Source organism: Tellurirhabdus rosea (assembly GCF_026278345.1).
Taxonomy (GTDB): Bacteria; Bacteroidota; Bacteroidia; order Cytophagales; family Spirosomataceae; genus Tellurirhabdus; species Tellurirhabdus rosea.
In genome coordinates this window covers 3668652-3726322 of sequence record NZ_CP111085.1, presented here as the reverse complement: position 1 = coordinate 3726322, position 57671 = coordinate 3668652, and the positions used below count along the sequence as shown (strand labels likewise).

Here is a 57671-nt window from a genome sequence, read left to right as displayed (position 1 = left end):
TTTCTGGCCCTGATGAAAAACTTCGGTCTGAACCGGCTCGACGACAATACCAGACAACAACTGGACCGTTTGAGCCAGCGGGAGCGCGAAATTCTTCGTCTGGTGGGGGAAGGACGCACCGGCACCGAAATTGCCGATTCGCTGTGCATCAGCTACCGGACGCTGGCCAACCATAAGACCAACATTGCCCATAAACTGAATCTTGACAGTTGCCGGAGCCTGCCGCGCTACAGCATCAATATTCGGGAATACTTATAAAATAGTTTAGGGTTTATCGTTTAGGGTCACTCCGCCTGCATGTAACTAACGAGACGAAGCAACGATAAACAATAAACCCTAAAGGATAAACCTAAATCTGCATTACTCAACGTTAACTAAGATAAGGCAGTTTCTGAAACCGAGCCCTGGTGATAGCCAAGCCGGTTTCGGAACTCCTGGAGGCGGGCTTTCGGCATGTCGATTTCGTCGTTGCCCGGTGTTTGTAACTTAATTATGTATTTGCCTTTTTCCCAGTACGAATACGCAGCCACGAAGCTCAGGTTGATAATGCAATCCCGCCGTACCCGAAAAAACTGATCCGCGTTCAGTTCAGCCTCCAGTTCATTCATCGTTTTGGTGATGGCAAAACGCCCGCTGGGGTGAACGGCAAAGTAACTGCGGTCTTCGGTCTCGAACCAGTAACATTCCTGAACAGCCAGCAGCACCTCCCCGTGCGTATTCTTGGCCCGCACGTGGGTCAGCGCCGTCCGGGTGGGATCGGAAGGAACCACCGCTACCGGCTCGACAGGGGCAGTGCGGCGCTTGTTCTGACGGCGCTGTTCCAGAATGTCGATCAGCAGGGAGCTGTTGGCGGTTCCGTAGCCCATGATCAGGACCGGAAACAGGTAGAAGAGATACATCCGGGCGTTGAACGTGCCGAGGAGATAGATTCGGAAATAGTGATCCGCATTATAGGTCGGAAACTGTTCCAGCATGTAACGGGCCGTCTGCGTAACCGGGTTGAAAAGGAAATAGGCAATCAGTAGTACGGGAAGTATCTGAAGCTGGTACATGCCGATTGACTTGGCGGTCATATCGACCCGTTTGAGGCGGAGAATATCGTGGCTGACGTCCAGAACGAGCAGGAGTATATATAGGGTACAGATTTCGGGGAGCAACAGACTCCGCACGATTACCCAGATATAATGAAGGCCACCCCCAAGCCTATTAACCAAAAGGAGCTTGGATGGATACGCAAAAAGCCAGTTGAACCCTTCAAAGGTCAATAGTGCAAGCAGAAGCACACTAATGCACTTAGCGGGGCTTTTCAGTAAACTCCGGCTTAATACAACTCCAGTCATTGCTTTTTTATCCCGTTTACGGGCGGTTTTTTACTTTATCAGAACAATAATAGTAAATAGTTACTACTCTCCCCATTAAAATTGGTCATTTCTCTCCATTTCCGGCGCCCCGCCGGCAGCGTAATTTTGTAAAGTCAATCAGGCAGAAAGCACCCGGGTTAAAGCGCTGACAGACAACAATCGACATCTCAAAAAACGACCAATTTTCAGACTTTCAATTACCATGAAAAAGAACTTCGCCATCAACGCTGCCAAGCAAATTCTCAATACTCCGGTTTCTGCCATTTCTGCCAAATCAGAATCAACCACGTACCTGGCCCTGGCCGACAGAGAAAAGGAAAAGCCGGGAGATCCCGTCTGCTGCCCCTGGCTGGCTTACTTCCTGAAGCCGCAGCATGAAGAAGCTCTGACGCTCGCTATCTAATTTCCCCAACAGCTCATTATGAATCGCTTCGTGCAACATTATCGGAAGGAACTGGGTCTCTGCCGCCAGCGGTTTGAGACCCTGGACCTCGCCAAGGAAAAAGGATACCTCTTTAAATTTACGACGTTCTCGGCGAACATGTCGAACATCCTTCCCGAGATTCCCGCCGATAAGCACGAGGGCCTTTTCCGCGAGCTGCTGCTGCAACAGGTTTACACGACTTTTGACCAGCAGTTTATTACCGCCAATGAATTTGTCAAGACCGAGGGACCGTTTCGGAAACTGGTCAACAGCAAAGGCGCTAACATTTACTGTACGTTCCACCTCGGTTCGTACCGGCTGCTGACTACGTTCCTCTTCCGCAGCGGCATCGACTGCGCGCTGATGGTCGGCACACGGGTGTTCAACGAACAGAGTGAAGCCATTCTGGAGAACATCGACCAGATTCGCCAGAAACACGGGCTGACCAACAAGTTCATGATCGTCGACGCCGAGAACACCTCCTCCACCCTGCAGGTCCTGCGGGAACTGCGGGCCGGCACGTCGCTGATCATTTACATCGACGGCATGACGACCACCACCGGCATCAACCGGCAGGAAGACAAAGAGATTCGCGTCCGGCTTGGCAACCGCAAGGTCTGGACCCGAAAAGGAGTTGCCTTCCTGTCGCACATGGCAAAGGTGCCCATCGTGCCGGTATTCAGCTACCGGGAAAAAGACCTGAACAACGTTCTGGCTTTCCAGCAGCCGATTGTGCCGGACGACCATCCGCAGCGGGACGCCTACTGTCAGTACGGTATCCAGCGACTCTACGACGATTTCTGGCGGTATCTTACCCGCTATCCGTCGCAGTGGGAAGGCTGGACGTACATCCACAGCTTCCTGGATGCCCAGGACCTCGAAACCCCGGCGCCAACCCGAAAGGTGGCCCGGCCCCGCAAGCGGATTGCCTTTAACCAGGACCGCTATGCGCTCTGTGATCTGGAGGACGCCCCCGTTCTGTTCGACCGGCGGCTCTACCTAACCTACGAGATTTCGCCCGATCTGCGCGACTTCCTGCTGCAGGTGAACACGATCGAATCTCCGGCAGACGTACTCGGCGAGGAGCTCTTTCAGGACCTGCTGTCCAAGCAAATCATCGCCTGATCCGCCTACAAACAAAAGATTCCGGCTCAACCTGCGCAGGTTGAGCCGGAATCTTTTGTTTGTAGGCAGGCCCGGCACATCCACTATTTGTCAGACAAAGTTTTCTATCTGCAAAAATAAGCCGGAAAGCAGTATGAAAAAATGATAATCGCCAAAAAAGCGCTCTTTATGACAGCATTAATCAATTTTTAATGAATCAGCAAAGAGCGAGGTTTATTTCTTATTAAATTTTTATTTACCGTTTGTCCGACAAAGGTTTTCGCTATAAATTTGAACACGTTCCTTTTCAAACCGGGAGCGCAGTCTCTGTTCAGGGATAACCCGAACGTTTGCTCACTCAACGCATGATGAAACAGTTTACTACACCTCTGCACCTTCGCCCGGACGGGTCACCACGTGCAGGGCGGCTTACTTCAGCGCCGCCTCCTTATTCATTTCCTTTACCAGCCAAACTGGAGCTACTTGTCCTACAGGATAGGTGCGCTGCAACAACCGGCATTGGGTTCTCAAACAGACCGCGTTGAACCGCGTTGAGGGGATTGTCCGTGCCTTAGGAAGCGGTCGCCTCGATGTTTTCCTCGGCCAGATCGACTACCGGGAAATTCATCTGCAGCATCCGGAAAATTTTTGCCAGCGTCCCGTCACGTTGCCAGCGGCGGAAACGGTCGTACACGGTTTTCCAGGAGCCATAGCGCTCGGGCAGGTCCCGCCAGGGAGCACCCGAGTTCAGAATCCAGAGAATTCCATTCAACGACTGGCGATGCGATCGCCAGGGACGCCCGGGACGGTTATTGGTTGGAAGTACATCTTTGATCTTCTCCCACTGGGCATCGGTTAATTCGTACTTGCGCATGATGGTCAGGTGGTATTAATGGACAGATGACTCCAAAGGAGCCAGCCAACATAAATAAGTGAACAATTAATCAGACTGATAAAGGTAGGTAACCGTTTTCAGAACAACTGATTACGTATTCTTAAAACGGCACTAACCTACAATTTATTCGGCAAAAGGCCAACCTGAAATTATTGGCTGGTCCACAATAACCGGACACATAATGACAGATATACTACAGAGGGTCAACAAGCTACAAGTGTAATATTTTTAAAATGAAAGTAGGAAATTTTTTCTGCAATTCCTACTGAATTTTAGCCGAAAGCCCGGTTGGGGTATCGGAATTTTTACTTTTCGGCACCGTATTTGTCCTGATTCGGCCGGAAGGTGCAAGCCTGCAGATCACCTAATTGTAAAGCGAACTGTACTTAACACTATGAAAACGAACAACTGGATCCTGCTCTGCCTCCTGGCCGTATGCTTTGCGTCATGCGTTTCGCCCAAGCAGGTAGCTTATTTCCAATCCCCCGTTCCGGATGCGACCGGCGACGAGATCGAATTGACCGCCCGGTATATTCCGACCATCCAGACCTCGGATGTTCTTTCCATTTATGTCAGTAGCCTTAACAGCGAAGCCAGCAGCTTTTTTAACCCCTACGCCCCGGTCGATCGTTCGGCTACGGCCGCTCCCGCGACTTCGGCCGGCCAGCTGACCAGCGCCGTCGGGTATCTGGTCGACAACAAAGGCCATGTTGAACTGCCTCTGATTGGCCAGGTAAAGGTCGGCGGCCTGTCGACAACCGACGCCCGTGACCTGATTCGGGAAAAACTGCGCACCTACCTGAAGGAGCCGACGGTCAACGTCCGGTTTCTGAACTTTAAAGTATCCGTGATGGGTGAAGTAGCCCGCCCGTCGATGTTTACCATTCCCAACGAGCAGATTACCCTGCCGGAAGCCCTCAGCCTCGCCGGGGATGTGACCATCTACGGCCGCCGCGACAATGTACTCGTCATTCGGGAAGTAGGCGGAAAGAAGCAATTTGCCCGCATTAATCTGAACAAACGGGACCTCTTTACTTCGCCTTATTACTACCTGCATCCCAACGATATTGTGTACGTCGAACCAGGCAAGGCCCGGGTGGCTTCCATCGACCGGATTTACCAGCTGGTTCCGGCCATGCTGAGCGCCCTGTCGTTTCTGGCTATCATCATTCGCCGGTATTAAGACCCCTAATTTCGAAATAGGTAACATCACTCAGTACGCTTTTTTCGCAAGTTCTAATCAACCCACTGTCTTTCAACGTTATGACCTCCAATCCATACACATACACGGTGAGCGAAAGCTCAGGGACCGACCTGCGGGTCGTACTTTTCCGTTATCTGAGAAACTGGAAATGGTTTGCCGCTTCGCTCGTGGTAGCGCTGGCTGCCGGCTATATCTATCTCCAGTTTCAGGTACCGCTCTATAAGGTGCAGTCAAGCCTGCTGATCAAGGACGAGAAAAAGGGCATTTCGGAAGATAACATTCTGAAGGAAATGGACCTGTTCGCGCCCAAGAAGGTAGTGGAAAACGAAGTCGAAATTCTGAAATCGTACACGCTGATGGACAAGGTCATCCGGACCCTGGGCATCAACGTGACGTATTTCCGCGATACGCGGGTCGGCAAGCGGGAAATCTACGAACAGTCGCCGATCCGGCTGCTGGTAGAACAGGCCAGCCCGGCCCTGCACGAAGCGGAGCTGCATATCGATTTTGTCAACGCTTCGACGGTGCGGATCAACGAAATGCCGTATCCCGTCAACCAGAGCGTCCAGACCCCGTATGGCCGCCTGCGGGTTTTCCCGAAAGTAGCCATTTCGGATACGACGCGTCCCATCATCGTTACCGTGGCGCCCCAGCAGATGATGGTTCAGCGGTACATGGAGAAAATGAAGGTAGAACCCACCAGCAAGGCGTCTACGGTGCTGATGCTGTCGATGGAAGAAGCCGTCCCGCGCAAAGGGGAAGACATTCTGAACAAACTGATCGACGAATACAATGCCGCTTCGCTGCTGGATAAAAACAAGGTAGCCTCCAACACGCTGCGGTTCATCGAAGAGCGCCTGGGCCTGATTGCCCGCGAACTGGCCACCGTCGAAAAAGACGTGGAAGTGTACAAATCGACGCAGGGCATCACGGACATCAGCACCGAATCCCGGATTTTTCTGGAAAACGTGCAGCGGAACGACGCCCAGCTGAACGAAGTCAACATCCAGCTGAGCGCCCTGAACGATATTGAACGCTACATCCGCAGCACCCAGGGCGAACGTGCGCCTACCCCAGCCACCCTCGGACTGAGCGACCCCGTTCTGCTGAGCCTGATCACGAAGGTGAACGAACTTGAACTGCACCGGGAGAACCTGAGCCGGACCACGTCGATGCAGAACCCGCTGCTGGCTTCGCTCGACGAACAGATCCGGTCGACGAAAACCAATATCGACGATAATATCCAGACGATGAAGCGTATCCTGACGGGTACCCGCAGCCGCCTGGTCAGTGCCAACGGAAAGTTTGAAAACATGATCCGGACCGTTCCCGGCAAGGAACGCGCCCTGCTCGACATTACCCGCCAGCAGGCGATCAAAAACAATTTGTACACTTACCTGCTGGGCAAGCGCGAAGAAACGGCCCTGTCGTACGCCTCGGCGGTTTCGGACAGCCGGACCATCGACGTAGCCCGCAGCAGCTCGAAGCCGGTCAAGCCGGTCAGCAGTGTGATTTTCCTGCTTTTTGCGGCCTTCGGTGTGCTGCTGCCAGTGGGCGCCATCGCCATGCGCGACATGCTGCACGACCGGATCAGCTCGCGCCTCGAAGTGGAAGAAGCTACGCACGCCCCGATTCTGGGCGAAATTGCCCGCACCCGCAACAAGGCTCCGCTGGTGGTGACGAGCCGCAGCCGTTCGGTCATTGCCGAGCAGATTCGCGCCATCCGGACCAACCTGCAGTTTCTGCGCACGGACAACAAAAGTCTGACGCTGCTGTTCACGTCCAGCATCAGCGGCGAGGGCAAATCGTTTGTTTCGCTTAACCTCGGTGCCAGCCTGGCGCTGATCGACCGCCCGACGGTGATTCTGGAAATGGACCTCCGGAAGCCTAAGCTGCATTCGATGATCGGCGTCCCGAACGCTATCGGCATCAGCAATTACCTCATCGGGCAGGCCAGCCTTGATCAGATCATTCAGGCCGTTCCCGACGTACCGAATTACTTCATCATCACTTCCGGTCCCGTGCCGCCCAACCCGGCAGAGCTGCTGCTGAACGGCCGACTGGAAACCCTGTTTGCCGAACTGCGTGAGCGTTTTGAGTTCATCATCATCGACTCACCCCCGGTAGGGCTGGTTACGGACGCCCAGCTGATGGCCGATCAGGCCGACGCCACGATTTATGTCGTCCGCCACGAAGTAACGCCCAAGCCGCATCTGAAGACGGTGGAAATGCTCTACAAAGAGCAGCGCTTCCGCAAATTGAGTCTGGTCATCAACTCCGTCGAGCAGGGCCAGCGCTACGGATACGGCTACGCTTCCAGCTACGGGGGCTACGGATACGGCGGTTATGCCGAGGAAGAAGAATCGGAAAGTTCCAATATGATCGGGCGGCTGATTTCCCGCAAATAATCCGCGCGCCGGAGGGGGTATGTCTCCCCCCTCTCCGGCCCAATACCCAACGGGACAACCCTACTCATCGTTACTTGAAAAAATGATTATTGATTTACTCGAACGCACAGCGGTCGGCATGGCTGTTCCTGCCGATCCGTTAAGCTGGCTTACCTCGGCCTTTGCCGCCGCGAAGCCCAATCTTCTTTCTCAGGTATCGGCGGAAGCGGCCGACGACCGCCTGCCCGTCCGTTATTTCGAAAAGGAACTGGCGCAGTTTTTCGGAACCCGGCACGTCATCATCTGCCGCAGCCAGAGCGAAGCCGTTCAGGCCGCGCTGATTGGCCTGCAACTGCAGCCCGGCGACGAAGTGATTGTTCCCGCGCTGGGAGCCCGGCCGCTGGTGAACGCCATCCGGGCCATTGGCCTGAAGCCGGTGGTGGTGGATGTGGACGAAGAGACGTTTCACCTCACGCCCCAAGCCATCGCCCGTCACCTGACCGACCGCACCCGCGCCATTGTTCCGGTGCACGTTTTCGGCCAGTGTGTGGACATGGAAGCGCTGCTCGTGCTGGCTTACCAGCACCGCCTGCACATTGTGGAGGAAGCCTCGCAGGCCGTAGGAGCCGTGTACACGTTTGCCAACCGGACCGTCCGCAAGGTCGGGACGCTGGGCCACGCGAGTGTGCTGTCCCTGCCCGTATTCGCTCCGCTGGGCGGCCCGACGATGGGCGGTGCCGTGCTGACCAACAACGACGCCCTGGCCGAAGAGCTGCGGGCCCTGCTTTCGGGAGCGCACCCGGTGCCCGGCCTGACGGGCGAAAAGGAATTTTTCAACGACGACTTCTCGACGGCCGTACTGTCAAACGCCCACTTGCAGCAACTGTACCAGTCCAATCTGATGCGGCTGCTGACGGCGGTTACCTACGACGACCTGCTGCTCGAAATTCCGGGTGTGGAGACGCCCAAAGGCGTTCCCTACAGCACGCACGTTTTTCAGGAATACGCCGTACTGATTACCCGCGGTCGCCGGGATGGTCTGGCACGGTTTCTGTGCGAAAACGGTGTAGTCCTACCGGAAACGGGGTACCTTCTGAGCACGGACGAAGCGGCGGGCAGCTTTCCTGCGGCGGAATCCATTGCAGCTTCTCTGCTGCTGCTGCCCATTCACTCCGCCAGTGACCGTCCGACACAGGAAGACCTGTGCGACCTCATCGGCGAGTACATGAGCGCTCATGAGTACGACCCGACCGCTTCCGGCCAGTACTGCTAGAATCCCCAATACCTTTATTACTCACCGTCCCATTCGTAACGTTATGATTGACTTAGTACGCCCAGAATCCGTCTACTATGCCTCCGGGAAGGTAGACGCAGCGCGGCCCTTTCCGGCCACCAAACGGGTCTTCGACCTTCTTTTTGCCTTTCTGGTTTCGCTCTTCGTACTTTCCTGGCTGATTCCGCTGATCGGGTTGCTGATCCGGCTGGAGTCCCGTGGACCTATCCTGTTTGTTCAGATGCGGACGGGCCGTAACAACCGGCCGTTCCCCTGCCTCAAATTTCGGACCATGCGCTTCGATCTGAAGGCTGAGTTTAAACAGGCACAAAAAAACGACCCCCGCGTCACCCGCATCGGCGCTTTCCTGCGCAAGACGAATCTGGACGAGATGCCCCAGTTTCTGAACGTCCTGGCGGGCCACATGAGCATCGTGGGACCGCGTCCGCACGCCATTCAGCACGACGCCCAGTTCTTCCACCGCATTGACAACTATTCGAACCGCTACTCGACCAAACCGGGCATCACGGGCGTGGCCCAGACCCGCGGCCATCGGGGCGAGACGTGTCTGCAGGACATGCAGCACCGCGTGCGGCTGGACCTCTGGTACATCCGCAACCAGTCGCTCGGGCTGGACCTGAAAATCTGCTGGTGGACCGTCGCCAAAATGCTCAAAGGCGACGAGAAGGCGTGGTAAACTCCCACAGGGCTATCCCCGTTCCGAAAATGGTTACTCAACTCACAGAAAATAAAGTCGTGGACACCTCTTCCGGCCGCAGCCGGAAGATGCTCCAGACGATCTTCAAAGCTTTTGTCTACAAAGGCTTGAGCGTGCTGCTGTCTCTGCTGATCGTGCCCCTTTCGGTCAATTATCTGGATGCCGAACGGTACGGCATCTGGATCACCATCAGTTCGGTACTGACCTGGATCAACCTGATGGACATCGGTCTGGGCAACGGCCTGCGCAACAAACTGGTTCAGGCCCTGCACGGCAACGACGAGGCGATGGCCCGCAAACTGGTCAGCACTACCTACGCTCTGGTGATCGGCCTGATCAGCCTGCTGGTGCTGGGGGTCGTGCCGACGCTGTATTTCATCGATCTGAACAAGGCTCTCAACAGCCAGACGGTGGACCAGCAGGAGCTTTTCGTGATTGTCCTGACGGCGTTTCTTTCGTTCTGCCTCCTGTTTGTGCTCAAACCGCTGACAGCCGTGATCATGGCCACGCAGAACGCGTCCATCGATAACCTCATTCTGCTGGCCGGCAATGTGCTGAGCCTCGGCGGCATCGGCCTGATTCTGTACACGCAGGACGGACCGGGCAACCTGGTCCATCTCGTACTGGTCTTCAGTGTGGCTCCGGTGCTGGCTTACCTGGCGGGCAGTGTTTATTTCTACCGCAAGCTGTACCCGTCGCTGCGTCCCGCCCTGCGGGATTTCGACCGGGCGCAGGTCCGGAATCTGGCGGGCATGAGCCTGCAGTTTTTCATCATTCAGATTTCGGCTACGATCCTGCTGACGGCCAACAACATCATTCTGAGTCAGTTGTTTGGCAACCAGCAGGTGACGGAATACAACGTGGTGTTCCGGTATTTCAGCGTTGTGACCATCGTGCAGAACATCGTTCTGACGCCGGTCTGGTCGGCCGTTACGGATGCCTACCACAAAGGCGATTTTGCCTGGATTCAGCAGACGCTGAAGAAACTGCTCCTGAACGCAGCTCTGCTTTCGGCGGGCATCGGCGGGCAGGTACTGGTCGCGCCCTGGGTTTTCGAAAAGTGGCTCGGGCCGTCGGTGGAAGTTCACCAGACCATCATCTGGGCGGTTGCGCTGAACACCGTTCTGACCCTGATTGCCAGCACGTTCTCGTACATCATCAACGGCATCGGCCGCATCCGGATTCAGACGTTTACGTCCGTAACGACGACCCTCGTCAGCATTCCGGTGGCGCTGTATCTCGGCAGGCACTACGGTCCGGCGGGCGTTGTCCTCTCGGGTTGTCTCTGGCTGGCCTTATGGCTTCCGCTCCGCATTACGCAATACTTCAAACTCATGAACCAAACGGCCACCGGCCTCTGGAATAAATAATCCTGGACTATGTATACTTATTTGCTCAACTACAACAAACGGACTCTCAAAGCGTATCAGCAGCTCATTTCGGCGAAAAATGAGGCGGCGCTTATCGACACCAAGAACCCCTTTCTGAACATCGGCGTCATGGACCCGACCATCGGAACCACCAACCAGGGGGATTACATCATCAAAGATTCCGTCATTAAACAGCTCGGCAGCATTTTCCCGGAGTCGTTCCTGACGTACTATCCCTCGCAGCTGCACCGGGGCGTCGACACGCTTCTCCAGCAGCGGAAAACCGAGGAGGTCCTGTTTGTGGCCGGCACCAACCTGCTGTCGTCCAACATGGACAACTACTACCAGTGGAAAGTCGGACCGCTGGACGCGGCTTTTCTGAAAAATAAATACGTGCTGTTCGGGGTCGGCTGGTGGCAGTATCAACCCCTGCCCAACAAGTATACCCGCTGGCTGTACAAGAGCCTGCTGAGCACGAAATACTACCACGCCGTCCGCGACTCGTACACCCAGAAACAGCTGCAGGATTCGGGCATCAAGAACGTGCTGAACACCACCTGCCCGACCCTCTGGAGCCTGACGCCGGACCGCTGCCAGGCCATCCCGACGCGCAAAGCAGACGACGTGGTCACGACGCTTACGTTCTACCACCAGAACAAGGAGAAAGACAAGCAATTGATCGACAGCCTTCTGCGCTCGTACAATTACGTTTATCTCTGGATTCAGGGTACGCACGATCTGAACTACCTGCACGAACTCGGCTACAGGAACGAAGAGCGCATCCGGCTGGTGGAGCCTTCGCTGGCGGCTTTCGACAGCGTATTGCAGCAGGACAATGTCGAGTACCTCGGCACCCGCCTGCATGCCGGTGTCCGGGCACTTCAGCACGGCAAGCGGACGCTGATCGTGGCCGTAGACAACCGGGCCCTCGAAATCAGCAAAGACACGAACCTGAACGTCATTCCCCGCTCCGAAGTAGAGCAGATGGAGGACTTCATCCGGAACGAGTACCGAACCGCCATCCGGCTGCCGCAGGACACGATTGATTTCTGGAAGAACCAGTTCAAACAGTAAGGAAATGAAAGTCCTCTGGCTCACCCAGTTACCTTACTCCCAGCTGCCGAACACGAAGAATCCGCAGGGGCACCCGGTGCCCTGGATTGCTTCGCTGGCGCAGCCTTTGTCCGATCAAATCGAACTGACCATTGCTTCCAACAACGGGCGGATTGAAGCGGACGAAGAGTTTATGATCGGCAACATTCGCTACTGGTTTATCAAGGCGCCACGGCTCGCGTTCAATCTGGCGAGTCTGAATTCCCTGAGCTCGAACGTCATCCATGCCAAGCTGATGAAGCGGATTCAGGAGTTCGATCTGATTCATATTCACGGTTCCGAAAGCATGCTGCACCAGGCGTGCTGGAACCTGCCCGTGCCGAAAGTGCTGTCGGTACAGGGCATTATCGATGAATATTACCGCTACCTCGAAGAGCCGTTTTCCAGACGGCGGCTGCTGTGGCAGGTAGCCCGCCATGCCGAAAATACGTACTTACCCAAGCTCAGCCATTTCATGTGCCGCACGGAATGGGACAAAGCCTGGGTAAAACGGAATTGTGCAAACGCGGTCATTCACCACTGCTGGGAATGCATCCGCAGGGAATTTTTCGAAACGCAGGTCGATCCGACCGACAAAAATAAGATTTTCTTTCTGGGCGGCGGCGATTACATCAAAGGCAACCGGGAAGCCCTGGTAGCTTTCAACAAAGCGCTGCATTCGGCTCCCGAATTAAAACTCGTGTATGTATTGCCGGGCGGGCCGTCGGAAGCAGGCCAGATCGAGGAATTTATTACGGCGAATAATCTGGATAAAATCAATTCGGATAATCTGATTATAAAAAGCCGGATGGGAGCCGCCGAAATGATTGCGGAATACCGGAATTGTTTCTGTCTGCTGCATCCGTCCTATATCGATAATAGCCCGAATACCGTCTGCGAAGCCCAGATTATCGGCCTACCGGTCATTGCGTCAAAAGTTGGCGGTGTTGGATCGCTGATTGAACACGGCAAAACCGGAATTCTAACCAGTCTCAATACCGACGATATCAGCAAAGCCATTGTGGATCTTTACCGGGATAAGCAAAAGCAGCAGGCCATTGCGTCGACCGCCTTGCCCCTTGCCCGGGAGCGCCATAACGCGTCGGACATTGTACATACGACACTGGCTATTTATGAAAATGTAATTAAATCGGCTATCCCGATAAATGCCGCTGTGTAAGCGACCCTTACCTTTGTACTACCGTTATGAAACGCACTTTAATGAAAACACTGGCGGCAGGGCTGTTTATGTTCTGTCAGTTCATCTCCTGGCTACCGTTCCACTCGCTGAGACGGGCCATACTCCGGCTAATGGGGGCCCAAATCGGTAAGGATGTCGGCCTGTACCGCGGTTTTGAAGTCCGGAGCCCCTGGAAGCTAACCATCAGCGGCAGCACCCTCATTGGGCACAATGCCCTGCTCGACGCCCGCCGCGGTCTGACGATCGGCAGCAACGTCAACCTGAGCAACGAGGTCATGATCTGGACGCTGCACCACGATTACAACGACGAAAATTTTGCGGAAGTAGGTGCGCCCGTGGTGATCGGAGACTACGCCTGGATCTGTTCCCGGGCGGTTATTCTGCCGGGCGTCACCATCGGAAAAGGAGCCGTGGTAGCCGCCGGTGCCGTGGTAACGCGGGACGTAGAGCCGTATACCGTAGTAGGAGGTGTACCGGCCAAAGTTATTTCAAAGCGCAACCAGAGACTGACGTACAACTTGGGGAATGATATCGTTCCTGTGATCTGAGCTGACCATGAATAGCCAGTCTATCTATCGCTATTTACTGCTTATGCTGCTGTTCTCAGCCGCACACGATATTCTGTTTGTTTATTTTAATAATCCGAGCGGACTGTCGTTGAACAAGGTTTTTTTCATCGTTTCCTTTTGCCTTTTCTTTAAGTTGATATCCGTTAAGAATTATATCAACTGCACCGATGGAAAAAGCAAAATAGCGGTGCTTTTCTTTTTCTTTTATTGCCTCGTAACGTTTGTAAGAGGCTTATCGGTTGGACTGGCAGAAGGGCGGCTTCAGAATGCACTAAATCCGGTTCTGAGCCTTTGCGTCATAGTTCCTTTTGCGTTTTTCATTTCCTTTAACCATGATTTTACCTTTAAAAAACTATTAAAGGTCTTACTGCTTTTCAATAAGATAGGTGTTGCGTTACTTCCCGTCATGTTTGTGGTGAACAGGGGCTATGTAATTCCACGACCGTTTATTGAAGCCTCGTTTTTTCTTTTCATCTTTCTTTCGTGCTTCGAGAGCAAAAAGGAAAGAACCTGGATTCTGGCAGGCTTTATCGGTTACCTGATTGTCGGCATTTATTCCGACAACCGCAGCATTGTTCTCAGAGGCGCTTTGCAAGTCGTTTTTCTGCTGATTTTTAATTACGGCGAGAAGCTGATTTCCAGAAAGGTGATCAAGCTTGCCATCACGGCGGGCTGCCTTGCGCTGCCCATTGCCTTCTTTACGTACTACGAATCGTTTTTTCAGAGTTCTACCATTGCCGTAGGCAGCAAATCGATCTCCAACGAAGATACCCGGACCTTTCTGTACATGGACGTCCTGCAGGAGCTGCAATCGAATGACCAGATCTGGACCGGCAAGAGTACCCTGGGGCGCTATTACAGCGATTTGTTTTTCCGCCAGATGGGCGTTGACGATGCCGTGGACTTTTACGATCGCTCCATTGTAGAAGTTGGCCAACTCTCTTACATGCTGAGGGGCGGCGCGGTGCTGGTCATCTTGTTTACGCTCCTGTCTCTGGTGAGCGCCCTGACAAACCTGTCCTCCACCGACTATTTTGCCAGAGCTTCATCGTATATCATCCTTAATCATCTGCTTGTTTCCTTTATCGAAAACATACCAAAGTACCATGTCTACGACATTCTGGTATGGATTCTGATTGGCTATAACATCAGCAGTCGATTCTCGAAGGCCTCGAAACAAAAACAGAAGCACCCTGTCGTCCAGGACGAAATTGTCGCTTCTCCTAACCCACTGTCTTATGCGCCCCACTATCAAATTCAGCATCGTCACGGCCAGCTTCAACGCGGATAAATACATCAGACGGGCCATCGAAAGTGTTGTTAGCCAGAGCTACACGCACTTCGAATTCATTATCATTGACGGCCAGTCGAATGACAACACGGTCGACATCATCCGGGAATACGGCGACAAAATAACGTACTGGGTCAGCGAGCCCGACAAGGGAATATACGACGCCTGGAATAAGGGAATCGCCAAAGCTACCGGCGACTGGATTATGTTTCTGGGCTGCGATGACATTCTGCTGCCTGATGCTTTGGCAAAATATGCTGACTTCATCAGTTCCTCAGCCACAGAGGCTGACTACGTTTCGTCAAAACTCCAGATGGTTGATGCCGCTCTGAATCCGGTCAGGACCAGAGGATGGGAATGGGAATGGCCCACGTTTCTGAACGAAATGACCGTTGCCCATCCGGGTTCTCTCCATTCCAGAAAGCTTTTCAAAACGTATGGTCAGTACGACACCACCTACCGGATTGTTGGCGATTACGAACTGCTGCTTCGGCCCAAAGGCACTTTGAAAGCGGCTTTTATGAACGCCGTAACCGTTCTGATGAGCGAAGGCGGAGCCAGCGACAGCTTTTCGGCCATCCGCGAACACTGCCGCGCCTGCCTGCACACAGGCGGGCAATCCCTGCTCCGGGCCTACAGCAACCTGCTGCTGGTGGCTTCTAAATTTTACACGAAAAAAATGCTCCGCCAGGTAGGCCTCAACGTCTATCTGAAAAAATAAACGCGGAAAGGCTTCTCCGTCTCAACGTTATGAAAATTGGTATCGACGCGAAATGGTATTTTGAAGGTCCACCCAGCGGCCGCATGGTCGTTCGGAATCTGGTCGATGAGTTTATCCGCCAGAACCGCAGGCACGAGTTATACCTGTTTGTCAACAGCCGTCACATCAATCAGGCTACGGCCTTGCAGCATCCAAATGTCACGCTGGTTCCGGTTGGAGGTGGTCCCAATCTGCTGGCAAACCTGCTGCGCCTGCCGTACCTGGCCGGCAAGCTGGGACTGGATGTTGTTTTGTACCAGAACTTCAGCGACTTCTGGCCCGGCCGGGCCAAAAAAATAGCCTACATCCACGATGTGCTGTTTTACGATTTTCCGATGTACTACAGCCGCATCGAGCAGTTGTACCTGCGGCCGATGGGCCTCCTTGCCCGCTTTGCCAACCACCTGATCACCATTTCCGGTAGTGAAAAGACGAGGCTGCTGAAACACCGCATTGGCAGCGACGACACCATCGACGTTGTCCATCATGGCATCAGTTCCCGCTTCGTTCCGCTGGAACAGTATGACCCCGAACGCCTAGCGGCCTTCGATCGGCGCTATCAGTTGCCCTCCGACTTTCTGCTGTACGTCGGCCGTATCAACATCCGTAAAAATCTGCTGAATCTGGTCAAAGCCATGCGGGAGGTTCCGGCGGCGAAGCTGGTCATTGTCGGCGGGGTCGATCATAAAAACATCGACGTTAGCCACTACCTTCAGGAACACGGCCTCACCGATCGGGTGATTTTCACGGGCCATGTACCGGATGAGGACCTGTACCTGTTTTACGCCAAGAGCCGCATCTTCTGCTTTCCTTCTTATGCCGAAGGGTTTGGCCTTCCTCCGCTGGAAGCCATGCGGTGCGGCAGGCCGGTCATTGTTTCGGACCGGACATCGTTGCCGGAGGTATGCGGCAAGGCCGGCGTTTATGTAAACCCCGACGACCCCGCCGATATCGCCGCCAAGATCAATCATCTCCTCGGCGATCCTCAGTTTTACCAGGAAAAAAGCCTTCAGTCCCTGCAGCACAGCGGTCAGTTTACCTGGCAGGAGTCGGCCCGCCGGATTATCAACATTATCGAAAAGGTAGCATGCTGATTGAAAAACTTATCCGTATCCTCAAACGGGACCCAAACTACAAGTGGGAAACGACGTATTCGGTCCGCGAACTGGCCATCATTCTGTCGGATCGGGGCTGGCAGGCGTTGCGCGGCCTGCGGCTCCGGCTTTTTCTGCATGAATCGGCTGGACTGGTCTTCTGCGGAAAAAATGTGACGGTGAAGCACGGTGCCAGCGTGTCGGCCGGGAGAAACCTGATTCTGGACGACAACGTCTACCTCAACGCCTTGTCGGAACAGGGCATTCGTCTGGGACATGATGTGAGCATTGGTCGGGATGCCGTCATGATCTGTACCGGAGTAGTGGCCCACAAAGGGGTCGGAATCCGGATCGGCAACGGGACCGGAATCAACGCCCGGGCCTACTTTGGCGGACAGGGCGGCATTGAAATCGGAAACAACGTCATCATCGGACCCGACGTCCGCTTATTTTCCGAAAATCATAATTACGAGCAGGCACACATTTTGATAAAGAATCAGGGAGTGTCCCGGCGCGGGGTCAGGATCGGCGACAATTGCTGGCTTGGTTCCAACGTCACGGTTCTGGACGGCGTCACCATCGGTTCCGGCTGCGTGATTGCCGCAGGCAGCGTTGTCACGAAGTCCATACCGGCCGACAGTATCGCCGCCGGAGTCCCGGCCAAAGTGATTCGCAGCCGAATACCCTGTGAAGTGGCTTAAGCCGCTTCATTCCGATTAACCCACGTAACTCAACGTTTGAAAAATGCGTATTGGAATCATTGGTACCCGGGGTATCCCGAACCACTATGGCGGATTTGAGCAATTCGCCGAATACCTGGCCGTTGGGCTGGTCGAACTGGGCCATAAGGTCACGGTCTACAACTCTCACAATCACCCGTATCAGGAGACCAGCTACAAAGGGGCCGAAATCGTTCACTGCTACGATCCCGAGCATCGCCTCGGCACGGCGGGCCAGTTCATCTACGACTTCAACTGCATTCTGGATACCCATTACCGCAACTTCGACATCATCCTGCAACTGGGCTACACCAGCAACTCGACCTGGGGATGGATGCTGCCCCGCGGGCCGGTGGTCGTCACCAACATGGACGGGCTGGAATGGAAGCGCAGCAAGTTTTCGCCCCGGGTGCAGAAATTTCTGAAAAAAGCCGAAAGCTGGGGCGTCAAGTACAGCCACCACCTCATTGCGGATTCCGTCGGAATCCAGCAGCACCTGAAAGAAACGTACGGCAAGGAATCGACCTACATTCCCTACGGTTCGCACGTGTTTACTGACGCGAAGCCGGAGCAACTGGCGGAGTTCGACGTGACGCCCTACGGCTACAACATGCTCGTGGCCCGGCTGGAACCCGAAAATAGCATCGACGTGATTCTGCAGGGCGTGGCCGATGCGGGCGGCGACATGCCGTTTCTGGTTGTGGGCAAACACCAGACGGCCTACGGCGAATACCTGAAGGAGAAATACCGGCCCTATCCGCAAATCCGGTTCATGGGCGGCATTTACGACATTAACAAACTGAACAACCTGCGGCACCACTCCAACCTGTACTTCCACGGCCACACGGTCGGCGGCACGAATCCCTCGCTGCTGGAAGCCATGGGATCGAGCGGCCTGATTTGCGCGCACGACAATATTTTCAACAAAGCCATTCTGGGCAAAGATGCCTTCTACTTTACCCAAGCGTCGGAAGTGACTACGCTGCTGGGGACGGTGGAGAAAGAAGCGTTTGCGGGCCTGGTAGCCAACAACCGTCACAAAATCCAGACGGTTTATCACTGGCCGATCATCATCCAGCAGTACCTGGACCTGTTTCTGGACGTTCAGTACGCCCGGCAGCCGGTTCTGGCCTAGTCCTTATTTTTTTACGGGAAAACAAAAAGGAGACAGCTATCGGTCTCCTTTTTGTTTGGTACCTGTCCCGAACGTTAGTTTTTGAGGTTAAACACCTCGCTTTCGACCTGTTTTCCGGACAGATCTTCGGCCGTAATCTTTATTTGCAGGGGTCGTTTCGGGATTACGAACTTGAGTTCAAACTCAAAGGGGTATTTGCTATCTTCCACACTGACCCAGTCCTTATCGCCCAGTTTGTAGGTAAACTTCACTTTCCGGGTTGTTTTCTCGGTCGCGTCGACGTAGACATAAGCGTCCGTAAACTGAGGGACCAGATTGAACAGCATGCCGGTTGCATTCCCGATTGCCGGTTGTTTGGTATCGCGCCGGAAGTACGTTCTGGCGTCGGTCGAAAGGTCCGGAACTGCCTGCTGCGTCAGCGCCCGGTTCTTCATTCCTTCGAACCGGATGGCGATCAGGCCGGCCGGCGGGACTTTCACGGTAATCTTTCCGTTTCTGAATGTGCCGGTCGTGGTGGTGCCATCTACCGCGTAGACCGTCACCGGATAGGTCTGGTTCATATTCCAGCGAACCGCGTCCGGGTTCAGGTACAGTTCTGTGTTCACTTCCCGGTTGTGCGTATTGGTCAGAATCAGGTACGTATCCTTATCGCTATACCCGAACACATGGTTCAGCGCGACTTCGGCAGAGCTGATGGCGCGCTGCGGCAACCAGAGCCGGACGTTCTGATTTCCAAAAACGGTGCCCGGTTTGTGCCCGTAGACCCGGGTGTTCATGTAGGCGTAGGCGGGTGAATACGCCGAAGGAAAGGTCACCTGGCCCTTCGATTTGACCAGCACATCACTTACCAGAAAGTCCTGAATCAACGCAATGTGCGGCCACACGTGGTTGTAAAACAGGACGTTGTAAATAAATTCTTCGATATCCACCAGCGGGTAATCCGGCTGCTGATACACGGTTGTATTCAGAGACGTAAAGTAATAGCCGGGAAAATTGGCATATCGGCCCAGCATGGCATTGTAGGCCGCATCGCGGAAAAGCGGCTCATTGGTGAGATAACCCAGTCGCAGCATCCAGGCGGCAAACTGGGTCAGCATGATGGGGCCGCCCGTGTGGTAAGTGAACGGCTGTTCCGGCGGCAGCCCGATCAACGAAGTCCGCCAGGCCTGCACCTGCTGTTCGGCCACCTCCCGCGTAGCGTCCGAATTGATGGCCGCTACCCGTCCGCCCCGGTTGACGGTAAGGAGCGAATCCGGAGCCATCGGGTTCGAGCGCAGCCAGAGCAGCATCTGCCGGGCAGCCGTGGTGGCGGCGTTCAGGTACTTTTTGTCTTTGGTTTCCTCGTATAATTCCAGCAGGTCAAACCAGCGGGGGCCAAAGTCGGTGACAAAGGCCGACTCCTTATCCCGCAGGCCCGGTGAGTTCTGAAAATCTTTCGGAAAACTGCCCAGTTCCTTCTGAATGTACGCATCCGCCAGGGTCTTGGCCGTGTTCAGGTGGGCGGCCTCCTTCGACTGGCGGTATTTTGCCAGATAATCCTGCCAGGACGTTCCGCCGGTCTCGGTTTCCAGATTCAGTTTGCGCGGCTTTCCAAAAATCCGGTTGGTCTCCTCCTGGAAGGCCAGGCTCTTTCCGCCCAGCAGTTCGTTCAGCGACGTCAGCTCCGCGATTTCCACCCCGGGACCGTACAGAAAGTGCGACGGACTCGACGTTTTTGTTTTTTCCTCCACCGAAAACAGAAACTTCTCCCGCGACATGGCGTATTCCATCATCGGCAGCGCCCGGCGACGATAAATGTCCATGTTGCCCGTCGTCAGGGCCAGACTCAGGGAGTGCAGCGGGGAGACGCCCTTGACCGTTCCCGGCACTTCGCCCGTATAATCGAACCCTTTCAGGTCCTGAATCCAGCCGGAAAGCCGGTCGTTGAGCGCAAACTCGATCATGTTTTCCAGCGTCTGGTTGAGGGTGACGCTGGCGTTCTGGCGTTCGTTTCGGTAGCGGAAGATCGTGTTCAGCAAGTATTTTACGCCGCTGTTCCAGTCGCCACCCTCCAGAAAATACCGACATCCAAACGAGTACGTCTTTCCAGTTTTCATAGACGACTCCGCTCCGCCGAGAATGGGCGCAAACAGCATGGGTCTGGCCAGACCGCCCGCATCCCGCAGGGCCAGTCCGAAACGGGAGTTGGCAAACGTGGCAAACCGGTACGGGATTTCGGAAGGATCAGGGCTGAGGCCTTCCGTGGCCCCTTTGTAGTTGGTAAACGAGGCGGCCGTTACCGAAAACGACTCCGATGTCAGCACCGGGGCGGCCGGGAAGCGCTTCCACGACCAGACCATGGGCTGGTAGAGAAAGTCGAGGTTGTCGGGCGCTACCGCCTGAATGCCCGTCAGGCCGATTGAGAACCAGCCCGCCACCCGGGGCACTACCGACCAGCGGATCAGCGGCGGCTCGTTGCCCGGCGGCAGGTTGATGGTCAGGATCAGGTCGCCGAACCGATGGGCCTCAAATCCGAAGGTGACGGTCTGGCTGCTCTGCTGCATCATGCGTTTGGCCCGGAGAAACGTGATGGTTCCACTTTTCCATAAATCGGTATTGATGCCTCCGGTCGTTTTCCAGCCCACTACCGGCGTATTGACTTCTTTCGTATACGTGCCGGTCGTATACTGCGGGTCCTTGTCGCTGTAAACCAGGCAAAGCTCCGGAATCAGCGTCCGCTGCCCCGAAGTCTGGTCAACTCGTTCCACCGTACATACCGGATCGGCACCCACCGCCTGGCGCACCAGCACGCGGTAGGATTTATTCTGAAGGCTGATTTCGCGCTGCGCAAAAAGGGTTCCGTGGCACAGGAACAGCAAGCAAAGCAGGCAAATGTGTTTCATACAGTACCTTGAGTAGCAAGTGAGTACGGTTGGATACAAAGCCAAAACGGCTTTTCACTGTTTGACAATCTTTTTGACCACCGACTGCCCGTCGGAGCTGATCTGTAAAAAATACGTGCCTGGGGGCTTGTCCTGCATCGGAATGCTGCCCGTAAAATTGCCCGCGGCGCCGGTCAGGGCTTGGGCAAGCAGCCGACGACCCTGAACATCCAGCAGCTGCACCTGACAGGCATCCGTTTTGCCCATCTGCACCAGCACACTCACGTTCTGGTTGACAACCGGGCTCGGGTAAACCTGCACCTGCCAGAGTGGCCGCTCGAATGACGACCAGGGCAGCACGCCGACCCAGTAGTTCAGATCGCCGCTTTCGGTAGCAGTAGATGTCCGGACCGAACCGGCCAGACAAATCGTGCCGTTTGCCAGCGCCACAAGGGCATTTTCGGAATAAAGCGACCGCTGAATCCAGGTCTGAGCGCCCATCAGGTAGCCATCCGGACTAATTTCGTTCACCCAGTAGGAGGCCGCTGCGTCCTTGCCGGGGCTGTTGCTGCCCGTTGCGGTGTAACCGGAAATCAAAATCCGGTCGCCGGGCAGAGCGGTGATGCTGTTGGCAATATCATCCCGCATGCTGCCCAGGGGCCGCTGCCAGATCATCTTCCCTGCCGGACTCAGCCGGACTACCCAATAATCGTCGGAACCATGATTACCCGAAACGTCCCCGTCGCCCGAAGCGGTTACGCCGGTCACGACCACGCTGCCGTCGGTCAGCGCCGCGACGCCCGTAGCCATGTCGGGACCGCTGCCGCCGAGGGTACGGGTCCAGGTCAGGGCACCGTCGCCCGTTAGCTTAGCCACCCAGAAATCCATTCCGCCGTGGTTATTTTCGACCTGAAGATCGGTGGAGAACGAAAATCCGGCCGCCACCACGCCGCCGTCGGGCGTCAGGGCAAGGGCTTTGGCCCCGTCGTTGCTGCTGCCGCCGAGGCCCTTGCTCCAGAGCAGCTGCCCGGACGGACTCAGTTTCAGAATCCAGAAATCGAAATCGCCTTTGCTTTCGCCACCCGGACGGTCCGGGGAGGCCGACGAGCCCGCCACAAAAATTTCGCCCCGGGCAGAAACCGCTACGGCGGAGGCACCTTCACTTTCCTTTCCGCCGAAGGTGCGCGTCCAGCTGATCTGCCCTTCCCCATCCAGTTTGACCACCCAGTAATCGTCGTTGCCGAGGTTGTTGCGGATGTCGCCATCCTCCGAAGCCGTTGACCCGACAACCACCAGCCCCCCATCCGGGGTAGCGGCCAGGCCGCCTATGCTTTCGTTGTAACTTCCACCCAGCGTTCTGGACCAGCGTGTCCGTCCGGTCGTGTCCAGCCGGACCACCCACAGGTCGTTGCTGCCCAGATTCTGCCGCACATCGCCATCGGCCGATTGCGAGACTCCCGCCACGGCAACGCCACCGTCGGGCATCGCGGCCACGCTGGAAGCAATATCATTCTGGCTGCCTCCCAGGGTAGCCTGCCAGCGTACTTCGCGAAAACTTTGGGCCCTGGCTTCGGTCAGCAGGCCGGAAACGAACAAGCCGACAAGCGCAGACGCTACTTTGAGAAAAAACCAGAACGAATAGAGACTGCCGGAGCGAATCCTGGGAGAGAGAGACACGTTTACTTTTGCTCAGAACTTTTGATGAATATTACCAGACAGTAATTACTTAGGTAATGCGAAAATAAATAACAATTACGAGACTATTTATCAGACAATAAATAAATATATTTTCCGGTCTTTCTGAAAGCCTTCGAAACAACCGTTGCCGCATCACGGCCGGAAAAATTTTCCATCTATGCGCAGACTGAGCCAGCCGGAGACAGCCGCAGGAAGCAACCCGCCCCGGTCTACCGCCAAGGCCGACCGCACTTCCAGCCCTTGCAATTGCCGGACGGGCCAGGTCAGCCACAAAGCGCCCGAGAATTGTCCGACCGACTGCCGGAACGGACCTTTGTACTGCCCGAAGTTCTGGCTGTAGGCCAGCCGACTCTCGAACGGCAGACCGAAAACTGTACCGGCCAGCCCGGCGTACAGCGCCCGAACCCGGTTATTCACGACAAAACGGGGCACGCCCCGGACCGTCAGCAGTTCCGGGCGGACTTCGTCGCGGGGAGTCAGAAACGGCGTTCCGAGCGTGCGACGCTGATTGGTCCAGCCGCTCATGTACTGGTCGTTGTTGAAATAATCATCCCGGCCTTCGTACAGGCGGCTGCCGATGTTCAGTTCCGGGCCGGTTTGATCGAGCGTGTGCAGATACTCCAGCATCACATGCCGAAGAGTGAATTTCCGGGCGGAGAAACGCCGGGACTGCAGCCGTAGACCGTACAGGCCGTCGGGCAGGTTGTAGAAAGCCGCCCCGGACTTGTCTTCGTAAGGATGTTGCCTGTAGGCCATGATGTTCCAGCGGCCGACATTGGCATCAAGGCCCACGTCGATGGAGCCGAGGTGATTGCCCACGCGGTTCAGCAGGTCGTGGGCCGCCAGGTTTTCCCGGCGCGTGGATTCACTGGCTTTGATGACCGAAAGGTAATCCTGCCACGACGACAGCAGTTGCCCGTTGTTGGCAAACAGCTTGCCCAGATAGGGAGCCCGGCCACCCCACTGCGCCTGGTGGTTGACGCCCGCGTACAGCCGGACAGCCCAGCCCGGCTTCCCAATCCGGCCGTAAGCCGCCTTCTGATGCAGCCGGACGTGCTGGTTAGAGTCTGTAGGCGACAGCCAGCCGTGCGCGTACAATACGTTCACTGCCAGAATGCCCTTCGTAAACGGCACGGTCACGAAACCATTGGTCTGTACCTGAATTTTCTGCGGCGGCAGCGCATTGGCCGACCAGGCGTAAGAACCGGACGAAAGCGTTGAATCGACCAGACCCATAACCTCCTGCCGGCGTCCGACCCGGACCGAAACGGCCCGCGTACCCAGGGACAGGTACGATTGCGCCAGAACGGCTTTCGGCGCTCCGCCCGCGTTGGCCACGCCGTCCAGCCCGTAGTGAAGCTGCCAGTGCGTGCGGCGGGTGCTGTCGGTCTGCAACGTACCGGCGACGCCCAGCCGGGCAAAGCCGCGGGGAGCCGTGAGCGGAACCGTGCCAAACTGGGTCGCCCGGAACCAGAAAGGTGTTCGGGAGGAACTGGAAACCAGCCCGCCCGCCTCAGCGGTGAGCTGAGCGGTGCCGGACTGGGCCGTTGCCGTCAGGGAATGGATCAGCAGCATGCCCGCGGCCAGCAGCCGGGGCGTGTTTTTGCCGGGAAAGCGTTTCATCGTTGAGTTTCGTACAGTTACGGCTTTTGCAGTGCCCGACGAACGCCGTTGAGCAGGTGCAGTTTATCGTGGCGGGAAGGAGTCAGCCAGGCTCCTTCGCCGTATTCATTCCAGGCGTACACCATCGCAATTCGTTCGGCGGTCGTTTCCTGCGGGTACTGCCAGAGCCATTCCTGCACATCCCGCACCGACCGGAAAACCGATTGGGCCGAAAAACCTTCGTATCGCTGCGAAATCACACCCGGTTTGTCCCAGGGCCGATGATCCCAGTTCAGCGTCACGACCGGGATGTAAGGCAGGCCCGCATTCTGAAAACGGTTCCAGTAGCGGCGGCTTTTACTGGCCAGACTGTCAATGGTCGTTTTTGTTTTTCCCGGCTGAAAGCCTACGTAGTGGTAGTTGTAGCCCGTCAGCACGTCGAATCCGCAGCGGCGGGCCAGCGAAATGGCCTTCGGGTCGGGGTCCAGGCAGGCCGCCAGCGTTACGCCCTTCAATCCCTGCCGCCGGGCCGTTTTCCGCAAGCGGGCAAACGCCTGCTGCACGGCTTCCGGACTGCCGAACTGGTCGACCAGCGATTGCACCGAGAAAAAGCTCAGCAGCGGCTTGCGGTCAACGGTAACGTAGGATGAATTTTTGAACAGCCTGATCCATTCCTGACTGGCCGTCTCCCACTCGTCCGGGCCAATCCGGAAACCGCCGTGATTGGCCACCATGAGCGAAAAGTCGAGTCGTTTGCGGTTGGGAGCGGCCAGATACAGGCCAAGTGCCTGGTTGAGCGGACTTGTCCGAAAACCGGAAGGGCGCTTTTCGGGATAGTACCAGCAGAAATTGAAGAAGGCTATACCGGCCCCAGCGGCGCTGTCGATCTGCGCCTGCATGGCGCGGGGCGTGCTGGTCATCCAGCCCCAGACCGGCTCCCGTTCGGGAAAGCTGTCGCGCAGCGCCGGGGTCAGGTGTTCTCTGGTCTGCCCCGTCCAGCCGTCAAAATAATAAACGCCCAGTTTGATGGATGATTGGGTCGTCTGCAAACCGCGACCGGAAAGGTCCGTTTGCCCGGAGCGGATAGCCAGAAGCCCGCTTCCGTATAGGCCGGTAATGACGATTAAAACGCTGAGTAAGCGGTAGACCATGCTCGTTTGCCGTATGTTCCCTGCCTCTTTGCCGGGAAGGGCCGCACTTTACCACCCGATCAATGGCGATGCTTACAGCAACGTGGCGTTGAGAAACTCCCGTCCGCCCAGTACGGCCAGTTCTTTCGACTTCAATAACTGTTCCATTTTTTCGGCATCACGCAAACGGTGCATATCGCTGCCCAGCAAATCAATCATGCCGTGCTCGACCAGCTTGCGGGCCTGCTGCTGGATGCGGGACCCGTATTGCCCGGCCAGCGACAGGATATTCAGCTGAAACAGACAGCCCTGCTCTTTGAGGGCATTCAGGCGCTCGGGGTGCGAATGCAGGTAGGTGTACCGCTCCGGATGGGCCAGAATCGGCTGGTAGCCGCGGGTCATCATCTGAAAAACCAGCGATTCGAGATTCAGGGGCGGAATCGCAAAAGGCAGTTCGAACAGCAGATAGCGGGGACCAAACGTCAGAACGTCGTCTTTCTGGAGCAGGTTAATAAAGTGATCGTCAAGAAGATACTCGGCGGCGGCATCCACTTCCATGCCCAGATTTTCTTCGCGGACCGCCTGGCGGAGTTTGTCCAGCCCCCGGCGAATACCCTCCGACGTGTTGGGATGTAGGTCCTGAATGATGTGAGGTGTGGTGACGACCTTGCGGTAACCGATTTCTTTCAACTTCCGGAGGCAGGCCAGCGCCGTCTCCACATCGGGCACGCCGTCATCGATACCCGGAATCAGATGCGAGTGAATGTCGATACCCAGAAACCCGTAATCCGAATGCGTAAAGCGCTCTTTCCGACGGGTAAAAAATGAAAACATACCTAAATTTGTTAAATGCGGAGACGGCCTCATCCGGTCGGCGCTGCGGTTCTGATCCGTTCAGGACGCAGCGACCGGTCCGTTAGCACATCTTATCCTTCATCTCTTCCAGTTCCTGCCGAAGCAGGTCGTTGGTCTGCTGCAGCAGGCCGACCCGTTCGTTCAGCTGAAACAGCAAAAATTCCATATTTCGCAGGCGTTCGTCAAGGGTGATTGCCGCCAGGGGCGTTTGCGGGAGTGTGCGGAACATCAGCCCCTCGCCGCGCAGCAGCCAGTCGGCATTGACCTGAGGGTACGCCTGTAAAATTTTCTGCAGGGTTTCGTAACGAGGTTTGAGCCGCCCGTGGAGAATATGGTAAACTTTTTCTCCCCGTTTTTCGCCAAGCTGCCGGGCAAACTCCAATACACTAACGTCGAGTGCGTCGATTAATTGCTGCAGTCGGTTTCCTATCTCCATCGATCCGGGGCAATTTTACACAAAAGTAAGTAAAGAAGAACGGAGTGCCAAAGCAGCCGGGCAATCAGGGGGAGAAAAGATTTCTGCGGACCAAATGGGCGTCAAATGAACATTTTTAGCCTTGCTCATTCCTAATTTGGTCGCTCAACTGCCTGGCCGTAGCCGCTGAGAAACTTTGTCACTTTGGTGCCCGAAACCCCTTGGCCGTTTACACAAAAGTGTGTATATTTAAAGGTAATTCTGCCCCCTATAAAAGGCAAAAGGGGCTGCAAAGCCGCCCCCTGTCCGAACAGTAAACAACAAATACTAATGAACACACAAAAAAACAATACAATGAGCGAAAATCAAAACGGTTTGGAACTTAAAGTATATCAGAAAGTTCACGAAGCCACCGGGGAGATCGTCAGCCGCTACAAATACCTTGAAGGACATCCCCGCCAGTACCGCTTTGATGCCAAAGAAGGCATCTTCAACATCAACGGTACGGACAAGCTCGACCGCACCCTGACGTTTCAGCCCATCGCCTGGCGCATCTTCACGGATAATATCCTGAACATGGGCACCAAAAACTGGGCTGAGATTTTCTTCATTGATGAAAAGAACTGTGTTTCAGCGATTTTGTTTCACGGCTACAGCGTTGACAACATCTTCCGGCTCATCGAACCGCTGTTCTACGACGACCTGACGCTCGCCGATGTGGTCATCACCGCAACGGCCGAACGCAAGGAGAACGCCCGTATTCAGCCCCGCGGCGTCTACTATATCGCCACGTTCAGCTACCAGCTCGCCGACCCCGGACGGACGAAAGAATTCAAGGCCTACGCCGCCGATCACAAAATATTTCGTCAGGAAACCCTGACCGACATCGCTAATATAAAAACTGCTTACAACTATTACAACCCCTTCGCGCATGCGGAGGTGATAAATGACTGAATGATTGATTGACGGAATGACTGAACTGCTCCGCTACTTCTGGTCTTGCGAAGAAACTCAGTCATTCCGTCAATCAATCATTCAGTCATTCAACCAATCAACCCTATGGAATCTCTCTTGCCTCTGATAGATTACCGCCTCCTGCCCCGCGTTTCCAATTCGGATCTGACGCGGCTGAAGGAGGAGTACCTGGGCTACGGAACCATTCCGTCGGCCCGTTTTTTTCCGGAAACGGCGCGTACGTTCGGGAAAGCGTTTCACCAGCATCTGCTGGAACCCGAAACGATTGGGGGCGTTATCCAGCAGTTGCTGCCGGATATGGCCCGGCCCGACACGACCCGGGTGGAACAACTGACCGAGCGCATCCGCCAGGACGCTTTCTGCCGCCGGTACCTCGGTAAGGCCGAACGCTGCGCCCGGCCCGGCTACCCGTCCGACCGGCAGGAAGACGCCCGCCGGGAGCATATCGTGCTTTTTACCGACCCGACCACCGACGTAGACTGCAAAGCCCGCCTCGACCTGGTCTACACGAGTCCGAAACGCCGGAATGCGCTGATTCTGGATTTTAAAACCACGTCGGCGCGGAGCCAGAGCCAGTTTCTGCAAAGCTGCTACGACTACGATTACGACCGTCAGGTGGCTTTTTACCTGGATGCCCTGCGCCATGCCGACAGCCGCGAATGGCAGGACACCCGTACGTTCCGATTCGTGCTCATCGGCGTGCAGAAGCAGAAACCCAACCGCCTTTTTGCGGTCGATGCCACCTCCATCCCGGATTTTGTCGACTACGGCCGGAAGAAATACCGCTTCTGGCTGCGCAAATGGAAAGAACAGCAGACAACCGAGGCCCAACCGCTGCTGCGGCAAGCCTCTTAAATTTTGAATGACTGAATGATTGAATGACTGATGTGCTTCGCCAATTTTCAACCCCGCAAACCACATCAGTCATTCAGTCATTCAATCACTCAGTCATTCCCTATGAACATTCCCCACATATCAACCCAACCCAGCTTCGAATGGGGCACCGATGGTGTGGTGCTCTGGCTGGAGGAACTTGACTCGTTTGGCAGCCTGATGGCAAATATCAACGAAGCGCTGGAACAGGTGGCTTTTGCGATTGAACTGCAAACCGGCTGGGACCACCGCACCGATGGTCATACGTATCACCCGCTGGCGGGCTACCGCGTGTTGCTGCGCGATGCGTCGGGCCTCTGGTACGCCGTCCGGATGGGCGACGACGGCCGTTTCGACGGCTTTGTGCCCCTGGAAGAAATGGAATACGAAACGGCCTACAACAAGGTGATGTGGGTCGATTGAGATTGGGCCGGGACGCTAGTTCCGGCTTTTTTATGAACCGGGTGCCCACTTACGCACTTAATCGTAAGTCACACAACCCAAGCGCCCGCTTTCTCGTTCTATAACCTAACACCAACATGTTAGGCTTTGAAACGATCCGTTAAAATCATCATAGCGCTGGTTGTCGTCCTTGTGATCGCCCGTCTGCTGTTGCCGTACTTTGTGGTGCGCTACGTCAACAAGGTGCTCGCCGACATGGGCAGTTATACGGGGCGTATTGATGACGTGGAAATTCAACTGCTGCGGGGCGCTTACCAGATCAAGGACCTCAACATCCGCAAAATAAACGGCAAGGTCAAAGAGCCGTTCCTGCACATTCCGACTACCGACTTATCCGTTGAATGGGCGTCGCTTTTCAAAGGGTCGCTGGTGGGTGAGGTGGAAGCCTATGATCCGGAGCTGAACTTTGCCTTCAGTGAGGACGAAGCCGCCAGCCAGACCGGGGCCGAAGTGGACTGGACGCGGCTGGTAGCCGACCTGATGCCCATCAAAATCAACCGATTTGCGGCGTATAACGGCGACGTTGAACTGGTGAATCTGTTCAGCGCGACCAATACGGGTTTCGCCATGAAAAACTTTGACGCCGAAATTCGGAATATCCGCAACGTGGAGGACAAGGAAGTGAAACTGCCCTCGCCGGTGACGGCCTCGGCGGATGTGCCCGGCTGGGGCGGCACGCTGAAGTTCGACGCCAACATGAATCTTTTCAAGCAGGTGCCGGACTTCAACTACAACCTGAACCTGAGCAATCTGCAGCTGGTCAAGCTCAATCCGCTGGCTAGAGAATACGGCAACGTCGATTTTGAACGCGGCACGGTGAGCGTGTACAGCGAGATGGAGATGCTGGATGGCAGGATGCAGGGCTATTTCAAGCCGCTGACCAAAGACATGAAGATTTTCAAGCTGAAAGAAGAAGGCGAAGGCCGCACAGTCAGCCGTTTCTTCACGGAGCTACTGGGAGAAGGCGCTTCCGAAATCCTTGAAAATCAGAAAAAAGACCAGATCGCCACCCGCATTCCGCTGGAAGGAACCGTCGAAGATGTCGGCACAGATGTCTGGCCCATCGTCATCGGCGTTTTGCAGAACGCTTACGTTGAAGCGTTTAAAGGCGAATTTGACAATACGCTGTCGGTCAAGGAAACGATTCAGCAGTACCGGGCCGCCCGCAAGGAGAAACGGGATGAGCGCAAGACCGAGCGACGAGAAAAGCGGGAAGAGCGCAGGGAGGCCCGCCAGCAGCGGCGCGAGGAAAAGAAAAAAGACTGACGGCTGCGGCGCGGATTTGCCGTTTCAGTCGTCTACTTTTGGTCTTTGTGAAAAGGCCGATCGCTCGGTAGCATGTCGCACCGGAGCTTAATCCTTTCTGGGGGCTCATGAATTCGATTCTCGTCAAAAATACAGGGATTGCGCTGCTGACGGTCAGCGGTGCCATCGGGGCGCTGGTGATCGCTTTTTACTCGGATGTGGTGCACCAGCCGCTGCTGTTCATGGTGCTGTTCAACGTGGCTATCGGCTACTACGCGTACCGGCGTACCTGGCTGTTTCCGATCATCTTCTGCCTGACAATGGCGGCGGGCTATTTTTACCTTAACGGCCAGACCGGAAAACTGCCCGAACTGGTGTCCTTCTGTACGGCCATCTGCGCGTTTCCCTCCTTTTTCGGCGTGGGAACGGGCTGGCTCATCCGGCGAATCATGAACAGCCAGAAATAACCCGTCTACGGCCTCAGCACCTTCAGCCGGTCTACCGCCACGCCGTCCACTTCCAGCACCAGAAGCTGCAAGCCGCCCGCGGAGTCGGACGTGCCGAACTGCACCTGGTGTCGGCCCGAAGACTGGTCCAGCGGGCTATTTTGTCCCAGCGACCGGCCCAGAATGTCCATCAGTGTCAACCGGACTTTCCCTGGTTTGGCAAGATGGTAGGCGACGGTCAGCCCGCGGGTCTGCGGGTCGGTCCCGGCCGTCAGAATAGCCGTTGGCTCTGCGGGTTCCGCTGCCAGCACATCCTGAGAAAACCGGGGCAGGTTCTCGTCCATCCAGGCGAGCCGGTTCCGGAGCCAGGTTTTCAGAAACGATACTTCCTCCTCGTACGTTCGACCGACAAAATAATTGGGCCAGACCTTCTGACCGATGACCGGCCAGCGCTGAAAATTCCGCTCCCGCGGCTCGCGCAGGGCCGTAGCCGCCGAATCGATGTAGGCCTCCAGCCGGTCGGTCGCCAGCACGGTTTTACGCAGCGTCGTGTATTTGTCACTGAGTTTGCGACTGAACTGGCGGTCTTTCATCAGCTGGCTCCACCAGAACGGAACCTGGTAGCCATCGCCCGGACAAACGCGGTTGAAATCAAACGCCCAGCCGACATGTTTGAATCCGTCGCAGTAATCGGCATTGCCGTACGACAGGTTGAAATCCCAGATCGGCCCCATCGTCAGCTTGCCGCCCCGGCTGTCGCGGTCTTTGTAAAAAAACGTGCTGAGCCGGTAGGCATCCACGTTGCGGGCGATTTCGTTAATGAGCACATAATCGACAAACGACTCCTCGTCGATGAACTGCCGCACGCCGGTCTGGGCATCCTGGTAGTTGGGGGCGGCAAAAGCGTTTTCGACATCCGTGATGTATTTCCGAATGTACTGGAACTGCGTGTCGGTCAGGTCCTCGATCTTGGGATGTTCCACCTGAATCATCATCGAGCGGCCCGAGATTTCCGACCGGTGGGGAGAGGTCCAGCTGCGGGCGGGAGCCCCTTCGGTTTTATCGATTTTGAGGATGTAGCCACCCGTCAGGGCATCTCCGCTATTGTCCGTCGTCCGCAGGTTGGCGATGTTGACCCGGTTGCGGTCGCGCTTCAGCCGTTCCATCAGGATGTAAATACCCTCGTACTGCCCGTTCAGGACCACCTCGCAGAAGCGCGTGTTTGTCGCCCAGTAACGGCTCATGCGGCGGTAAATGTCGTAGGTCAGCACCTCGCGGAGCAGCGTTTTGTCGTTGTAGGTCGCATTCAGCACCCAGTCTTCTTCTTCGGGCAGGCCCAGCACCGACATGCTGACGCCCTCCACTCCGGCCGCGTCGCGGGTTTCGAGGCCGTACGGTTTTTTCGGGAAAAACTGCTGGGAAGTCGCGCCGCGCCGTTCGATGCCGATTTTGGTCGTCAGCGCCGGACGGTCGGTGAGGCGGTTGCGCTGGCCGGGGCCGTTATTGATGATGTGCAGGTCCGCCGTGATTTTCGGCTCGTCGGGAATGGTTGCGCCTTTCGTGTCGATTACCACAATCGGAATAGAAGAGGAACTGAACGTCTGACAACAGGCGGTTCCGACAGCCGTGAGGAAGGCAAGCAGGGAGAGTAGCGGTTTTTTCATGCCTACGGATGTGTTCAGGCAAGTTACTGAAACATTCCGTCTTGTTGAAGGGAAAATCTATGGTTTAGCAAGCGGTTACTGCAACCCTGCCCGCGGTCGAAGACCCGGACAACGGCTGCCGGAAGGTGAAGCTGAATCGCTGAAAACGAGCCGGCCGCTAAAAGCCTACTAACCAGATAAGAAAGGGATGTCATAAGGATATATTATCGGAAATGTGCTTTTCGTTTTATATAAAAGCTTGCTTACATTTCCTCAACCATACCCCTTTGTGTCATGAAGTGGACTTTTTTTATTCAGCAAAAAATAAAAACCGCCCTGATTCTGAGCGGTGTCATGATTCTGATTATTGGCAGCACGTTTCTGGTTCGCCGGAGCGTGCAGCAGATCGGTGCGTCGTTTGCGTCCATTTATGCGGACCGGCTTATTCCGGCGACGGAACTGCTTTACCTCAACGAAAACTTCTATAGTAAACGCATCGCCCTGGAACGCCATCTGCTGACGGAAAATTCCGGCAGCCCGGAGGCGGTAAAAAGTGTTCTACGCGCCTACGACCGGCGGATCGACTCGCTGGTTACTGAATTCGAAAAATCGTACCTGACCACGCTGGAAGCCTCCCAACTGCAATCTTTTCGGAAAAGCGCGGCCCTCTACAGCCAGTTTGAACAGCGGATTCTGGAGCTTGACCGGCAGCAAAACCGGCAGGCGGGCAATAACCTGTTTGTCGGAGAAGCGGGCATAGCCTTCCAGCAGACCATCAAAGGGCTGAACGACCTCGTCAACCTGCAAACCAAAGTGGGAAGCGAACTCCTGAAAGAGTCGCGGGGAGAAGTGACGCACGTGTACGTCCTGACGGCCGTTCAGATTAGCCTTGCCGTAGCGCTGGGACTGATTGTGATGGGGTTGATTTCCAACTCCCGCGTGATGAACCGGGACAAACAGCCGTTTCACCTCAATTAAAAATTCCCAGAACCGGAAAGCTTTCCGGTTCTGGGAATTTCTTTATTACTGATTTCCGTTCTTGTTCTTCTCGTTCCGGATCGACTGGTTAGCCCGCTGGCTGGCGTTGCCGCCCGAACTGCTGTTGCTGTTGCCCGACGGTCCGGTTGTGGAGCCTTTCTGCGCGTTGTACAGATCGCTCCGTCCGGAAGTTGACGTGGTCGAACGGGAAGATGTCTTCTGCGTATTGCCATTCCCCGTTCCGCCGCTGGCCTGACTGCCACCGCTGGCTGACTGGCGACCCGCCGAAGCTGCGCCGCTGGCCTGGCCGGCCTGCCCGGTCGAAGCAGCATCGCCGGCATTGCCGCCTGCCGAACCACCGCCCGGTGCTGAGCCGCCGGTCCCGCCGCTGCCGGAAGGTCCCGTGCCGCCCTGTCCCGGCGGAATGGCGTTCGGACCGATGCCCCGGTCATGTTTGGAATCCTTGCTCGACGCTTTGCCCGAGCCGCCGGACTTTCCGTCGGTCGTGGAAGCCGACGTGGCCGGCTGCCCCTTGCCCGACAGCCGACGCCGGTACGTCGAGCCGTTTACGTCTTCATCTCCCGAACCGACTTTCCCCGTCATGCCTTCTTCGCTGCGGTTGCTGTGGTTTACTTTGATGTCGTCGACGTTGGTCACCGCGCCGGACGACATAGCGCCCTGGGTGGTGTTGGACGTTGACCCCTGCGTGTAAGTGTGCGTAACGCGTCCCTGCCGACCGCCGGAGGCCGGTTCGGAGCCGGAGCGGTAAGCCCGGCCGCCCGAATTGCGCGTGTCGGAACCCGCATCGCCGGAGCCCCCCGGAGCCACAGGCCGCTTTTGTCCACTGGTCACATTCGGATCGTTCGAAACGTCACCGCTTTTGGTCGAACCGGTTTGCAGGTTGCTGTTTCCCGAGCGGCTCTGTCCGGACTTCATCTTGCCTTTTCCCTGCTGACCGGAGCCGGAACTGTAACCGGGATTCGGGTTGTCTGAAGTCCCGAAACGCCGTCCGTTGGCTCCTACGTTAGCGGGTTCGCCGCCGTTATTGGTACCGGGTGTTTTTTTTACGGAAGATTTCTGATTAGCGGATTTATCCTTAGTGGCCGTTCCCGAGGTCGATCCGGTGCGCGAACCGGCCTCCTGCGCCATTCCCTCCAGCGTAATACCGGCTGCCAGTATTACGACTCCTATCCATGCGTTTTTCATATCGTTGACTCGTACATGCTTACTTGAACACGTATATAGTCAACAAACCAAATGGATTTTGTTCCCGAAAAAACCGCGAAAAGATTAGGGAAACAAGGGTTCGTTTCTCATTTTTTGACCACCTCCGGCCGCTTGAGCAGTTTGCCGAACTTTACGTACTGCTGCCAGTCGAAATCGGTCACGTCGTGCACGCCCGTCCGGACATGATAGCGAACGTACTGCCCGACCGGCTGGTTGACGCCCGGCATCTGGTCGGTGCCCACACCGGGCTTTCCGTAAAGCGCGTAAACGGCGTCTGTCTGACGGGCACTCAGAAATTCACCTTTCGGGTCAGCCCACTGGTCCTGTTCGGCGCTGGCCACATAAAGCGGACGGGGCGCAATGAGCGCCAGCAGTTGATGCTGGTCTACGGGCAGGCGGGCGGGGTCGTCGTTGTAGGTTTTGTACTGAGGGGCAAACCAGTGCGGAAAAGCGGTATTGATGCGGCCAATCGTTTCGCCGTAGATTCGCCGGGCGAGGGCCGCACCGCCTTCGCCCGACTCATTGGAAATAACGGCCGCAAAACGCGGGTCCTGCGCCCCGGCCCAGATGGCCGCCTTGCCGATGCGGGAATGGCCAATGGCAATCGCCCGGCGGGCATCCACGGCGGCGTCCGTTTCCAGGTAATCCAGCATCCGGCTGTAACCCCATGCCCAGGCTCCCACGGCTCCCCAATTGTCGGGGCGGTTGGTGGTCGGCGGGTTCAGTTTAGCGCGGATGCCTTCCCGCCAGCCTTCGGGATGGTCGGGTTCAATATCACCGTAATAGGCCGTCGCTACCGCATAGCCCTCTTTCAGAATGGCGGTGAGGGGCCAGCGGCGAACCTGGAAGCCGCGGGCGGCTTCGGTTGCGCGGTTGTTGACAACCTTGTCTTTTACGTTGCTCAGCCAGCGTTCCGTAAGCGGAATGTCTGCTTCGGTCGTCACGCAGTGGTTTCCGCAGAAATTCATGCCCACAAAAACCGGCACCGGTCCGCTGGCGCCTTTGGGAATGTACAGCAGAATATCCAGCGGCTTCAAATCCGGGTATTCCGGCCAGTGAACGGCAATCTGTTTCCGGATGGCCTGTCCGTTCAGGGCGTTGTTGTCAACGCCTTTCACTTCGTAACGGACGGCCACTTTCTGCGCCGGGGTTCGTCCGTAGACGTGCTCGGCGAACTGATTCAGCAGAAAAGGCCGCTGGGTCCGCTCCCACTCTCCGGCTGTTGCCACGGATTTTCCCTTCTGGGTTTTCAAAACATCCGGCAGAGTGTAGGCAGGCATTTTGGCTTCATCGTAATTGGGAACGAAGCCGGATTGGGCCAGCACCGAAAGGGGAAATCCCAGCAGCAGACAGGAGGCAAGGTAGAAACGCATAGGAACGTTTATTTTTCCAGAAAAGGCCGGGGCCATTCCTTCTTACCGTTCCCGCGCCGGATATTAACGCCGCAGCGTGTCAACGTCCGTGGCACCGCCCCGCCGCAGCGAATCCGGGCGCAGCCGACGGGGCTGTTCCTGGGTCGGGCGGCGATCATTGATCTGTTCGCGCCGCTGCCGCTCCTTTAAGCCCGTCTGGCGTATTCCGGAAGAATCCAGCGTGGTTTGCGTAGTCGGGGCCGATTTGGGCCGGGTGGGCTGTTGCTGGGCCTGGGCCATTCCGGCCAGTCCACAGAGAAGAATTAAACCTGTCAGTCGCTTCATACCTGTTTCACCGTTGAGATTGTCTGTCTGATAACGAAAAAAACACGGGGGGCGACACATGTACGTGCCTTCTCCCGTGTTTTCTTTTAGCAATAAGCGTTATTACCGGACTTAGTTGTTCGGGCTGTTCGGATCGCTGGTGCTACCGCTGCCTGAACGCTTCGTCTTGGTCGTTTTCGTTTTCTTCATGTTCCGATTCTGCCGCGAGTTGTCGCTGCTACGAGTCGTTCCCTGAGAGTTGCTGCCTGAGTTGGCATCGATCTGGCCTGAGTTCTCCGTGGTACCAGCACTGGTTGAGGTGCTGCCAGAGGTCGAACCGGTATCGGTCGTCGTACCGGTGGTACCCGTCGTTGAGCCGCTACCGTAGGTTGAACCACCCGTAGTACCGCTGCCCGTTGAACTGGTGCCGGTCGATGAACCAGAGCCATAAGTACCGCTGCCGGTCGTGCCTGAGCCAGTTGTACCTGAACCGGTTGTACCCGTTCCGTACGTACCGCTGCCCGTGGTGCCTGAGCCGGTCGTACCTGAGGTGCCGGTGGTTGTACCGCCCCGGTTTTCACGACCGCTGGTGCCTGTGTTGGGCTGGGTTTGGGTGCCTGGCTGGCCCATAGAGCCGTACTGGCCGCTGCCGGTTGTGCCAGTCGTACCGGTTGTCCCCGTTCCGGTCGTGCCGCTACCCGTTGTGGTTTGCGAACGCGGATCGGTGGTTGTACGAGGATCAGTGGTTGACTGTGTATTCGGCTGCTGATATGTGGATGACCCGCTGTTGGTGCCTGACGTTGAACCCGAGCTGGTTCCAGAACCTGTTGTCTGTGCCTGTGCTCCGATGGTAGCTATTCCCACTAACATCGCTCCGAGCAAAACTACCTTTTTCATCGTTGAGTTTCGTTTATAGATTGTGACTTGATTGTCAGAAACCTAACCGACGGGCCGAAACGAGGTTCCCAGTATCGAGGCAACGGGACCAGCCCGGCATCATACGTAGTTTATATGAAACTTTGCTTAAATTTTACAATAGTCTACTTTATCAATATATAATATTGTAATTATGGACAATTGCCAACTTCTGCTATCTAATTCTTCTCTTATACCGGCAGAATCGCCTACTGACCAATCTGTGCCAGAAGATTGACCACGCTTTGATGTGAAAGTAAGAGCAAAATAAAGAAGGGCCGGCTACCGAAAAGCGACGCATAACGTCCTCTTCCGGCAGCCGGCCCTTCTTTATTTTGCTCTTTTACAGAACTTTCTTCTTCAGCGCATCAACGGCGAAGCTCGCAGCCCGGGCCGTCAGCGCCATGTAGGTCAGCGACGGGTTCACGCAGGAAGCGGACGTCATGAAGGCTCCATCCGTCACGAACACGTTCTTCACGGCGTGCATCTGGTTATTGCCGTTCAGCACCGACGTTTTCGGGTCGCGACCCATCCGGGCAGTGCCCATTTCGTGGATACCGATTCCGAGGTTCTTCGACGTATCGTTGTAAGGCGTGACATTCTTGACGCCGGCGGCTTCGAGCATTTCGGCCGCGTCGTTCATCATGTCAACCCGCATCTTGCGTTCGTTTTCGCCGTAGGCGGCATCAAAAACGACCACCGGCAGACCCCACTTGTCCTTTTCGGTCGGGTGCAGGTACATGCGGTTGTTTTCGTTGGGCAGCACTTCCCCAAAACCACCGATGCCCATGGTCCACGGACCCGGTTTGGTCAGCGCCTCCTTGAATTCGGCTCCGAAGCCTTCCATGGAATTGCCCCGGCCCCAGCCGCCGCGACCGGCACCGCCCTGGTAGCCGAAACCGCGCAGGTAATCCCGCTTGTCGCCTCCCCAGTTGCGGTAGCGCGGCACGTAGATTCCGTTGGCGCGGCGACCGTAGTAATATTTATCTTCCATGCCTTCCCAGGTGCCGGACGCGCCGACTCCCAGGTGGTGGTCCATGATGTTGCGGCCCAGCTGGTCGCTGTCGTTACCGAGCCCGTTCGGGAAGCGGCTTGACTTCGAGTTCAGCAGGATAGACGCCGTGGCGATGGCCGAGGCGTTCATGAAGATGATTTTGGCGAAATACTCGCGCACCTCCTTCGTGTTCTGATCGATCACCCGGACGCCTTTGGCGCGCTGGGTTTTCTCGTCGTACAGCACTTCGGCGACGATGGAATCCGGACGCAACGTCAGGCGGCCCGTTTTCATCGCGGCCGGCAGGGTAGCCGACTGGGTGCTGAAATAAGCGCCGTACGGACAGCCGCGCATACACTGGTTGCGGTACTGGCAGGCCGCCCGGCCGAGGGCATAGTGAAAATCCTGCGGCGTGGTCAGGTGAGCCGCGCGGCCGATGATCATTTTCCGGCCCGCAAACTTCTTCTCCATGCGGGCTTTCACTTCTTTCTCCACGCAGTTCATCTGCATCGGTGCCAGATACTGCCCGTCGGGAAGTACCGACAGCCCGTCTTTTGCACCCGAGATACCCGCAAAACGTTCTACCTTATCGTACCAGGGCGCAATGTCCTTGTAGCGGATCGGCCAGTCGACCGAGATACCGTCCTTGAGGTTGGCCATAAAGTCTTCCTCGTTGAGCCGGTAGCTCTGGCGACCCCACATCAGCGAACGGCCTCCCACGTGGTAACCGCGAATCCAGTCGAACGGCCGCTTCTCGATGTAGGGGTGTTCCTTATCGTTTTCGAAATGGTGCCGCCATTCTTCGTTGGCTGTGTAGCCGGTACGGAGGTTGGCCCAGTATTCTTCAGCGGCCTGCACCGTAACCCGGCCCCGGTGCGGAAATTCCCACGGGTTGCTGGTCGCTGTTTTGTAGCCTTCAACGTGCTTGATGTCGCGGCCGCGTTCCAGCATCAACACCTTCAGGCCCTTTTCCGTCAGTTCTTTGGCGGCCCATCCGCCCGATATACCAGAACCCACGACGATGGCGTCGTAGGTCATGTCTTTTACTGCGTCTATGTTGAGGTTCATTGTCGATCGAATGAATAATGAATAATTAATAATGAAGTGAATAACGAAAGGAGGCAGTCCGTCCGGCATCTGCGCCGCCGAAGCTCATTGCTCATCATTCATTCTTCATTATTCATTAAAAAGTTAGATAGCCCAGGCTTTCTGACCCGGTTTCATGGTAACACAACCGTCGTATCGGCCCGGAACGGGAACGTATTCGAGGGCCTGGGTGGCCCCAACTTCAGAGGTGAAATAGCCGAGCAGCGTCATATCTTTCAGCATGACGAAGAAAGGCGTGGCGTTGATCTTTTCTTTCGGAAGCTGTACATCCACCTGGTTGTTGCCGCCTGCGACCGTCTTGCGGGCGGCTTCGCGCTGCGCTTTGGCCTCGGCTTCCAGCTTTTTCATGATTTCGATGCGCTGTTCCGGCTGAAGCTGAACGAAGGATTTGCTGTAGGCCGCCTGACTAAGTTCATTCGTATGCGCCAATCCGTCAAGGAACCGTTTCTGGTCAGCCTGTTTGTAGCAGTCTTTCAGCAGAACGTCGATGATTTCGTTCACTTTAGCGGCTTTGGCGCCGGGCGTGCTGGTTGTCGGGATGATAACTTCGGCCATCTCGGCAACCTGTGCGTCCTGCTCGGCCGTAAACAGCAGCGGTTTCCCGCTGGCTTCCCGGGCCGCTGCTGACGCAGCGAGGGTGTCCGACAGCGCGGGTAGCGTGAGCGTTGCTCCCATCAGGGTAGCCACCCGCATCAAGGCATCTCTTCTGTTCATCTGAGTTAGTAAATAAAAAAGCGGTTCAATTATCTAACGGAATTGTCCACAACAAATATACACTTTCCACGGGAGAATTGCATGGCGAAAAGCCCGGACAGCAATAAAAAAAGAATGATTGATGAGTAGAATGGCCGATGCGTTGATTGGGCAAAGCCCGTCAATCCATCAGTCATTCCACCCATCAATCATTCTCCGCAGCGCTTCCGCTTACTGCTTATCCCACCAAACCCGCGTGTCGAGGTTATCGGCTCCCTGCCGGGTAGTGGCCTCGGTCAGGTTCGCCAGGTTGACGGCCTTTTCGTTGTCTGGATAGGAAAGACGATTGATGAAACTGCCTTTGATTTCCTTACCCGGATATGGATTCGGTGTCAGCCGCGGGAAACCGCTGCGGCGGAAATTGGCAAACGCTTCCGGGCCATTCAGGAACGAGGCGACCCAATACTGCGTATTAATCTGCTCCAGACCGTTGGCCGGAACGAAGGGGTTGCGCTGCAAATAAGTCGTAATGGCGGCTGCCGGAACAGCTGAGGCGGCATCTGCATCGCCCAGTTGCTGCATATGAGCGGTTACACCGGCCGCATAGTACTCGGCCACGCTGCCCGTGACCCAGCCCCGCACGGCGGCCTCTGCCAGCAGCAGCTGCGTCTGGGCGTAGGTGACCAGGTAACAGGGCGCGTCGATCTTGCCCAGACGGGTGCGGTCGAGCTGCGAATAATCGTAGAAGCTCGCCAGCCCGTCGCGGGTAGCCTGCGCCGGAATGGTTCCGTTGTCGAAGCCCAGCGGCATACCGATCTGAACCGCCGGATCGCGGTTGAGGCGGGCGGCGGTCTGTTCCGCGCCGCTCTTGGCTCCCACGTACCGGGCCGCAATCGACGCCAGCCGGGGGTCGGCATTGGTCCGGAGGTAATTCACGAAATGCGATGTCAGGTAGTAGTTGGCCGCCTCGGTGGAGTTAAGCGTGCCGCCGACCGGATTCTGGTAATTGGCGTTGTTGCGGATCACGGCATTGTCCGCATTGGCCTGCATCACCCCGCCCTGTACGGCCTTCTGAACCGTCGACTGGGCCAGCGCGGGATTCACCTTCGTCAGGCGCATGCCCGCCCGCAGCAGGGTCGAATAGCCGAAACGCTTCCAGCGGGAAATGTTACCGCCGTACAGAATATCGCCCGCTTCGATGGGCTTTGCGGCGTCCAGAGCCGCCGAGGCTTCGGTCAGTTCCTTGATGATGTCCTCGTAAATGCTCTGCTGGGTATCGTACTTGGGAGCCACGTTGCCGCCCAGGAATCCCAGACCGGCATCCTTGTAGGGAATATCGCCGTAACTGTCCGTGAGCACCATGAACGAGTAGGCTTTCCAGATGCGGGCCATATTATAAAGGTTACTGCGGGCAGGATCATCCTTGGTTTTTGCCATGACATCCACCACGTAGCGGGTCACGTCGCGGTAGTAACGCTGCCAGATTCCGGCGTTCGGACCGGTTGGCCCGCGGTTGTCCACGTTGAAATTTCCGCCCGCCAGTACGCCCGAGTTCGGCGAGAACATGAACTGGACGATCGGATGCTCAAACACCAGCGTCGACCCCGGAAAGGTGGTGTTGATCATGGCGTTGTTGAAGGTAAACGACGGGTTGAGCGCCGTAGCGGCCGTAGGGTTGACGTTCAGTTCGTCAAAGCCTTTTTCGCAGCTGCTGACTCCTACCAGACAGGCGATCAAGGGAATATAGAAAAGCGACTTTTTCATAAAAATCAGAATCTGACATTCAGGTTAAAACCAATACTGCGGGTGGTGGGCAGGCCCGTTGACTCCAGACCAACGAGGTTATCAGAGCTAAAGCCAAACTGCTCCGGATCGATATTCGGCACCCACTTTTTCAGAATAGCGACGTTGTTGGCCACGGCATTCAGGCGGACGCCTTTGATGAACAGGTTGCGCGGCAGGTGCCGGGTGAAGTCATAGCCGACCGTAATCTGACGCAGCTTCCAGAAACCGGCGTTGTAGATGACCTGCTCACCCAGGCTCCGCGAACGGCCTACCGAATAGTAGTCCTGCACGAAAGCCCGGACGGCGTTGGGCTCACCCCGCTCGTTGACGCCTACGCCCACCATCCGGTTGTCGGCATCGCCGCGGCCAATGAGTGTTTCCTTGTGCAGACCGTGCCGGAAGGTGTTCAGGTTGGTGCCCGAAATCATGTTGCCGCCCAGTTTGTAATCAATCAGGAACGACAGGCTCACCCCTCTGTAATTGAACGTGTTGGTAATCCCGCCCACATGATTCGGCAGGGCTGAGCCGAACGAAATTGGGGTGGCCGTGCGCAGCGGCAGACCGTCGCCGCCGTGGATGATCCGGCCCTGGGCGTCGCGCTGGTAGCCGAAGGTGTACAACTGGGCCAGCGGCTGACCCACCACGTGGCGGAGATCACCCACGTAAATTCCGTTGCCGACCACAATCTGCTCGGGCTGGCCGTCTTTGTTGTAATCCCGGTCGCCGACGCCGTTATCGTCCGTCAGCAGCCGCAGCAGCAGCGTTTCGTTGTACGAGCCGTTCAGCGTAATGTCCCAGGAGAAATCCTTCGTCCGGAGGGGACTCAGGTTCAGCAACAGTTCGACGCCCCGGTTGCGGCTCTGCCCGCTGTTGATCAGGCGGTTGGTGTAGCCCGAGGCGTCGGAAGCCTGGGCCGAAACGATCTGGTCGCTTGTGATTTTATTGTAATACGTAAAGTCGAGGCCAACGCGGTTGTTGAACATTTTCAGTTCCAGACCGACTTCCGTTTCCGCCGTGCGGCTGGGCTTCAGCGTGGCGCTCGGTACGGTGTTGGACGTAATGTTACCAACGGGCTGCCCCAATCCGGCGGGGTTCGGGAAGAGGTTGGCCCCGACGCTGTAGAACAGGTTGTTGGAATACGGGGGTACGTCGCCATCGCTGCCCACTTCGGCATAAGCGGCCCGGATTTTACCGAAGTTGATCCATTCGGGCAGGGTGTTGAAGGCCTGCGAGAACACGAAGCTTCCCGTCACGGACGGGTACAGAATGCTGCGGTTGCCCGGCGCGAGCGTCGAGAACCAGTCATTCCGGGCCGTGACGTTCAGGTAAAGGAAATCGTTGTACGAAAATTCGGCGGCTCCGTAGAGGGAGTTCACCTTACGCTCGCTGAGTCCGTAGGTCGGATCTTTTACGCGGCCGTTCTGCGGCGTGTACAGGTCCCGCACGATGAAGTCGGTCACCAGCACGCTGTTCACGTCGCTGCGGCGGTAGAGCTGGTTGCCGCCCGCCGTGATGTCGAGGCCAAACTTACCGAAACGCCGGTTCGCGCCGATGAGGAAGTCGGCGTTGACCTCCCGGAAGCGGCGGGCTTCCTGCACGTACGCCCCGTTGACGAAACCGGCCGGAGCCGCGGCCAGCGAAGCCTGCCCCGTCGGGAAGTTGTAATCCTGGTCCCGCGACCAGTAGTCCTGCCCTACCCGGCCCTGCAGATACAGCCAGTCGGTGAAGTTGTACTTGGCGGCGATGTTGCCAAAGAGGCGGTCGCGGCGGATGTTCTCGAATTTCCGGCTGAGGACGAAATACGGGTTGGTCCGGTTCTGGAAACGCGTCCAGATAAACTCATTCCCCGTTGCCGGATTGATCTGGTTGGCTTCCAGCACGTCCAGCGGCATCGAGTTGGCGAGGGTATAAATGACCGTCGGCGTACTGTTGTCCTGCTGCGCAATCTGGGGCGGGTTTTTGTTGTCCTCAATCGAATAGTTCATCGCACCCGAAACGTTCAGCTTTTTCGAAAGATCGTAGCTGAAGCCCAGGTTGAGGGTTTTCCGGTTGTAGGTGTTGTTCCGCGTGATGCCTTTGTTGTCCGTATTGGCGACCGAGAGATTGAAGCCGCCCCGGTCGTTGCCCGAAGACACCGCCACGGAATTGGTCCAGGTAGTGCCGGTGCGGTAAAAATCCCGGATGCGGTTGCGCACGGGCGCATACGGCACCGTCAGGCCGCCGAAAAGCACCTGCGTCATGCCCGGCTGGAATTTTTCGCCGAAGCTCCACACGCCCGAGGTGGGGTTGGCCGCCGTGGGCCGGACGCCGTATTCGCCCTGTCCGTATTCGTACTGAAAATCGGTCAGATCCATCGGCTGGTCCGTGGTGAAGTTCGTGTTGTAGACCACGCCGATGCCCTGCCCGGCGCCACGCGTTTTGGTCGTAATCATGATGACGCCGTCCTTGGCCCGGGAGCCGTAGAGGGCCGCGGCCGTAGCGCCTTTCAGCACGGTCATGCCCTCGATATCGTCGGGGTTGATGGACGAAAGGCCGTCGCCGCCGTCGGAGTAGTTCCGGTCGCGGCCGCCGATGGAGTTATCCCCGCCGACGTTTCCGTTGTTCTGGCCGAAGTTGGTGTTGTCGATCGGCACCCCGTTGACCACAATCAGCGGGTTGTTCTGCCCGGAGAACGACGACTGCCCGCGAATCCGGATCTTCGAGGTTCCGGCGGCCCCGGTACCCAGGGAACTGATGTTGACCCCGGCAATTTTTCCCTGCAGGGCGTTGACAAAGTTCACCGTCCGGTTGGTCGTGATCTGCTCCGGGCTGACGTTGGCGGTGGCGTAGCCCAGTTTTTTGGCTTCTTTCTTGATACCCAGCGCCGTGACCACGACTTCATCGAGGCTCTGGGTCGATTCGGCGAGTGTAATCGTTAGCTGTGCCTGGTTACCTACGGCTGTCTCCTGACTCTGAAAACCAATCGAGCTGATGATGAGCACCGAATTACCAGACGGTACGCTGATGGCAAAGCGTCCGTTTGCGTCTGACGTTGTACCCGTAGAACTCCCTTTAACCACAATGTTTGCCCCCGGAATGGGCTGCTGGTCTTTCCCCGAAATCACGGTTCCTGTCACGCGGCGGTCCTGCGCCTGGGTGCCCGCTACCAGCATAGCCCCCAGCCAAACTGTCAGCAGACAGCGGATAAGTAGAAGATGACGCATAAAAAGATTAATAAAGGTTAGGAAATTGGTAAGTAATGTAGATGATCTGGGTTATTAATGGGTTATGTATTAAGCCGCTATATTACTTTATAAAGATTATTTTGACAAAGATTCTACTTAAGTAAAAATAAATAGACATTTATTGATGAAAACGGAAGAGTCTGCTTTTACAGTAGAGTATTCGGCCGACTGACTTATCTGTCCGGACAGGAACTGAAAAACAGGGTCGCCACGGGGATTCCCGGAGAAGACCCGATCTGTTTTGGCAAAAAAATAGCGCGGGTGTTGCATTATGGCGTCACCTCCTGTTAACTTCAACCTTTCTAAACGATACTCAACCAGATAGACCAAACCGAATACTCGTTCGGTAGTGGTGTAATCTTTATCCCTGTATGGCTAAACTGATCATCGTTGACGATGAAAAAAGCATCCGGGCGGCGCTGCGTGACATCCTCGAATACGAAGGATATGAAGTAGAAGAAGCGAAAGATGGCGAAGAAGGTCTTGATCTGATTCTGAAAAACGAATATGACGTGGCCCTCTGTGACATTAAGATGCCGAAAATGGACGGTCTGGAGGTCCTGCTGAAGGCCAGCGAAGCCGGACGGGGCACCCAGTTCATTATGATTTCGGCCTTCGGAAACGTGGAAAACGCCGTAGAGGCCACCAAGCGTGGCGCGTTCGACTTCATCACCAAACCACCCGATCTGAACCGCCTGCTCGTGACGGTCCGAAACGCGCTCGACCGCTCCAAACTGGTGCAGGAAACCAAGACGCTCAAACGCCGGATTTATAAGCTCAACGAAATTGTCGGGGAATCGGACCCCATTCGCCGGGTGAAGGAAACCATCGACCGCGTCGCGCCGACCGAGGCGCGTGTACTCATCACCGGTCCCAACGGTTCGGGCAAAGAGATGGTCGCCAAGCAGATTCACGAGCGGGGCACCCGCGCCAACCGGCAGCTCGTGGAAGTCAACTGCGCCGCCATTCCGAGCGAACTCATTGAAAGCGAACTTTTTGGACACGAAAAAGGTGCCTTTACGGGGGCCTCAGCCCGGCGCATCGGCAAGTTCGAGCAGGCCGACGGCGGGACGCTTTTCCTCGATGAGATCGGCGACATGAGCCTTTCGGCCCAGGCCAAAGTGCTGCGGGCCCTGCAGGAGAACAAAATCACGCGGGTAGGCGGCGACAAGGAAATCAAGATCAACGTCCGCGTCATCGCCGCCACGAACAAGGAACTGAAGAAGGAAATTGGGGAGGGCAACTTCCGCGAAGACCTTTTCCACCGCCTGAGCGTCATCCGCATCCACGTGCCGCCCCTGACCGACCGCCGCGAAGACATTCCGCTGCTGGCCGAAAAATTCCTCCAGGACATCGCCGACGAATACGGAGCCCCGCCGAAGGAAATCCTCCCCGACGCCATGACCTACATGCAGTCGCTTCCGTGGACCGGCAACGTCCGCGAACTGCGCAACGTCGTCGAACGCCTCGTTATCATGTGCGGGGATAAGATTACGAAGGGAGACGTGGAGCTCTACGCATAGAAAATTTTGAATGATTGAATGACTGAATGACTGATTCGCTCCGCAGATTAGAACCGGGCGGAGCGAATCAGTCATTCAATCATTCAGTCATTCAATCATTAAATTGCATCCCCGGATGTCCGAGTTGTCGAATCGCCCGATGACGCGGAAGGCGTCGGGCTGGTCGGGGATGAACTGGCCGAGGTCCTGGGTTTCGATGAAGCTGCACGAATCGAGGTTGGCCAGGTCCACGACATTGATGCCGCCCGTCAGCCGCGTGGTCGATTCCGGACGAAGCAGATGAAACGGGTCGTTGACGTCGCGAAGCAGCACCCGCAGCGTTGCCGACGGCCGAAATATTCCCTCTCCCGACGAATACGCTTGCGAAAGCAATTCCGTCATGCCATATTCCGAATGAATTTGCGGGGCGCCGAGCCGGCCCGTCAGGATGGCGTGCACCTCTTCCCGCAGGAGTTCGCGGCGGCGGCCTTTCATCCCGCCCGTTTCCATCACGATCAGGTTCGGCAGGTTTCGCAGAAAGGCGAAGTCGGTGCCGGATTCTGCCCAGTCGAGCAGCCCGAAGGTGACGCCGATGAGCAGAATTTTGCGTCCGTCCGGGGCCTCAGCCAGGCGGCGGAGGGTGGCCGTCAGATCGTCGGTATTGTTCAGGAAAAAACCGGAAACCGGGGAGGCCGCTTTTTCAATAAAGCGTCGAACCATATACACCAGCGACGAGTTATTTCGTTCAAGATACGACGGTAACAGGGCCAGGATGTGGAAGTTGACCAGCGGCCCGTAGGTTTCCTCGAAAATCCGCTGACTGACGGCATCGTAGAGCGCTTCGTCGGGCACATGGTGCCGGCTCGTCTCGCTGCCCGTGGTGCCGCTGCTGGCAAAAACGAGCGGTGTTTCCAACGGATGCACCTCGGCCTGGGTCCGGACAGCATGATGCCGGAAGAAACTGATGGGCATAAACGGTACCCGGTGCAAATCCGTCACCTGTTCGGGACGGATGGACAGGTAGCCAACATACCGGCGGTAAACGGGGTTGTGAACGACCTGGTACCGGAAAACGTCCAGCGCCAGCGCTTCAAACCCGGCCGCATTGGCCCGCAGGATTCGCTCCCGTAACACGCGCCGGGTTTCCGCCGCCGGACTATTCAAAATGGGCTTATTCATGTAAGCCAGACTGGATTAACGATTTGACAATACTCTACTAACATGATGCCGAAGCGATTTATTCACTACAGCCTGCTTTTTTTGGGAATCGCTGCCGTTTTGACGGCCTGTCTCGACAAGCCGGACTTTTCGTTCACGCCTGAAATCTCCAACGCGAGTGTTGTCTCCTACCCGACCACGGAAGGCTTTTCGGGTGCCCGCGCCGACTCGCTGGTCATTTCCTTCAAATACCGGGACGGCGACGGCGATCTGGGCATCTCGGCCGAAGAACGCAGCGACACCGTGCTGCTGAATACCCGATACAGAGACTGGGGCAACTACGAACTGCGCGCTTTCCGCTACGACAAGGGCCAGTTTATCGAGGTTGATTTTCCGACCAACCGAAAGCTGTTTTTTCCGCGCCTGTACAAGAGCGAGAAGGCCGGACCGATTGAAGGGACGCTTAATTTTTCCCAGAACTTTACGTACTTCCGCGGCTACCGGATGACGCCGCTCAAGTTCTCCATCCGCATCCGTGACCGGGCTCTCAGAACCAGCAACGTCATCGAGAGCGATACCATTTCGCTTCCGCTGCTTTTCTAAAAAATCAGCCAGCAAGGGCGTTTGCGGCCAGGGTTTGCCCGGCCCGGACGCCCTTGTTGTTTTCGGTCCTCAGGCGGCATCCTGACTTACCTTCTCCGGCACCGGACGGACCGCCGCGGTACTTTCCCGGAGCAGAATGCGGAACGTCGTTCCCTTGCCGATTTCCGAGTGTTTGACGAACAGCCGTCCTTCGTGGTATTCCTCGATGATCCGTTTGGCTAGCGTCAGGCCCAGGCCCCAGCCGCGTTTTTTGGTGCTGTAACCGGGGGTGAACACTTTCGCCAGATTGGCCTTGCTGATGCCTTTTCCCGTATCGGTAATGTCGATGGCCACGTCGTTGACCCGCGCCGTTTCGCCCGGACGACGGCGCTGGGCAATGGGCTGCAGCCGGAGGGTGAGGCTACCGATACCGCCCATCGCATCCACGGCGTTTTTGCATATATTCTCGATCACCCACTCAAATAGCAGCTTGTTGATGTGTACCTGGAAGCCCTCCGGCAGTTCGTTGACGATACTCATCCGGACCTTCGTGGAGATGCGCGGCTCCAGATAGCTGATAAAATTGCTCACGGTTTCGTACAAATCCTCGCTGCGCAGCGTCGGAACGGACCCGATGCTGGAGAAGCGGGCCGCGATGGTTTCCAGCCGCTTTACGTCCTTTTCGATTTCGTCGGCAATGGATTCGTCCACGGCCGGATCGGAGCGGAAATACTCCACCCAGGCCATCAGCGACGAAAGCGGCGTGCCCAGCTGGTGGGCCGTTTCCTTGGCCAGCCCGACCCAGACCCGGTTCTGCTCCGCCCGCCGGGCCGAACTGAAGGCCAGATACGCCAGAAAACCGAGCACCATCAGCGAAACCAGTTCGACATACGGGAAATAGCGCAACTGCGTCAGCAGAAACGAGTTGCTATAATACACGTACCCTTTGCGCCCTTCTCCCAGATCCACCTCGATCGGCGGGTGATCGTTCTTGATTTCCGCCATTTTCTGCCGCACCAGCGCGTGCCGCTTGGCCTCCGGAAAATCCTGCGGAATGTCGGTGAACCGGTCGATGGTCGGCTCGCCGCGTTCGTCGACGTAGATGAACGGAATCTCATGCAGGTCGTTCATCAGAATAATCTCCTGCATGACAAAGTTGATGTCGTCGTTCACGTCCGTTTTGTAGGCGTAGGCCATGGCCTTGGCGAAGAGCTGCACGTACCGTTCTTCCCGTTTTTCGAGCTGGTCCACCAGGCGGCTTGTAAACAGCCAGGAGGCCGTACCGAGCAGCAGCAGATTCAGGGCCACGATGATTTTCAGCGTGTTACGCTGACCATAAATATCAAAAGACTTCAGCATCATCGGATAAACAAAATCGGACGCCGGTTTGATTCAGGCGGCTATTCCTGTTGACGAGGATCAGACAGGAGGCTGACCAGCCTCATGCGCCCGGCTCCGGAACCGTTGTAATTTTACAAACGATTTTACGACTTAACGTCTGTTTGTACCATTTCAATGCCTTTGTTTACAACTTCACCTGAGTCGAGTTGGAAACGGAACCGAACAGGGGTTAACTTTGTAACAGTTTATAAGGTTTCTAAATAATAAAAGTACAAACTGAAACCGGTAAATAGGTGTTTCTTAATTGGGCATTGTGCATTAATTTTGTACGTTAGTTTCAATCAGTAATATGTACGATTCATTTAAATCAGTTAGTCTCTCTTACAAAACGGCTCCGCTGGCTGTTCGCGAGCTAATTGCATTAAACGAAGACGAAACCCGTCAGTTTCTGCTCAAGCTGCGGGATGTGTTCGAGGTATCCGATCTGCTGGTCATTTCAACCTGCAACCGGACGGAGGTGTACTACGCCGCCGCCGAAAATCACAATACCGAGATTGCCCGCCTCCTCCTGATTGAAAAAGGCCTGACGAACACCGACGACTATCTTCCTTATTTCCACCTGTACAATACCGCCAATGAAGCTGTGCGTCACCTCTTTGAGGTCTGCACGGGTCTGCATTCGCAGGTGGTCGGGGATATGCAGATTCCGAATCAGGTCAAGCAGGCCTACCAGCTTTCGGCCGATATGGACGTGGCAGGCCCGTTCCTGCACCGGCTGATGCACACGATCTTCTTCACCAACAAACGGGTTGCCCAAGAAACCAGCTTCCGCGACGGAGCCGCTTCGGTCTCCTACGCCGCCGTTGAATTAATCGAAGAACTGCTGGGCGAGTACGCCAACCCTTCCGTGCTGGTCGTGGGCCTGGGCGAAATCGGAGCCGACGTGGTCAAAAACCTCGCCGCCCGAAACCTCAAGCGCATCACGCTCTGCAACCGGACCCGCGCCAAGTCGGAGCGGATGGCCGGACAGTTTGGCTTCCGTGTCGCGGATTTTGCCGATCTGGACGCCGAAGTGAGCGGGGCAGACGTCATCATCTCGTCGGTCATGATGGACGAGCCGCTGTTTACGCCTGCCCGTCTGTCGAACCTGAATGCGCTGACTTACAAATATTTCATCGACCTGTCGGTCCCCCGCAGTGTAGACGCGGGCGTCGAACAGATTCCGGGCGTGCTGCTGTACAACATCGACCACATCCGCAACCGCGCCGACGAAGCGCTGGGCCGCCGGGTGGCCGCCATTCCGCAGGTGGAAGCTATTATTGACCAGTCGATGGTTGAGTTCAATGACTGGTCGCGGGAGATGGTCGTTTCGCCGACGATCAACAAATTCAAGAATGCGCTGGAGCAGATCCGTAAGGAGGAAATCGCCCGCCATCTGAAGAACCTGACGGACGAAGAATCTGAAAAAATTGACAAGATTACCCGCGGCATCATGCAGAAAATCATCAAACTGCCTGTGCTGCAACTGAAAGCCGCCTGCAAACGCGGCGAGGCTGATACCCTTATCGATGTCCTCACCGACCTCTTTGATCTGGAAAAACAGCCCGCCCAGACGCCGCAGGACGGACCGAAACGACCGTTCTAACCTTTGATAAATACATTGCGAAAATCCCGACCCGACGATTCTGGCCGGGATTTTCGTTAATAGGCTATGACCCGACTCCTCAACGCCCTTCTCCGGCTTTTTCTGCTGTTTATTTTTGTGATGGGGCTGATTGCGCTCTGGGAACAACTGCGCAGCGGCTCGTTCTTCCGGCGCTTTACCCGCTCTGAAGAAACGGTTCACAGCATTGTCCTGCAGGAAGTTACGGCGCTGGGCAAGCTGGAGCTGGTGCGCTACCGCTTCAAGGACGTGGTCGAACATGAGCAGATGCGGCAGTGGCTGCCCAACCCCAGAGCGGTGCTGATTGTGGAAGGCGAAGCCGTCGGCTGCCTGGATTTAACCCAAATCAAGGCGGAAGACGTGGCCACGCAGGGCGATACGCTGGTGGTGCACCTCCCCGACCCCGAACTCTGCACCTACCGCATCAACCACGACCGCTCGAAGGTGTACAATACGGAATACGCCCTCTTCGAGGAGGCCGGTCTGGTCACCGAAGCGTACCGTCAGGCCGAAGTGCAGATCCGGCAGTCGGCGCTGCAAAGCGGCATTCTGGAACAGACCCGGGAAAATGCGGACAAAATTCTGAAGCCGTTTCTGGAAAAAGTGTCCGGCAAAAAGGTGTTTCTCGTCACCCGGCCCAAAGCCAGACTGGCCCCGCTTCGGTAAGCTATCAGCCATAAAAAATCCACCTTCGGCCGGGCCGGGTGGATTTCGTATGGGTTGGTCGATCCAGTCTGCTTATTCAGCGGCGGTTTCGCCTTCCGGCGTTTCCACGGATTCTTCAGACGACGCTTCGGCCGGGGCCGCCGCTTCGAACGCTTCCGGCATGTTGGTCCGCAGGATACCATACCAGGTGATGAGCTTCTTCACGTCCGACATGTGTACCCGGTCGCGGTCGTATTCCGGAAGCACCTCCGCCAGAAAATCGGCCAGCTCGCTGTTGGATGCGCTTTTGGCCACTACGGGCAGGTTGTCTCCGTATTTGGCAAAAATTGCCCCGAAAACGTCGCCCAGCGGAGCCGATTCCTGCTCGTTATCGGTATAAATCGAAATATCTTTCAGGACAGACACGCGGGCGGTGGGTCCGATCAGTTCCTTGGTTTTTTTGTCGTCCAGCGATTCGACCACAACACCGGAGCGGCTTGGCTTCAGGATACGGTACAGACCACTTTTTCCGGCAATGTTTGCTACTTCTCTCAGCGCTTCCATTTATAAAGGATAGTAGTAATGTGGTTTAATGATCATGAATAATGGTACAAAGATACGGGAATGGATGCACGGATTAAACGGAGTCAGCAGATTAAAAGCGATAAAAATCGGTTGAAATCCCTCCGGCGACACCCTTATCTGGCCGCTTCATTGTATTCCCGGTTCAATTCGTCGATATACGCCAGAATCTCGTCCTGACCCCGTCCGATGACCGAGGAAGTGACAAAATGCGGCGGCACGTCGGCCCAGGTCTGCCGCATGGTTTTGTGGTAATCGGCAATCGATTTTTTGATGATATTCACCCCGACCTTCTCGGTTTTGGTGAAAACCATGACAAAGGGCAGATTATGCTCGCCGAGCCACTCCATAAACTGCAGGTCATTGGCCTGGGGCGGAATACGGCCGTCGATGAGCACGAAGGTACAGACCAGGTTTTCGCGGCTGGTCAGGTAATCGTGAATCATTTTTTCCCATTTCTCCCGTGAGGTTTTGCTAACTTTGGCGAAACCGTAGCCCGGAAGGTCGACCAGATACCATTTGTCGTCGATCAGAAAATGGTTGATGAGCTGCGTCTTACCGGGCGTCTGGGAGGTTTTGGCGAGGCTTTTGCGGTTGGCCAGCATGTTGATGAGCGAGGATTTGCCCACGTTCGAGCGACCGATAAAGGCGTATTCCGGCTTATCGGGTTTCGGACACTTGGCGGGGTCCGTATTGCTGGTGATGAATTCGGCTTTCTTGATTTGCATAGCGTGTATCCACAGGCTTTAGCCCGTATCGCTTGTATTTTCGTAGTCACGGGCTAAAGTCCGTGGGTACGGCCCGCGGGTACAGCCCGTAGGTACCGACAAAGGTCGTAAAGTTTGACGAAATGACGACCTCTTTTTCAAATACCCGGAAACGAAAGGCCCGGGCTTTGGCGTTATAATTCCAACAAAATGAATCTATCTTGTTCTATGAAGCGTATCCGTCTGATGTCCCTGATGCTGTTGATGCTCGGGCTGGTCTGGAACTCAAGTGCAGCCGGTGACAAGCCAGAACCCGGCATTCAGTTTACCAACGCCCAGTGGGCGGCTATTTTGAAAAAGGCCAAAACGGAGAAGAAGCTGATCTTTCTGGACGCCTACGCCGAGTGGTGCGGTCCCTGCAAACTGCTGCAGAAGAACGTCTTCACGAAGAAAGAAGTCGCCGATTACTTCAACAAGCGCTTCATCAACGTCAAGATGGATATGGAAAAAGGCGAGGGCGTGATGCTATCCCAGCGTTATCCGCTCGAAGGCTACCCCACGCTGCTGTTCATCGACGGCAACGGCAAGGTGGTCAAGAAAATCCTCGGGTACCAGAACCCGCAGGAACTGCTCGCCGCCGGAAAAAGTGTCAAGTAACCTTTCATTTGAATAATAAAGAAAAGCGGTCGTTCGGCCGCTTTTTCTTTTTCAGACCACCGGACAGGCCGCCCGGATAACGCCGAGAATTTCTTCCCGCTGCCCCTCCGTCAGGCTGGAGCCCGAAGGCAGGCAAAGCCCCGTCCGGAACAGCTCGTCGGCCAGCCCGGAGCCATAAAACGGACACTCCGCAAAGACCGGCTGCCGGTGCAGCGGTTTCCACAGCGGCCGGGATTCGATGCCGCGGGCCACCAGCGCAAGCCGGAGGTCTTCGCGGGTGATGCCCGCCTCTTCAGGGTCAATGGTAACGCAGGAAAGCCAGCGGTTGGAAAAACACCCTTCCGGTTCCGGCAGAAAACCAAAACCCGGCCGCGGCGCGAGGTGATGCCGGTAAAACGCATACGTGGCCCGGCGCCGCGCAACCCGGTCGGCCAGCACTTCCAGTTGTGCCCGCCCGATGCCGGCGCAGACGTTGCTCAGGCGGTAGTTGTACCCAATCCGGGAATGCTGGTAATGGGGCGCCGGGTCGCGGGCCTGCATGGCTAGCCAGCGGGCCTGTTCGATCAGCAGCGGGTCGGCCGAAAGCAGGGCGCCCCCGCCGGAGGTCGTGATGATTTTGTTTCCGTTGAACGACAGCACCGACAGCCGCCCGAACGAACCGCAGGGCCGACCCCGGTACACCGAACCCAGCGCCTCGGCGGCATCCTCGATCAACGGCACTTCGTACCGCGAACAGACAGCCGTCAGCTCGTCCCAACGGGCGGGCATGCCGTACAAATCCACAGCGATGACCGCCTTCGGACGTTTGCCCCACCGAATCCGGTCCGCCAATGCCTCCTCCAGCGCCCCGGGGCAAAGATTCCAGGTAGACGGCTCGCTGTCCACAAAAACCGGCCGGGCACCCTGATAAACGATGGGGTTGGCGCTGGCCGCAAACGTCAGCGACTGGCACAGCACTTCGTCGCCTGGGCCTACGCCCAGCAGCACCAGCGCCAGGTGCAGGGCCGCCGTTCCCGACGACAGTGCGGCGGCATGACCGGCCCCGGTCCGCTGGCAGAGCGCCCGTTCGAACGCATCGACATGCGGGCCGAGCGGCGCAACCCAGTTGGTCTCGAACGCTTCCTGAACATAAGCCTGTTCGTTGCCGCTCAGATGAGGCGGCGAAAGCCAGATTTCGGTTTTCATGCAGAAACAGCGTGAAACTTGATGGGTCGGGCCGGGATACCCGTAGCCGTGCAGTCGGCCGGTAAGGACCGGACCACCACCGCGCCCGCGCCCACCACGGCATTCCGGCCTACGGCCACTCCGTTGATGAGGCTGGCGCCGGTGCCGACGTAGACCGCTTCGTCCAGCTTTACATCGCCCGAAACGTTTACCGACGGCATCAGCGAACAAAAGTCTCCGATGCGGCTGTCGTGCCCGACCGTGCAGTGCAGATTGAGCAGCACATGGCAGCCGAGGACAATGTCCACGGTCAGCGTCGTTCCCGCGCACACGAGGCAGCCCGCCCCCACCGTCACCTGCTGGAAGTCGAACAGGGCTACCGACGGGTGAATCAGGCTGGGAAAGAAAACCACCGGCGACCGGATGGCAGCCACCAGGCGGCGTTTCACCCCCGGATTGCCTACGGCCACCACGACCGCCAGCGGCCCCGGATGCCCGTTCAGCTCGGCTATTCCGCCTAGGACCGGGTAGCCGTGAATCAGTTGCCCGGCGGCTAGCCCATCATCGAAAAACCCGATCATGCTCCAAGTCTCGCCCCGCAGCGCATTGATCTGCTGAATAAGCATCAGGATTTCTCTTCCCAGACCGCCCGCGCCGTAGATGGCAATGTCTTTTTTCATAAAAAATCGAGTCAGAAATTGCCCGAAAAACGCTCCATCGTCGTGCTGGAATCGGCGTTGACGCCTTCCGCCCGGAGCACTTTCCGGAGGGTGAGGCCCAGAATCAGCAGGTCCGTTTTCAGCGACAGATTTTCCACGTACCAGATATCGTGTTCAAATTTGGCCGTCCACGCAAGGGCGTTGCGGCCATTCACCTGCGCCCAGCCCGTAATGCCGGGGCGAACCTCATGCCTCCTCCGCTGCCGGTCGGAGTACAGCGGCAGATACTCCACCAGCAGGGGCCGCGGCCCCACGAGGCTCATGTCTCCGCGCAGGACGTTCCAGAGCTGCGGCAGTTCGTCCAGAGACGTTTTCCGAAGCCAGCGGCCGATGGGCGTCAGCCGCTGGCTGTCAGGCAGCAGTTCGCCGGTCGGGCCGCGCCGATCGTTCATGGTTCGCAGTTTCAGGACACCGAAAATCCGGCCGTTTTTCCCCGGTCGTTTCTGACGAAAAAAAGGGTTGCCGCCAGCAGTGACCGCCAGCCACAGCATCAGTGCCAGCAGCACGGGCCACAGCAGCGCGAGGAGAAGGGTCGCCGCAGCCAGGTCCAGCAATCGTTTACCGCCTTTTGGATACATGCTGAATCAGTTCCAGATATTGTTGGGCAATCATCGTCCGGTCGAAATGCGCCTGTGCGTAGGCGTAGCCGTTCTTACCCTGTAGGATGCCTTTTTCGGGAAAAGTAACGTACTCCCGGATTTTTTCGGCCCAGTCGTCCGGGTTGTCCGGCTGCACGAACACGCCCGCCCCGGCTTTTTCGATCAATTCGCGGGAAAGTCCGTCGATGGCCATCAGCACCGGCTTGCGGGCGGCCATGTATTCGAACATTTTGTTGGCGTACATCGTCCGGAAAACCGGCTGCGGCTGCATCGTCACGACCCCCAAGTCCGCCGCCAGAATGCAGCGAAACGCTTCTTCCCGGGGCAGGAACGGCAGAAACCGCACGTTGGTCAGTTGGGCCTCGCGGGCCCGGCGTTCGAGCTGCGGCCTTTCCATGCCGTCGCCGATCAGCAGAAATTCCACGGGTTCGTCTTTCAGCAAACGGGCGGCTTCCAGCAACGGCTCCAGCCGGTTGGCCCGCCCCAGCGCCCCGGCATAAACCACCCGGAAGCCGCCTTCGTGCCCCGGTTCTTCCCGACGGAACGCCGCCCGACGGAACGCCGCCCGACGGAACGCCGCTCGGTCGAACGACTGGAGCAGCGGGTCGGTCAGGTGAAAGTCGGCGGCATTGGGCAGAACGGCTATTTTCTCCGGGGAAACGCCTTTCTGCTCGATCAGGACCTGCCGGAAGCCCGGCGTCAGGACAACGATCCGGTCCGACTGGCGATACAGCCACCGTTCGAGGCCGTAAGCGAGACCCGCCAGCCACCGATTTTTCAGGACGCCCATCTGCACTGGCGCATCGGGCCACAGGTCGCGGATTTCGGTCACCAGCGGGCGGCGTTTCCAGCGGGCCACGGCAACGCCGAGCAGGCCGAGCAGCAGCGGCGGCGAGGTCACCAGCACCACATCGCAGGATTCCCGCAGCCGGAAAAGAGCCGCCCAGAAGC

Annotated in this window: 52 protein-coding genes (2 of these 52 cut by a window edge); 27 read left to right on the top strand and 25 right to left on the bottom strand. The window is 56.5% G+C overall.

Features of this window, described 5'->3' with window-relative positions; translation table 11 throughout:
* Positions 1-258, top strand: the end of a protein-coding gene (locus ORG26_RS15775; RefSeq protein ID WP_266363408.1) for a LuxR C-terminal-related transcriptional regulator. It extends 366 nt beyond the left edge of the window; 258 of the gene's 624 nt are visible here — the last part of the coding sequence; the start codon falls outside the window, past its left edge; the stop codon is at positions 256-258.
* Between the two features lie 116 nt (positions 259-374).
* Here ORG26_RS15775 and ORG26_RS15770 read toward each other — a convergent pair whose 3' ends face one another.
* The gene (locus ORG26_RS15770; RefSeq protein WP_266363405.1) at positions 375-1169 is read right to left on the bottom strand and encodes a LytTR family DNA-binding domain-containing protein; all 795 of its coding nucleotides are present in this window, start codon (positions 1167-1169) and stop codon (positions 375-377) included.
* A 394-nt stretch (positions 1170-1563) separates the two neighbouring features.
* Here ORG26_RS15770 and ORG26_RS15765 point away from each other — a divergent pair, with 394 nt between their 5' ends.
* Together ORG26_RS15765 and ORG26_RS15760 are read left to right on the top strand one after the other, a co-directional pair.
* Entirely contained in the window at positions 1564-1764 is a 201-nt protein-coding gene (locus ORG26_RS15765; protein WP_266363403.1) for a hypothetical protein, read from the top strand.
* A gap of 18 nt (positions 1765-1782) precedes the next feature.
* Positions 1783-2910: a lysophospholipid acyltransferase family protein gene (locus ORG26_RS15760; RefSeq protein WP_266363401.1), complete on the top strand. Its 1128-nt coding sequence runs from the start codon at positions 1783-1785 to the stop codon at positions 2908-2910.
* Positions 2911-3460: 550 nt separating this feature from the next.
* Here the strand turns inward: ORG26_RS15760 and ORG26_RS15755 are convergent.
* Positions 3461-3763, bottom strand: coding sequence for a transposase (locus tag ORG26_RS15755; protein WP_407704801.1), 303 nt, complete (start codon positions 3761-3763; stop codon positions 3461-3463).
* A gap of 415 nt (positions 3764-4178) precedes the next feature.
* Between ORG26_RS15755 and ORG26_RS15750 the strand changes: the two genes are divergently transcribed.
* From ORG26_RS15750 to ORG26_RS15690, 13 genes are all read left to right on the top strand, one after another.
* Positions 4179-4967 carry a polysaccharide biosynthesis/export family protein gene (locus ORG26_RS15750; protein ID WP_266363399.1) on the top strand — a complete coding sequence of 263 codons (789 nt, stop codon included), beginning with the start codon at positions 4179-4181 and terminating at the stop codon, positions 4965-4967.
* Positions 4968-5047: 80 nt separating this feature from the next.
* Positions 5048-7396, top strand: a complete 2349-nt coding sequence (locus ORG26_RS15745) for a GumC family protein (protein WP_266363397.1) — start codon at positions 5048-5050, stop codon at positions 7394-7396.
* 82 nt (positions 7397-7478) lie between these two features.
* Positions 7479-8648 carry a DegT/DnrJ/EryC1/StrS family aminotransferase gene (locus tag ORG26_RS15740; protein ID WP_266363395.1) on the top strand — a complete coding sequence of 390 codons (1170 nt, stop codon included), beginning with the start codon at positions 7479-7481 and terminating at the stop codon, positions 8646-8648.
* A 43-nt stretch (positions 8649-8691) separates the two neighbouring features.
* On the top strand, positions 8692-9345 hold the full coding sequence (locus ORG26_RS15735) for a sugar transferase (protein ID WP_266363393.1): 654 nt from the start codon (positions 8692-8694) through the stop codon (positions 9343-9345).
* Between the two features lie 29 nt (positions 9346-9374).
* Positions 9375-10736 carry a lipopolysaccharide biosynthesis protein gene (locus ORG26_RS15730; RefSeq protein WP_266363391.1) on the top strand — a complete coding sequence of 454 codons (1362 nt, stop codon included), beginning with the start codon at positions 9375-9377 and terminating at the stop codon, positions 10734-10736.
* Positions 10737-10745: 9 nt separating this feature from the next.
* Positions 10746-11810 carry a polysaccharide pyruvyl transferase family protein gene (locus ORG26_RS15725; protein ID WP_266363390.1) on the top strand — a complete coding sequence of 355 codons (1065 nt, stop codon included), beginning with the start codon at positions 10746-10748 and terminating at the stop codon, positions 11808-11810.
* 4 nt (positions 11811-11814) lie between these two features.
* Entirely contained in the window at positions 11815-13008 is a 1194-nt protein-coding gene (locus ORG26_RS15720) for a glycosyltransferase family 4 protein (RefSeq protein WP_266363388.1), read from the top strand.
* 26 nt (positions 13009-13034) lie between these two features.
* Entirely contained in the window at positions 13035-13577 is a 543-nt protein-coding gene (locus tag ORG26_RS23540; protein WP_323134271.1) for a DapH/DapD/GlmU-related protein, read from the top strand.
* 7 nt (positions 13578-13584) lie between these two features.
* The gene (locus tag ORG26_RS15710; protein ID WP_266363386.1) at positions 13585-14889 is read left to right on the top strand and encodes a hypothetical protein; all 1305 of its coding nucleotides are present in this window, start codon (positions 13585-13587) and stop codon (positions 14887-14889) included.
* Positions 14837-15610, top strand: a complete 774-nt coding sequence (locus ORG26_RS15705) for a glycosyltransferase family 2 protein (protein ID WP_266363384.1) — start codon at positions 14837-14839, stop codon at positions 15608-15610. The genes ORG26_RS15710 and ORG26_RS15705 overlap by 53 nt, the downstream gene beginning before the upstream one ends.
* Positions 15611-15639: 29 nt before the next feature.
* Positions 15640-16743: a glycosyltransferase family 4 protein gene (locus tag ORG26_RS15700; protein WP_266363382.1), complete on the top strand. Its 1104-nt coding sequence runs from the start codon at positions 15640-15642 to the stop codon at positions 16741-16743.
* Positions 16737-17444, top strand: coding sequence for an acyltransferase (locus tag ORG26_RS15695; RefSeq protein ID WP_266363380.1), 708 nt, complete (start codon positions 16737-16739; stop codon positions 17442-17444). The genes ORG26_RS15700 and ORG26_RS15695 overlap by 7 nt, the downstream gene beginning before the upstream one ends.
* A gap of 43 nt (positions 17445-17487) precedes the next feature.
* A complete protein-coding gene (locus ORG26_RS15690) occupies positions 17488-18597 on the top strand; it encodes a DUF1972 domain-containing protein (RefSeq protein ID WP_266363378.1) in 1110 nt (369 codons plus the stop codon).
* A 74-nt stretch (positions 18598-18671) separates the two neighbouring features.
* Here ORG26_RS15690 and ORG26_RS15685 read toward each other — a convergent pair whose 3' ends face one another.
* From ORG26_RS15685 to ORG26_RS15660, 6 genes are all read right to left on the bottom strand, one after another.
* A complete protein-coding gene (locus tag ORG26_RS15685) occupies positions 18672-21479 on the bottom strand; it encodes a glycoside hydrolase family protein (RefSeq protein WP_266363376.1) in 2808 nt (935 codons plus the stop codon).
* Between the two features lie 54 nt (positions 21480-21533).
* Complete coding sequence (locus ORG26_RS15680; protein ID WP_266363375.1) at positions 21534-23135, bottom strand: T9SS type A sorting domain-containing protein; 1602 nt, start codon at positions 23133-23135, stop codon at positions 21534-21536.
* Between the two features lie 153 nt (positions 23136-23288).
* Positions 23289-24779 (bottom strand): capsule assembly Wzi family protein, encoded by a 1491-nt coding sequence (locus tag ORG26_RS15675; RefSeq protein WP_266363373.1) that lies wholly within the window; start codon positions 24777-24779, stop codon positions 23289-23291.
* A 17-nt stretch (positions 24780-24796) separates the two neighbouring features.
* Positions 24797-25909: a glycoside hydrolase family 99-like domain-containing protein gene (locus ORG26_RS15670; RefSeq protein WP_266363371.1), complete on the bottom strand. Its 1113-nt coding sequence runs from the start codon at positions 25907-25909 to the stop codon at positions 24797-24799.
* A 72-nt stretch (positions 25910-25981) separates the two neighbouring features.
* Complete coding sequence (locus tag ORG26_RS15665) at positions 25982-26722, bottom strand: tyrosine-protein phosphatase (protein WP_266363369.1); 741 nt, start codon at positions 26720-26722, stop codon at positions 25982-25984.
* Positions 26723-26804: 82 nt separating this feature from the next.
* On the bottom strand, positions 26805-27179 hold the full coding sequence (locus ORG26_RS15660) for a helix-turn-helix domain-containing protein (protein ID WP_266363367.1): 375 nt from the start codon (positions 27177-27179) through the stop codon (positions 26805-26807).
* Positions 27180-27488: 309 nt separating this feature from the next.
* Between ORG26_RS15660 and ORG26_RS15655 the strand changes: the two genes are divergently transcribed.
* The 5 genes from ORG26_RS15655 (at position 27489) to ORG26_RS15635 (ending at position 31180) form a co-directional block, all read left to right on the top strand.
* Positions 27489-28112 (top strand): hypothetical protein, encoded by a 624-nt coding sequence (locus ORG26_RS15655; RefSeq protein ID WP_266363365.1) that lies wholly within the window; start codon positions 27489-27491, stop codon positions 28110-28112.
* 105 nt (positions 28113-28217) lie between these two features.
* Positions 28218-28988, top strand: a complete 771-nt coding sequence (locus ORG26_RS15650; RefSeq protein ID WP_266363363.1) for a PD-(D/E)XK nuclease-like domain-containing protein — start codon at positions 28218-28220, stop codon at positions 28986-28988.
* Between the two features lie 102 nt (positions 28989-29090).
* Positions 29091-29429 (top strand): hypothetical protein, encoded by a 339-nt coding sequence (locus ORG26_RS15645; protein ID WP_266363362.1) that lies wholly within the window; start codon positions 29091-29093, stop codon positions 29427-29429.
* 126 nt (positions 29430-29555) lie between these two features.
* Positions 29556-30734, top strand: a complete 1179-nt coding sequence (locus tag ORG26_RS15640) for a DUF748 domain-containing protein (protein WP_266363360.1) — start codon at positions 29556-29558, stop codon at positions 30732-30734.
* 107 nt (positions 30735-30841) lie between these two features.
* Complete coding sequence (locus tag ORG26_RS15635) at positions 30842-31180, top strand: hypothetical protein (protein ID WP_266363358.1); 339 nt, start codon at positions 30842-30844, stop codon at positions 31178-31180.
* A 5-nt stretch (positions 31181-31185) separates the two neighbouring features.
* Here ORG26_RS15635 and ORG26_RS15630 read toward each other — a convergent pair whose 3' ends face one another.
* Entirely contained in the window at positions 31186-32823 is a 1638-nt protein-coding gene (locus tag ORG26_RS15630; protein WP_266363356.1) for a CotH kinase family protein, read from the bottom strand.
* Positions 32824-33096: 273 nt separating this feature from the next.
* Here ORG26_RS15630 and ORG26_RS15625 point away from each other — a divergent pair, with 273 nt between their 5' ends.
* Positions 33097-33780 (top strand): MCP four helix bundle domain-containing protein, encoded by a 684-nt coding sequence (locus tag ORG26_RS15625; RefSeq protein ID WP_266363353.1) that lies wholly within the window; start codon positions 33097-33099, stop codon positions 33778-33780.
* Between the two features lie 45 nt (positions 33781-33825).
* Here ORG26_RS15625 and ORG26_RS15620 read toward each other — a convergent pair whose 3' ends face one another.
* The 8 genes from ORG26_RS15620 to ORG26_RS15585 form a co-directional block, all read right to left on the bottom strand.
* Entirely contained in the window at positions 33826-34986 is a 1161-nt protein-coding gene (locus tag ORG26_RS15620) for a hypothetical protein (RefSeq protein ID WP_266363351.1), read from the bottom strand.
* A gap of 107 nt (positions 34987-35093) precedes the next feature.
* Complete coding sequence (locus ORG26_RS15615; protein ID WP_266363349.1) at positions 35094-36380, bottom strand: glucuronyl esterase domain-containing protein; 1287 nt, start codon at positions 36378-36380, stop codon at positions 35094-35096.
* A gap of 63 nt (positions 36381-36443) precedes the next feature.
* Positions 36444-36704, bottom strand: a complete 261-nt coding sequence (locus tag ORG26_RS15610; RefSeq protein WP_266363347.1) for a hypothetical protein — start codon at positions 36702-36704, stop codon at positions 36444-36446.
* Between the two features lie 111 nt (positions 36705-36815).
* A complete protein-coding gene (locus ORG26_RS15605; RefSeq protein ID WP_266363345.1) occupies positions 36816-37313 on the bottom strand; it encodes a hypothetical protein in 498 nt (165 codons plus the stop codon).
* Positions 37314-37941: 628 nt separating this feature from the next.
* On the bottom strand, positions 37942-39660 hold the full coding sequence (locus tag ORG26_RS15600; protein WP_266363343.1) for a GMC oxidoreductase: 1719 nt from the start codon (positions 39658-39660) through the stop codon (positions 37942-37944).
* Positions 39661-39783: 123 nt separating this feature from the next.
* On the bottom strand, positions 39784-40413 hold the full coding sequence (locus ORG26_RS15595; protein ID WP_266363341.1) for a gluconate 2-dehydrogenase subunit 3 family protein: 630 nt from the start codon (positions 40411-40413) through the stop codon (positions 39784-39786).
* A 210-nt stretch (positions 40414-40623) separates the two neighbouring features.
* A complete protein-coding gene (locus ORG26_RS15590) occupies positions 40624-42156 on the bottom strand; it encodes a SusD/RagB family nutrient-binding outer membrane lipoprotein (protein ID WP_266363339.1) in 1533 nt (510 codons plus the stop codon).
* A gap of 5 nt (positions 42157-42161) precedes the next feature.
* Positions 42162-45380 (bottom strand): SusC/RagA family TonB-linked outer membrane protein, encoded by a 3219-nt coding sequence (locus tag ORG26_RS15585; RefSeq protein WP_266363337.1) that lies wholly within the window; start codon positions 45378-45380, stop codon positions 42162-42164.
* A gap of 392 nt (positions 45381-45772) precedes the next feature.
* Here ORG26_RS15585 and ORG26_RS15580 point away from each other — a divergent pair, with 392 nt between their 5' ends.
* Positions 45773-46924: a sigma-54-dependent transcriptional regulator gene (locus ORG26_RS15580; protein WP_266363336.1), complete on the top strand. Its 1152-nt coding sequence runs from the start codon at positions 45773-45775 to the stop codon at positions 46922-46924.
* Between the two features lie 87 nt (positions 46925-47011).
* Here ORG26_RS15580 and ORG26_RS15575 read toward each other — a convergent pair whose 3' ends face one another.
* Positions 47012-48082 carry an acyl transferase gene (locus tag ORG26_RS15575; protein WP_266363334.1) on the bottom strand — a complete coding sequence of 357 codons (1071 nt, stop codon included), beginning with the start codon at positions 48080-48082 and terminating at the stop codon, positions 47012-47014.
* Between the two features lie 42 nt (positions 48083-48124).
* On the opposite strand from ORG26_RS15575, the gene ORG26_RS15570 reads away from it, so the two are divergent.
* Positions 48125-48664, top strand: a complete 540-nt coding sequence (locus ORG26_RS15570) for a hypothetical protein (protein ID WP_266363332.1) — start codon at positions 48125-48127, stop codon at positions 48662-48664.
* A gap of 69 nt (positions 48665-48733) precedes the next feature.
* Here ORG26_RS15570 and ORG26_RS15565 read toward each other — a convergent pair whose 3' ends face one another.
* The gene (locus ORG26_RS15565; RefSeq protein ID WP_266363330.1) at positions 48734-50002 is read right to left on the bottom strand and encodes a sensor histidine kinase; all 1269 of its coding nucleotides are present in this window, start codon (positions 50000-50002) and stop codon (positions 48734-48736) included.
* A 331-nt stretch (positions 50003-50333) separates the two neighbouring features.
* Here ORG26_RS15565 and hemA point away from each other — a divergent pair, with 331 nt between their 5' ends.
* Together hemA and ORG26_RS15555 are read left to right on the top strand one after the other, a co-directional pair.
* Positions 50334-51629 (top strand): glutamyl-tRNA reductase, encoded by a 1296-nt coding sequence (gene hemA / locus ORG26_RS15560; protein ID WP_266363328.1) that lies wholly within the window; start codon positions 50334-50336, stop codon positions 51627-51629.
* A gap of 66 nt (positions 51630-51695) precedes the next feature.
* Positions 51696-52313 (top strand): DUF4230 domain-containing protein, encoded by a 618-nt coding sequence (locus ORG26_RS15555; RefSeq protein ID WP_266363326.1) that lies wholly within the window; start codon positions 51696-51698, stop codon positions 52311-52313.
* Positions 52314-52385: 72 nt separating this feature from the next.
* Here the strand turns inward: ORG26_RS15555 and ORG26_RS15550 are convergent, their stop codons facing one another.
* Together ORG26_RS15550 and yihA are read right to left on the bottom strand one after the other, a co-directional pair.
* Complete coding sequence (locus ORG26_RS15550; RefSeq protein WP_266363324.1) at positions 52386-52856, bottom strand: DUF5606 family protein; 471 nt, start codon at positions 52854-52856, stop codon at positions 52386-52388.
* A 134-nt stretch (positions 52857-52990) separates the two neighbouring features.
* Positions 52991-53602 (bottom strand): ribosome biogenesis GTP-binding protein YihA/YsxC, encoded by a 612-nt coding sequence (yihA, locus tag ORG26_RS15545; protein WP_266363322.1) that lies wholly within the window; start codon positions 53600-53602, stop codon positions 52991-52993.
* Between the two features lie 234 nt (positions 53603-53836).
* Here yihA and ORG26_RS15540 point away from each other — a divergent pair, with 234 nt between their 5' ends.
* Positions 53837-54238 carry a thioredoxin family protein gene (locus ORG26_RS15540; protein WP_266369420.1) on the top strand — a complete coding sequence of 134 codons (402 nt, stop codon included), beginning with the start codon at positions 53837-53839 and terminating at the stop codon, positions 54236-54238.
* 51 nt (positions 54239-54289) lie between these two features.
* Here the strand turns inward: ORG26_RS15540 and ORG26_RS15535 are convergent, their stop codons facing one another.
* The 4 genes in view from ORG26_RS15535 to ORG26_RS15520 are tightly spaced (at most 11 nt apart) and all read right to left on the bottom strand, a layout consistent with a single transcriptional unit that may run on beyond the window.
* Positions 54290-55423, bottom strand: a complete 1134-nt coding sequence (locus ORG26_RS15535; protein WP_266363320.1) for a DegT/DnrJ/EryC1/StrS family aminotransferase — start codon at positions 55421-55423, stop codon at positions 54290-54292.
* A complete protein-coding gene (locus tag ORG26_RS15530; RefSeq protein WP_266363318.1) occupies positions 55420-56082 on the bottom strand; it encodes a NeuD/PglB/VioB family sugar acetyltransferase in 663 nt (220 codons plus the stop codon). The genes ORG26_RS15535 and ORG26_RS15530 overlap by 4 nt, the downstream gene beginning before the upstream one ends.
* An 11-nt stretch (positions 56083-56093) precedes the next feature.
* On the bottom strand, positions 56094-56699 hold the full coding sequence (locus tag ORG26_RS15525) for a sugar transferase (protein ID WP_266363316.1): 606 nt from the start codon (positions 56697-56699) through the stop codon (positions 56094-56096).
* On the bottom strand, positions 56680-57671 hold the 3' portion of the coding sequence (locus ORG26_RS15520) for a glycosyltransferase family 4 protein (RefSeq protein ID WP_266363314.1). Its footprint extends 286 nt past the window's final position; the window shows 992 of its 1278 coding nt (coding positions 287-1278); its start codon lies beyond the right edge, outside the window; it ends in the stop codon at positions 56680-56682. The genes ORG26_RS15525 and ORG26_RS15520 overlap by 20 nt, the downstream gene beginning before the upstream one ends.

Excerpts from the sequence above, each read along its gene's own strand:
- ORG26_RS15765 (WP_266363403.1), top strand. The coding sequence starts at position 1,564 with ATGAAAAAGAACTTCGCCATCAACGCTGCCAAGCAAATTCTCAATACT.
- ORG26_RS15760 (WP_266363401.1), top strand. The coding sequence starts at position 1,783 with ATGAATCGCTTCGTGCAACATTATCGGAAGGAACTGGGTCTCTGCCGC.
- ORG26_RS15755 (WP_407704801.1), bottom strand. The coding sequence starts at position 3,763 with ATGCGCAAGTACGAATTAACCGATGCCCAGTGGGAGAAGATCAAAGAT.
- ORG26_RS15750 (WP_266363399.1), top strand. The coding sequence starts at position 4,179 with ATGAAAACGAACAACTGGATCCTGCTCTGCCTCCTGGCCGTATGCTTT.
- ORG26_RS15745 (WP_266363397.1), top strand. The coding sequence starts at position 5,048 with ATGACCTCCAATCCATACACATACACGGTGAGCGAAAGCTCAGGGACC.
- ORG26_RS15740 (WP_266363395.1), top strand. The coding sequence starts at position 7,479 with ATGATTATTGATTTACTCGAACGCACAGCGGTCGGCATGGCTGTTCCT.
- ORG26_RS15735 (WP_266363393.1), top strand. The coding sequence starts at position 8,692 with ATGATTGACTTAGTACGCCCAGAATCCGTCTACTATGCCTCCGGGAAG.
- ORG26_RS15730 (WP_266363391.1), top strand. The coding sequence starts at position 9,375 with ATGGTTACTCAACTCACAGAAAATAAAGTCGTGGACACCTCTTCCGGC.
- ORG26_RS15725 (WP_266363390.1), top strand. The coding sequence starts at position 10,746 with ATGTATACTTATTTGCTCAACTACAACAAACGGACTCTCAAAGCGTAT.
- ORG26_RS15720 (WP_266363388.1), top strand. The coding sequence starts at position 11,815 with ATGAAAGTCCTCTGGCTCACCCAGTTACCTTACTCCCAGCTGCCGAAC.
- ORG26_RS23540 (WP_323134271.1), top strand. The coding sequence starts at position 13,035 with ATGAAACGCACTTTAATGAAAACACTGGCGGCAGGGCTGTTTATGTTC.
- ORG26_RS15710 (WP_266363386.1), top strand. The coding sequence starts at position 13,585 with ATGAATAGCCAGTCTATCTATCGCTATTTACTGCTTATGCTGCTGTTC.
- ORG26_RS15705 (WP_266363384.1), top strand. The coding sequence starts at position 14,837 with ATGCGCCCCACTATCAAATTCAGCATCGTCACGGCCAGCTTCAACGCG.
- ORG26_RS15700 (WP_266363382.1), top strand. The coding sequence starts at position 15,640 with ATGAAAATTGGTATCGACGCGAAATGGTATTTTGAAGGTCCACCCAGC.
- ORG26_RS15695 (WP_266363380.1), top strand. The coding sequence starts at position 16,737 with ATGCTGATTGAAAAACTTATCCGTATCCTCAAACGGGACCCAAACTAC.
- ORG26_RS15690 (WP_266363378.1), top strand. The coding sequence starts at position 17,488 with ATGCGTATTGGAATCATTGGTACCCGGGGTATCCCGAACCACTATGGC.
- ORG26_RS15685 (WP_266363376.1), bottom strand. The coding sequence starts at position 21,479 with ATGAAACACATTTGCCTGCTTTGCTTGCTGTTCCTGTGCCACGGAACC.
- ORG26_RS15675 (WP_266363373.1), bottom strand. The coding sequence starts at position 24,779 with ATGAAACGCTTTCCCGGCAAAAACACGCCCCGGCTGCTGGCCGCGGGC.
- ORG26_RS15670 (WP_266363371.1), bottom strand. The coding sequence starts at position 25,909 with ATGGTCTACCGCTTACTCAGCGTTTTAATCGTCATTACCGGCCTATAC.
- ORG26_RS15665 (WP_266363369.1), bottom strand. The coding sequence starts at position 26,722 with ATGTTTTCATTTTTTACCCGTCGGAAAGAGCGCTTTACGCATTCGGAT.
- ORG26_RS15660 (WP_266363367.1), bottom strand. The coding sequence starts at position 27,179 with ATGGAGATAGGAAACCGACTGCAGCAATTAATCGACGCACTCGACGTT.
- ORG26_RS15655 (WP_266363365.1), top strand. The coding sequence starts at position 27,489 with ATGAACACACAAAAAAACAATACAATGAGCGAAAATCAAAACGGTTTG.
- ORG26_RS15650 (WP_266363363.1), top strand. The coding sequence starts at position 28,218 with ATGGAATCTCTCTTGCCTCTGATAGATTACCGCCTCCTGCCCCGCGTT.
- ORG26_RS15645 (WP_266363362.1), top strand. The coding sequence starts at position 29,091 with ATGAACATTCCCCACATATCAACCCAACCCAGCTTCGAATGGGGCACC.
- ORG26_RS15635 (WP_266363358.1), top strand. The coding sequence starts at position 30,842 with ATGAATTCGATTCTCGTCAAAAATACAGGGATTGCGCTGCTGACGGTC.
- ORG26_RS15630 (WP_266363356.1), bottom strand. The coding sequence starts at position 32,823 with ATGAAAAAACCGCTACTCTCCCTGCTTGCCTTCCTCACGGCTGTCGGA.
- ORG26_RS15625 (WP_266363353.1), top strand. The coding sequence starts at position 33,097 with ATGAAGTGGACTTTTTTTATTCAGCAAAAAATAAAAACCGCCCTGATT.
- ORG26_RS15620 (WP_266363351.1), bottom strand. The coding sequence starts at position 34,986 with ATGAAAAACGCATGGATAGGAGTCGTAATACTGGCAGCCGGTATTACG.
- ORG26_RS15615 (WP_266363349.1), bottom strand. The coding sequence starts at position 36,380 with ATGCGTTTCTACCTTGCCTCCTGTCTGCTGCTGGGATTTCCCCTTTCG.
- ORG26_RS15610 (WP_266363347.1), bottom strand. The coding sequence starts at position 36,704 with ATGAAGCGACTGACAGGTTTAATTCTTCTCTGTGGACTGGCCGGAATG.
- ORG26_RS15605 (WP_266363345.1), bottom strand. The coding sequence starts at position 37,313 with ATGGGCCAGCCAGGCACCCAAACCCAGCCCAACACAGGCACCAGCGGT.
- ORG26_RS15600 (WP_266363343.1), bottom strand. The coding sequence starts at position 39,660 with ATGAACCTCAACATAGACGCAGTAAAAGACATGACCTACGACGCCATC.
- ORG26_RS15595 (WP_266363341.1), bottom strand. The coding sequence starts at position 40,413 with ATGAACAGAAGAGATGCCTTGATGCGGGTGGCTACCCTGATGGGAGCA.
- ORG26_RS15590 (WP_266363339.1), bottom strand. The coding sequence starts at position 42,156 with ATGAAAAAGTCGCTTTTCTATATTCCCTTGATCGCCTGTCTGGTAGGA.
- ORG26_RS15585 (WP_266363337.1), bottom strand. The coding sequence starts at position 45,380 with ATGCGTCATCTTCTACTTATCCGCTGTCTGCTGACAGTTTGGCTGGGG.
- ORG26_RS15580 (WP_266363336.1), top strand. The coding sequence starts at position 45,773 with ATGGCTAAACTGATCATCGTTGACGATGAAAAAAGCATCCGGGCGGCG.
- ORG26_RS15575 (WP_266363334.1), bottom strand. The coding sequence starts at position 48,082 with ATGAATAAGCCCATTTTGAATAGTCCGGCGGCGGAAACCCGGCGCGTG.
- ORG26_RS15570 (WP_266363332.1), top strand. The coding sequence starts at position 48,125 with ATGATGCCGAAGCGATTTATTCACTACAGCCTGCTTTTTTTGGGAATC.
- ORG26_RS15565 (WP_266363330.1), bottom strand. The coding sequence starts at position 50,002 with ATGCTGAAGTCTTTTGATATTTATGGTCAGCGTAACACGCTGAAAATC.
- hemA (WP_266363328.1), top strand. The coding sequence starts at position 50,334 with ATGTACGATTCATTTAAATCAGTTAGTCTCTCTTACAAAACGGCTCCG.
- ORG26_RS15555 (WP_266363326.1), top strand. The coding sequence starts at position 51,696 with ATGACCCGACTCCTCAACGCCCTTCTCCGGCTTTTTCTGCTGTTTATT.
- ORG26_RS15550 (WP_266363324.1), bottom strand. The coding sequence starts at position 52,856 with ATGGAAGCGCTGAGAGAAGTAGCAAACATTGCCGGAAAAAGTGGTCTG.
- yihA (WP_266363322.1), bottom strand. The coding sequence starts at position 53,602 with ATGCAAATCAAGAAAGCCGAATTCATCACCAGCAATACGGACCCCGCC.
- ORG26_RS15540 (WP_266369420.1), top strand. The coding sequence starts at position 53,837 with ATGCTGTTGATGCTCGGGCTGGTCTGGAACTCAAGTGCAGCCGGTGAC.
- ORG26_RS15535 (WP_266363320.1), bottom strand. The coding sequence starts at position 55,423 with ATGAAAACCGAAATCTGGCTTTCGCCGCCTCATCTGAGCGGCAACGAA.
- ORG26_RS15530 (WP_266363318.1), bottom strand. The coding sequence starts at position 56,082 with ATGAAAAAAGACATTGCCATCTACGGCGCGGGCGGTCTGGGAAGAGAA.
- ORG26_RS15525 (WP_266363316.1), bottom strand. The coding sequence starts at position 56,699 with ATGTATCCAAAAGGCGGTAAACGATTGCTGGACCTGGCTGCGGCGACC.